Origin of the sequence: Amycolatopsis sp. cmx-11-12 (genome assembly GCF_046269425.1) — a bacterium.
GTDB lineage: Bacteria > Actinomycetota > Actinomycetes > Mycobacteriales > Pseudonocardiaceae > Amycolatopsis.
In genome coordinates this window covers 57672-113129 of sequence record NZ_JADNQM010000024.1, presented here as the reverse complement: position 1 = coordinate 113129, position 55458 = coordinate 57672, and the positions used below count along the sequence as shown (strand labels likewise).

61 protein-coding genes, 1 tRNA gene and 1 pseudogene (2 of these 63 running past the window's edge) are annotated in these 55458 nt (G+C 67.3%); 32 read left to right on the top strand and 31 right to left on the bottom strand.

The genetic code is table 11. From position 1 onward, the window contains the following. From ACLARN_RS28800 to ACLARN_RS28780, 5 genes are all read right to left on the bottom strand, one after another. Positions 1-231: the start of a terpene synthase family protein gene (locus tag ACLARN_RS28800; protein ID WP_409494604.1), read on the bottom strand. It extends 1971 nt beyond the left edge of the window; the window shows 231 of its 2202 coding nt (coding positions 1-231); its start codon is at positions 229-231; the stop codon falls past the left edge of the window. 105 nt (positions 232-336) lie between these two features. Next, positions 337-1107: a DUF3800 domain-containing protein gene (locus ACLARN_RS28795; protein ID WP_409494603.1), complete on the bottom strand. Its 771-nt coding sequence runs from the start codon at positions 1105-1107 to the stop codon at positions 337-339. Between the two features lie 41 nt (positions 1108-1148). Then, positions 1149-1940, bottom strand: coding sequence for an ArsR/SmtB family transcription factor (locus ACLARN_RS28790; RefSeq protein ID WP_409494602.1), 792 nt, complete (start codon positions 1938-1940; stop codon positions 1149-1151). Between the two features lie 65 nt (positions 1941-2005). Continuing rightward, positions 2006-2515: a hypothetical protein gene (locus tag ACLARN_RS28785; protein WP_409494601.1), complete on the bottom strand. Its 510-nt coding sequence runs from the start codon at positions 2513-2515 to the stop codon at positions 2006-2008. Between the two features lie 18 nt (positions 2516-2533). Continuing rightward, positions 2534-2758, bottom strand: coding sequence for a hypothetical protein (locus ACLARN_RS28780; RefSeq protein ID WP_409494600.1), 225 nt, complete (start codon positions 2756-2758; stop codon positions 2534-2536). 106 nt (positions 2759-2864) lie between these two features. Between ACLARN_RS28780 and ACLARN_RS28775 the strand changes: the two genes are divergently transcribed. Next, positions 2865-3458: a TetR/AcrR family transcriptional regulator gene (locus tag ACLARN_RS28775; RefSeq protein ID WP_409494599.1), complete on the top strand. Its 594-nt coding sequence runs from the start codon at positions 2865-2867 to the stop codon at positions 3456-3458. 68 nt (positions 3459-3526) lie between these two features. Here ACLARN_RS28775 and ACLARN_RS28770 read toward each other — a convergent pair whose 3' ends face one another. Next, positions 3527-4300, bottom strand: a complete 774-nt coding sequence (locus ACLARN_RS28770) for a S1 family peptidase (protein ID WP_409494598.1) — start codon at positions 4298-4300, stop codon at positions 3527-3529. Between the two features lie 57 nt (positions 4301-4357). Beyond that, positions 4358-4972 (bottom strand): hypothetical protein, encoded by a 615-nt coding sequence (locus ACLARN_RS28765; RefSeq protein ID WP_409494597.1) that lies wholly within the window; start codon positions 4970-4972, stop codon positions 4358-4360. Positions 4973-5315: 343 nt separating this feature from the next. Here ACLARN_RS28765 and ACLARN_RS28760 point away from each other — a divergent pair, with 343 nt between their 5' ends. Genes ACLARN_RS28760 through ACLARN_RS28750 form a run of 3 tightly spaced genes read left to right on the top strand, consistent with a single transcriptional unit; the run spans position 5316 to position 8339 of the window. Further along, a complete protein-coding gene (locus tag ACLARN_RS28760; protein ID WP_409494596.1) occupies positions 5316-6485 on the top strand; it encodes a DUF418 domain-containing protein in 1170 nt (389 codons plus the stop codon). Between the two features lie 22 nt (positions 6486-6507). After that, positions 6508-7692, top strand: a complete 1185-nt coding sequence (locus ACLARN_RS28755; protein WP_409494635.1) for a sensor histidine kinase — start codon at positions 6508-6510, stop codon at positions 7690-7692. Further along, a complete protein-coding gene (locus ACLARN_RS28750; protein ID WP_409494595.1) occupies positions 7689-8339 on the top strand; it encodes a response regulator in 651 nt (216 codons plus the stop codon). Before ACLARN_RS28755 ends, ACLARN_RS28750 begins: the two co-directional genes overlap by 4 nt. A 255-nt stretch (positions 8340-8594) precedes the next feature. On the opposite strand, the gene ACLARN_RS28745 is transcribed toward ACLARN_RS28750, so the two are convergent. The 5 genes from ACLARN_RS28745 to ACLARN_RS28725 all read right to left on the bottom strand — a co-directional run bounded on the left by ACLARN_RS28745 (position 8595) and on the right by ACLARN_RS28725 (position 12678). Next, positions 8595-9485 carry a manganese catalase family protein gene (locus ACLARN_RS28745; protein WP_409494594.1) on the bottom strand — a complete coding sequence of 297 codons (891 nt, stop codon included), beginning with the start codon at positions 9483-9485 and terminating at the stop codon, positions 8595-8597. Between the two features lie 26 nt (positions 9486-9511). After that, a complete protein-coding gene (locus tag ACLARN_RS28740) occupies positions 9512-9967 on the bottom strand; it encodes a DUF4383 domain-containing protein (protein ID WP_409494593.1) in 456 nt (151 codons plus the stop codon). A gap of 280 nt (positions 9968-10247) precedes the next feature. Then, positions 10248-10469, bottom strand: a complete 222-nt coding sequence (locus tag ACLARN_RS28735; protein WP_409494592.1) for a DUF6480 family protein — start codon at positions 10467-10469, stop codon at positions 10248-10250. Positions 10470-10534: 65 nt separating this feature from the next. Next, positions 10535-11623 carry an esterase/lipase family protein gene (locus tag ACLARN_RS28730; RefSeq protein WP_409494591.1) on the bottom strand — a complete coding sequence of 363 codons (1089 nt, stop codon included), beginning with the start codon at positions 11621-11623 and terminating at the stop codon, positions 10535-10537. A 5-nt stretch (positions 11624-11628) separates the two neighbouring features. After that, on the bottom strand, positions 11629-12678 hold the full coding sequence (locus ACLARN_RS28725) for a fatty acid desaturase family protein (protein ID WP_409494590.1): 1050 nt from the start codon (positions 12676-12678) through the stop codon (positions 11629-11631). 272 nt (positions 12679-12950) lie between these two features. On the opposite strand from ACLARN_RS28725, the gene ACLARN_RS28720 reads away from it, so the two are divergent. The 3 genes from ACLARN_RS28720 (at position 12951) to ACLARN_RS28710 (ending at position 14567) form a co-directional block, all read left to right on the top strand. Next, complete coding sequence (locus tag ACLARN_RS28720; protein WP_409494589.1) at positions 12951-13166, top strand: FAD-dependent oxidoreductase; 216 nt, start codon at positions 12951-12953, stop codon at positions 13164-13166. A 12-nt stretch (positions 13167-13178) separates the two neighbouring features. Next, positions 13179-14006, top strand: a complete 828-nt coding sequence (locus ACLARN_RS28715; protein ID WP_409494588.1) for a GAF and ANTAR domain-containing protein — start codon at positions 13179-13181, stop codon at positions 14004-14006. A gap of 183 nt (positions 14007-14189) precedes the next feature. Further along, the gene (locus ACLARN_RS28710) at positions 14190-14567 is read left to right on the top strand and encodes a hypothetical protein (RefSeq protein ID WP_409494587.1); all 378 of its coding nucleotides are present in this window, start codon (positions 14190-14192) and stop codon (positions 14565-14567) included. 378 nt (positions 14568-14945) lie between these two features. Here the strand turns inward: ACLARN_RS28710 and ACLARN_RS28705 are convergent, their stop codons facing one another. Next, positions 14946-15419, bottom strand: a complete 474-nt coding sequence (locus ACLARN_RS28705) for an SRPBCC family protein (protein WP_409494586.1) — start codon at positions 15417-15419, stop codon at positions 14946-14948. Positions 15420-15691: 272 nt separating this feature from the next. Beyond that, entirely contained in the window at positions 15692-15898 is a 207-nt protein-coding gene (locus ACLARN_RS28700; protein WP_409494585.1) for a DUF2945 domain-containing protein, read from the bottom strand. A gap of 397 nt (positions 15899-16295) precedes the next feature. On the opposite strand from ACLARN_RS28700, the gene ACLARN_RS28695 reads away from it, so the two are divergent. The 6 genes from ACLARN_RS28695 (at position 16296) to ACLARN_RS28670 (ending at position 21101) form a co-directional block, all read left to right on the top strand. After that, positions 16296-16631, top strand: a complete 336-nt coding sequence (locus ACLARN_RS28695; protein WP_409494584.1) for an STAS domain-containing protein — start codon at positions 16296-16298, stop codon at positions 16629-16631. Between the two features lie 72 nt (positions 16632-16703). After that, positions 16704-17111, top strand: coding sequence for an SRPBCC family protein (locus ACLARN_RS28690; protein ID WP_409494583.1), 408 nt, complete (start codon positions 16704-16706; stop codon positions 17109-17111). A gap of 51 nt (positions 17112-17162) precedes the next feature. After that, on the top strand, positions 17163-17606 hold the full coding sequence (locus ACLARN_RS28685) for an SRPBCC family protein (RefSeq protein ID WP_409494582.1): 444 nt from the start codon (positions 17163-17165) through the stop codon (positions 17604-17606). 25 nt (positions 17607-17631) lie between these two features. After that, on the top strand, positions 17632-18057 hold the full coding sequence (locus ACLARN_RS28680) for a DUF4383 domain-containing protein (RefSeq protein ID WP_409494581.1): 426 nt from the start codon (positions 17632-17634) through the stop codon (positions 18055-18057). 369 nt (positions 18058-18426) lie between these two features. Beyond that, complete coding sequence (locus tag ACLARN_RS28675) at positions 18427-20034, top strand: phytoene desaturase family protein (RefSeq protein ID WP_409494580.1); 1608 nt, start codon at positions 18427-18429, stop codon at positions 20032-20034. 11 nt (positions 20035-20045) lie between these two features. After that, positions 20046-21101, top strand: a complete 1056-nt coding sequence (locus tag ACLARN_RS28670) for an NAD-dependent epimerase/dehydratase family protein (protein WP_409494579.1) — start codon at positions 20046-20048, stop codon at positions 21099-21101. Here the strand turns inward: ACLARN_RS28670 and ACLARN_RS28665 are convergent. From ACLARN_RS28665 to ACLARN_RS28625, 9 genes are all read right to left on the bottom strand, one after another. Beyond that, complete coding sequence (locus tag ACLARN_RS28665; protein WP_409494578.1) at positions 21089-21538, bottom strand: SRPBCC family protein; 450 nt, start codon at positions 21536-21538, stop codon at positions 21089-21091. The two genes, ACLARN_RS28670 and ACLARN_RS28665, sit on opposite strands and share 13 nt — an antisense overlap. A gap of 404 nt (positions 21539-21942) precedes the next feature. Continuing rightward, positions 21943-22641, bottom strand: coding sequence for a GAF and ANTAR domain-containing protein (locus ACLARN_RS28660; protein ID WP_409494577.1), 699 nt, complete (start codon positions 22639-22641; stop codon positions 21943-21945). A gap of 109 nt (positions 22642-22750) precedes the next feature. Next, positions 22751-24292 carry an FAD-dependent oxidoreductase gene (locus ACLARN_RS28655; protein ID WP_409494576.1) on the bottom strand — a complete coding sequence of 514 codons (1542 nt, stop codon included), beginning with the start codon at positions 24290-24292 and terminating at the stop codon, positions 22751-22753. Beyond that, positions 24289-25026, bottom strand: coding sequence for a class I SAM-dependent methyltransferase (locus ACLARN_RS28650; RefSeq protein ID WP_409494575.1), 738 nt, complete (start codon positions 25024-25026; stop codon positions 24289-24291). Before ACLARN_RS28650 ends, ACLARN_RS28655 begins: the two co-directional genes overlap by 4 nt. Beyond that, positions 25023-25343 carry a lycopene cyclase domain-containing protein gene (locus tag ACLARN_RS28645; protein ID WP_409494574.1) on the bottom strand — a complete coding sequence of 107 codons (321 nt, stop codon included), beginning with the start codon at positions 25341-25343 and terminating at the stop codon, positions 25023-25025. Before ACLARN_RS28645 ends, ACLARN_RS28650 begins: the two co-directional genes overlap by 4 nt. Next, positions 25340-25681, bottom strand: coding sequence for a lycopene cyclase domain-containing protein (locus ACLARN_RS28640; protein ID WP_409494573.1), 342 nt, complete (start codon positions 25679-25681; stop codon positions 25340-25342). The genes ACLARN_RS28645 and ACLARN_RS28640 overlap by 4 nt, the downstream gene beginning before the upstream one ends. A 1-nt stretch (position 25682) precedes the next feature. Further along, the gene (locus ACLARN_RS28635; protein WP_409494572.1) at positions 25683-26648 is read right to left on the bottom strand and encodes a phytoene/squalene synthase family protein; all 966 of its coding nucleotides are present in this window, start codon (positions 26646-26648) and stop codon (positions 25683-25685) included. Next, positions 26645-28165: a phytoene desaturase family protein gene (crtI, locus tag ACLARN_RS28630; RefSeq protein WP_409494571.1), complete on the bottom strand. Its 1521-nt coding sequence runs from the start codon at positions 28163-28165 to the stop codon at positions 26645-26647. Before crtI ends, ACLARN_RS28635 begins: the two co-directional genes overlap by 4 nt. Continuing rightward, the gene (locus ACLARN_RS28625) at positions 28162-29256 is read right to left on the bottom strand and encodes a polyprenyl synthetase family protein (RefSeq protein ID WP_409494570.1); all 1095 of its coding nucleotides are present in this window, start codon (positions 29254-29256) and stop codon (positions 28162-28164) included. Before ACLARN_RS28625 ends, crtI begins: the two co-directional genes overlap by 4 nt. Before the next feature lie 150 nt (positions 29257-29406). Between ACLARN_RS28625 and ACLARN_RS28620 the strand changes: the two genes are divergently transcribed. The 3 genes from ACLARN_RS28620 to ACLARN_RS28610 all read left to right on the top strand — a co-directional run bounded on the left by ACLARN_RS28620 (position 29407) and on the right by ACLARN_RS28610 (position 32493). Continuing rightward, the gene (locus ACLARN_RS28620) at positions 29407-30252 is read left to right on the top strand and encodes a MerR family transcriptional regulator (protein ID WP_409494569.1); all 846 of its coding nucleotides are present in this window, start codon (positions 29407-29409) and stop codon (positions 30250-30252) included. A gap of 58 nt (positions 30253-30310) precedes the next feature. Next, a complete protein-coding gene (locus ACLARN_RS28615) occupies positions 30311-31330 on the top strand; it encodes a DUF5914 domain-containing protein (RefSeq protein WP_409494568.1) in 1020 nt (339 codons plus the stop codon). A gap of 428 nt (positions 31331-31758) precedes the next feature. After that, on the top strand, positions 31759-32493 hold the full coding sequence (locus ACLARN_RS28610; protein ID WP_409494567.1) for a GAF and ANTAR domain-containing protein: 735 nt from the start codon (positions 31759-31761) through the stop codon (positions 32491-32493). Positions 32494-32933: 440 nt separating this feature from the next. On the opposite strand, the gene ACLARN_RS28605 is transcribed toward ACLARN_RS28610, so the two are convergent. Then, complete coding sequence (locus ACLARN_RS28605) at positions 32934-33176, bottom strand: hypothetical protein (RefSeq protein ID WP_409494566.1); 243 nt, start codon at positions 33174-33176, stop codon at positions 32934-32936. Between the two features lie 734 nt (positions 33177-33910). On the opposite strand from ACLARN_RS28605, the gene ACLARN_RS28600 reads away from it, so the two are divergent. The 5 genes from ACLARN_RS28600 (at position 33911) to ACLARN_RS28580 (ending at position 37864) form a co-directional block, all read left to right on the top strand. Next, complete coding sequence (locus ACLARN_RS28600; RefSeq protein WP_409494565.1) at positions 33911-34243, top strand: MerR family transcriptional regulator; 333 nt, start codon at positions 33911-33913, stop codon at positions 34241-34243. Positions 34244-34653: 410 nt separating this feature from the next. After that, positions 34654-35397: a GAF and ANTAR domain-containing protein gene (locus tag ACLARN_RS28595; protein WP_409494564.1), complete on the top strand. Its 744-nt coding sequence runs from the start codon at positions 34654-34656 to the stop codon at positions 35395-35397. A 16-nt stretch (positions 35398-35413) separates the two neighbouring features. After that, the gene (locus ACLARN_RS28590; protein WP_409494563.1) at positions 35414-36163 is read left to right on the top strand and encodes a GAF and ANTAR domain-containing protein; all 750 of its coding nucleotides are present in this window, start codon (positions 35414-35416) and stop codon (positions 36161-36163) included. 457 nt (positions 36164-36620) lie between these two features. After that, the gene (locus ACLARN_RS28585; RefSeq protein ID WP_409494562.1) at positions 36621-36890 is read left to right on the top strand and encodes a hypothetical protein; all 270 of its coding nucleotides are present in this window, start codon (positions 36621-36623) and stop codon (positions 36888-36890) included. Continuing rightward, a complete protein-coding gene (locus tag ACLARN_RS28580) occupies positions 36887-37864 on the top strand; it encodes an anti-sigma factor RsbA family regulatory protein (RefSeq protein WP_409494561.1) in 978 nt (325 codons plus the stop codon). Before ACLARN_RS28585 ends, ACLARN_RS28580 begins: the two co-directional genes overlap by 4 nt. Before the next feature lie 24 nt (positions 37865-37888). Here ACLARN_RS28580 and ACLARN_RS28575 read toward each other — a convergent pair. The 3 genes and pseudogenes from ACLARN_RS28575 to ACLARN_RS28565 all read right to left on the bottom strand — a co-directional run. After that, a pseudogene (locus ACLARN_RS28575) lies at positions 37889-38310 on the bottom strand (IS3 family transposase); the annotation flags it as partial. 259 nt (positions 38311-38569) lie between these two features. Next, positions 38570-38642 (bottom strand) — tRNA-Thr (locus ACLARN_RS28570). A 46-nt stretch (positions 38643-38688) separates the two neighbouring features. Beyond that, positions 38689-40260 carry an alkaline phosphatase D family protein gene (locus ACLARN_RS28565; RefSeq protein ID WP_409494560.1) on the bottom strand — a complete coding sequence of 524 codons (1572 nt, stop codon included), beginning with the start codon at positions 40258-40260 and terminating at the stop codon, positions 38689-38691. Positions 40261-40409: 149 nt separating this feature from the next. Here ACLARN_RS28565 and ACLARN_RS28560 point away from each other — a divergent pair, with 149 nt between their 5' ends. From ACLARN_RS28560 to otsB, 3 genes are all read left to right on the top strand, one after another. Beyond that, on the top strand, positions 40410-41975 hold the full coding sequence (locus ACLARN_RS28560) for a threonine/serine exporter ThrE family protein (protein ID WP_409494559.1): 1566 nt from the start codon (positions 40410-40412) through the stop codon (positions 41973-41975). Positions 41976-42069: 94 nt separating this feature from the next. Next, a complete protein-coding gene (locus ACLARN_RS28555) occupies positions 42070-43509 on the top strand; it encodes a trehalose-6-phosphate synthase (RefSeq protein WP_409494634.1) in 1440 nt (479 codons plus the stop codon). 44 nt (positions 43510-43553) lie between these two features. Next, complete coding sequence (gene otsB / locus ACLARN_RS28550) at positions 43554-46082, top strand: trehalose-phosphatase (RefSeq protein WP_409494558.1); 2529 nt, start codon at positions 43554-43556, stop codon at positions 46080-46082. Between the two features lie 177 nt (positions 46083-46259). On the opposite strand, the gene ACLARN_RS28545 is transcribed toward otsB, so the two are convergent. Both ACLARN_RS28545 and ACLARN_RS28540 read right to left on the bottom strand, forming a co-directional pair. Then, entirely contained in the window at positions 46260-47216 is a 957-nt protein-coding gene (locus tag ACLARN_RS28545) for a glycoside hydrolase family 6 protein (RefSeq protein WP_409494557.1), read from the bottom strand. A gap of 119 nt (positions 47217-47335) precedes the next feature. After that, positions 47336-48001: a C39 family peptidase gene (locus tag ACLARN_RS28540; RefSeq protein ID WP_409494556.1), complete on the bottom strand. Its 666-nt coding sequence runs from the start codon at positions 47999-48001 to the stop codon at positions 47336-47338. A 158-nt stretch (positions 48002-48159) separates the two neighbouring features. Between ACLARN_RS28540 and ACLARN_RS28535 the strand changes: the two genes are divergently transcribed. Next, positions 48160-48801 (top strand): RNA polymerase sigma factor, encoded by a 642-nt coding sequence (locus ACLARN_RS28535; RefSeq protein ID WP_409494555.1) that lies wholly within the window; start codon positions 48160-48162, stop codon positions 48799-48801. Between the two features lie 10 nt (positions 48802-48811). Then, positions 48812-49909: a CU044_5270 family protein gene (locus ACLARN_RS28530; RefSeq protein ID WP_409494554.1), complete on the top strand. Its 1098-nt coding sequence runs from the start codon at positions 48812-48814 to the stop codon at positions 49907-49909. Here the strand turns inward: ACLARN_RS28530 and radA are convergent. Both radA and ACLARN_RS28520 read right to left on the bottom strand, forming a co-directional pair. Beyond that, positions 49906-51264: a DNA repair protein RadA gene (gene radA, locus ACLARN_RS28525; RefSeq protein WP_409494553.1), complete on the bottom strand. Its 1359-nt coding sequence runs from the start codon at positions 51262-51264 to the stop codon at positions 49906-49908. The two genes, ACLARN_RS28530 and radA, sit on opposite strands and share 4 nt — an antisense overlap. Before the next feature lie 111 nt (positions 51265-51375). Further along, positions 51376-52089: a hypothetical protein gene (locus ACLARN_RS28520; protein WP_409494552.1), complete on the bottom strand. Its 714-nt coding sequence runs from the start codon at positions 52087-52089 to the stop codon at positions 51376-51378. A 297-nt stretch (positions 52090-52386) separates the two neighbouring features. Between ACLARN_RS28520 and ACLARN_RS28515 the strand changes: the two genes are divergently transcribed. From ACLARN_RS28515 to ACLARN_RS28490, 6 genes are all read left to right on the top strand, one after another. Further along, entirely contained in the window at positions 52387-52878 is a 492-nt protein-coding gene (locus ACLARN_RS28515) for a CarD family transcriptional regulator (protein WP_005165253.1), read from the top strand. Between the two features lie 59 nt (positions 52879-52937). Continuing rightward, positions 52938-53585, top strand: a complete 648-nt coding sequence (locus ACLARN_RS28510; RefSeq protein ID WP_409494551.1) for a 2-C-methyl-D-erythritol 4-phosphate cytidylyltransferase — start codon at positions 52938-52940, stop codon at positions 53583-53585. After that, positions 53582-54052 (top strand): 2-C-methyl-D-erythritol 2,4-cyclodiphosphate synthase, encoded by a 471-nt coding sequence (gene ispF, locus ACLARN_RS28505; protein WP_409494550.1) that lies wholly within the window; start codon positions 53582-53584, stop codon positions 54050-54052. The genes ACLARN_RS28510 and ispF overlap by 4 nt, the downstream gene beginning before the upstream one ends. A gap of 29 nt (positions 54053-54081) precedes the next feature. Beyond that, entirely contained in the window at positions 54082-54477 is a 396-nt protein-coding gene (locus tag ACLARN_RS28500) for a PPOX class F420-dependent oxidoreductase (RefSeq protein ID WP_409494549.1), read from the top strand. A 13-nt stretch (positions 54478-54490) separates the two neighbouring features. After that, positions 54491-54886 (top strand): PPOX class F420-dependent oxidoreductase, encoded by a 396-nt coding sequence (locus tag ACLARN_RS28495; RefSeq protein ID WP_409494548.1) that lies wholly within the window; start codon positions 54491-54493, stop codon positions 54884-54886. Positions 54887-54991: 105 nt separating this feature from the next. Next, positions 54992-55458, top strand: the 5' portion of a protein-coding gene (locus ACLARN_RS28490) for an HAD family hydrolase (RefSeq protein ID WP_409494547.1). 220 nt of this gene lie beyond the right edge of the window; only the first 467 of its 687 coding nucleotides appear in the window; the start codon lies at positions 54992-54994; its stop codon lies beyond the right edge, outside the window.

Below are 55458 nucleotides of genomic sequence, written 5' to 3'. Positions count from 1 at the left end.
CAGATCGAGGGACGGGCCGTCACAGTCCGGATGAGTGTGTGCGCAGAGCAGCGCGTAATCCATTTTCGCCAGCGCCTGCTCGGTCCAGACGACGTCGCCGGATGGGGCGGGCGAATCGAGCATGCCCATTTTCCTGGCCCACGCCATACTGTGCGCCCGCGCCGCTTCCAAGTGCGGGTTTATCCGCGCCGGATGCGGCACGTAGAACTCGGGCAAGGTGAAAGCCTGCATCTGCGAGTGCCTCCCGGACGGGGTGTCGAATACGACTCGACATTTCCAGCCGCCCGGCACGCGGGGCAACGGCCACCTGAGCGATTCGGCGTACCAAGGAGTGAATCAGTTCCAGAGGGACGCCGAGTCGATATACGGCGCGAGGAGTTCCGTCAATACCGCGTCACCGTTCCCGTTCAGTTCGTCCTCGGCGATCCGCCGGGCGACACCGACCAGGAAATCGGCGACCTGCACCCGCGGATCGGTCCGCGAGTCCACGAACTTCAGCCCGGCCAGACCCGGACTCGCCTCGATTTCGGCGAGCCGTTCCCCCTTGAGCGACGGCTGTTCGTCGTGGACGAGGAAGACCGGCTCGCCGTCCTCGCTCCAGCGTCCGACGGCACGGAGGATCGCGGGGACCAGCGGATCGAGGACCTTGGCCTCACGCAACCCGGCCACCTTCGCCCGCAGTCGCGGCGTGTCGCCGGCCAAGGCGAAGAACGATCCTGCCGCCGGATCCCGCCGGTTCCTGGTCCGCAGCACGTCGTTGAACGCGGCCAGGAGTTCGTCGTCCGGTGCGAGGTCCGGGCCGACGAGCGCGCGGAGTTCGTTCGCCAGCAACAGTTTCTTGTCCACGAGATACACATGCGCACGTCCGCGGACCGGACCCGACGGGCCGAGGAACCCTTCGAGGACCCGCCGGTGCTTCGTGCGGAGCAGGTGGTTGGCCTTGTACTCGACCGCCGGCGAACGGATCCTGCGCCGCAACTCGACCAGGCAGGCCGCGGCGTCCTCGATACTCAGCCGGACCCCCGCGTGCGCGAACACGTCGGTCTGCCCGCCGATCAGTTTCTCGCCCTCGGACCCGGACTCGTCGCAAGCGATCTCCAGGGGCACGCCGCGGATACTGCCTGATGAGATCGACGGCGTCGACCCACTTACGCGGGTTCGGGCAGCGGTTCGCCGGTCTCGAGCAGGGTCTTGAGGCTCGACAGGATCGACGGCCAGCCGCCCTTGACCATCTCCAGCGCCGTGCTGCCCTCGTCGAAACCGTCGTGCACCACGGTCAGCTTCACCGTGTCACCGACCGGCTCGAGGTCGAACGTCACCTTCGACCGCGACTCGGCCTGGAGCTTCGCCGACACGTCGTCGTCGAGCCCCACGGACTTGGCGAACTCCGGGGTGAAGGTATGCCACGTGTAGGACAGCCGCCGGTACGGATCGGACTCAAGCACGACCTGCTCGGAGTCCTCCAGCTTCACGCCGAGCTGCTCCCAGGCCATCGTCGACCCGGGCTTCCAGTCCGAAGTGAACTCACAGCCCCAGTACTGCTTCGTGAAGACCGGGTCGGTCAGCGCCCGCCACAGCCGCTCCGGCGTCGTCTTGATGTAGCTGGTGTAGACGAATTCGTTGGTACCCATGGGTTCCTGCTCCAATGCCTGCTTCAGATCGGCGAGCGCGGCGACCCGGCCCTGGTGGTACCGGTCGATCCAGCGCTCGGCGATCGCGTTGATCGGCTCCGCGTTCACGTAGTGCAACTTCTCGCGGCCACGCCACACAGTGGTCACCAGATTGGCCGCCTCCAGTACGGCCAGGTGCTTGCTGACCGACTGCCGCGCCATCTCCAGCCCCGCGCACAGCTCGCGCAGGGTCTGCCCGTTGCGGGCGTTCAGGTCGTCGAGCAACCGGCGGCGACTAGAGTCGGCCAGCGCCTTGAAGACCTCGTCCATGTCGCCTTCCTTGACATGCAGCCGTCCGGCTGCCTTTGTAGATTAGGCAGCCAGTTGGGTGCATGTCAAGTCTCCCCGCCGCAAGTAGCAGGTCGAAGATCAAGGTCGCGCGAGTCGCCAAGACGGCTTCGAGATGGCCGCGCCGGCGCAGAGGAGGCCGACCAGGAACGGGTGGACGGCGCCGCGTTCGATGAGGCCGGTGATGCGATGGGGCTGTCGCCCGCGGTGAAGATCATCGCGAGGTAGAGCACCGTCGAGATCAGGCCGACCACACCGACCGTGATCAGTGCTCGCCCCATGCCCGCGGAGATGCCGATGCGCTGCCACCGGCGTCCGAGCACGATGGCGAGCGCGTTCCCGCCGATGAAGCCGGCGAAGGCTCCCATGCCGTGGTACTCGCCGGTGCCGTCGCTGAGCGCCTCGCCGGATCCCGGATAGAGCGCGAGCAGGACGCCGCCGACGGCCAGCAGCGTCGCGGGGACGAGAGTCGCCCAGCGGCACCTTCCCGGCAGATCGCGCAACGCGGCCACTCCGGCCAGGATCGTGATCCCGAAAACGAGGAATCCGGTGTTCATAAGCCAGGCCAAGGGCGACTACATGTACTGCCCGAACAGGGTCGAGGGCCCGTGGACGCCGAGGTTGCTGATGAAGTGGTGCGTGTAGCTGTAGGCGGGGTCGGTCCACACCGCGGCGGAGATGAACTCCGCGAGCAGGAAGATCGCGGGCCCGGCGACGAGCAACGCCCCCGCCGCTCGCCGCCGCACACTGGAGGCGGGAATCTCCCGCTTCTTGGGTCGCGAGCCGGTGATTTCGGACATGGTCGCGACCCTTTCCGATAGCCCAGGTCGCTTCACTTGGTTACTTACTACACCGACACTACTTATGTAGTCAATGTGATTGGCGCTCGAAGGTAGAGTGCGGAGCGTGGTGGACGCAGCGACGGCAGGGCGACGTGAACGCAAGAAGGCGGCAACGCGGACGACGATCCTGGAGGCGGCGACGGAACTCTTCCTCGCGCGTGGCTTCGACGCGGTGACCGTGCGCGAGATCGCGGACGCGGCCGATGTGTCGCCCAAGACGGTCTTCACGCACTTCGCGCACAAGGAGGCGCTTGTCTTCAGCGATGAAGGTGAGCGGCATGAACGCCTGATCGCCGCGGTGAGTGATCGCTCGGCGGGAACCTCGATCTCCGACGCGCTGAAGGCCCACTATCTGGCCGAGATCGCCGCGCTCACCTCCGAGCCACAGAGCCGGATCCTCGCCCTCATGGAGGACACCCCGGCTCTGGTCGACTACGCGGAGAAGATGTGGTTGCGCCACGAAGACGCCTTGGTCTCGGCGATCACCGAAGACTTCGGGTTGGACGAACCGAGCGAAGAGATCCGCTTCTACGTCCGGTTCGCCTTGCAGATTCAGCTGGTGGCGGTCCGTGAGGCCGATCCGGCGGCAGCCATCGACGCGGGATTCCGCCTCCTTGACCAGGGATGGTCGCGAGCGTTCGCCACCCGCCACGGTTGACCTCACCCGGCCGGCGATCCTCGACGAGTGACCGCCGGCCGGGCGCTCAGGTCAGCACCCTCGGGGAGCTAGAGCGTCGCCTCCCACGCGGTCACCGCACCACCGGTGGCCTGGTTGATCCAGGCCCGGTACCCGGGAACGCTGTTGTAGATTCCGGGGCCATTGAGGCAGTTGCTGCTGTTGTTACCGGATCGGCTGGTAGCGCCGGTCAGCTCACCGCCCAAAATGGACGGTCCGCCGGAGTCGCCGTAGCAGGCACTGGTTCCGGGTGCGCCCTGGAAGCAGATCTCCTTGCCTGGCTTGAAATTGGCGGTACACCTGGAGTCCGCGACGGTGGTGGTGTCCACCTCGCGAAGCTGTGGCGACGCACCACCGCAACCGGGCGTACCGCAGGTCTGCCCGTGACCGATCAGCTTGTTGACGGTGCCGACGGCCGGGGTGGAGGCCGCGATCTTGATCGGCGTGGCGGTGGCTGCTCTCGACAGCCTCACCACGGCGATGTCGTTCGCGCCGAGGGTCGCGCTTGCCGCGGTGATGAGCTCGCCGCCGGAGCCGGTGTTGACCGCACCGATCCGGGCGGAGAAACCGCCACCGGTGGAGCCCTGGACACAGTGCCTCGCCGTGACGAGCCATTGCGGTGCGATCAGCGACGCTCCGCAGAAATGACGGCCATTGCGTTGCAGCGACGCGAAGAACGAGTAAGGAGTGGTGACGACCTTGCCGCCGATGATGAAAGTTTCGATCGGCGGCCCGGACGGCGGCTCGGCCACTGCCGCGGGCCCGGCGAAGAGCGACCCGGCAACGACGGCGGCGGCGATCATGGACATACGTCGGATCCACATGATTTTTCGGCCTCCTGCGGTGAAAGGGGAGTCCTGCATGGGACGGGTTCAGCAGTGTCAGATCGATCGATCAACACTCGACCGTAGTGCGCCGTAAAGTATCCGGTACCCCCAATGGTTCTGAATCGGACATACCATCGATAAAGCGCTTCCCCGATGATCACGTGACGTTCCGGGTGGCTTCGTTTCGGGTTTCTCGAACGGGATCGTGAAGCTGCCGGACGAGGAACCCGCCGACTGCGATTTCCGCAGCCGGCAGAGGGCAAGTGCGCGATGTTCGTAAAGCGCCGAGGTGAAGCGCGGGACGAACACGTCACGCATGGATGCGAACGTCGTGGCGGGTGCTGGACTCGCGGGGTGGGTCGAGGTCACCTCGGACACTTTTCGTGAGGTACTCGGCCATTTCCCCACGGGGATCGTGGTCGTCACCGCGCTGCGTGCCGGTCGGCCGTCCGGTATGTCGGTCAACTCGTTCACCTCTCCTCGACCTGGTCCGACATCGAGGCCGCCGGGCGGTTCTGCGTCAACCTGCTGCGCCACGACCAGGCCCGGCTCGACTGCCGGATCGAACGGGCGGTGGAGGCAGGCGACCACCTCATCGTGCTCGGCCCCGTCGAAGCACTTGACGTCTCGGTAGGCGCACCACCGCTGGTGTTCTTCCGCGGTGGCCACGAACTTCCCCAACCCCTCGAGAACTCAGGAGAACATCCATGACAGTCACCGGATCCGCGCCCCGTGCCCAGCAGGGACGAACTCGTCGCGCGTGCGGCCCAGCTGGTGCCCGCGCTCGCGAAGCGGCAGGCCGACGTCGACGCCCAGCGGCGCATTCCGGACGAGTCCCTCCCGCCTCGACGAACTCGCAGGGATCCGGGCGCACATCACCGAACTTCGGCGAAGTCCGCGAGATCGTGCGGCGCATCAACCGATCGGTTGATACGCCGCATTCGCGGTGGACCTCAGGGGTCGGCCGTTCTGTCGATGTCCGGCAGAGTGCTGGCCCAGCACGCTGGTTCGCATGTCGTTGAACGAAACAAGTGCCGGTCCGGTCACCCTGCGAGAGCGGGCGTTCGCGCCGGATCTCGCTCGTGGGCTGATGCTCGCGTTGGTCGCGCTGGCGAACTCGGTGCTCTATCTCTATGACCGCCCGTACGGCGCGCGGCAGCACATCGTGGAGCACGACCTGCTCGACCGGGTGGTGAGCATGCTCAACGTGGTTTTCGTGGAGGTGCGCGGCTATCCGATGTTCGCCGCGTTGTTCGCGTATGGCGTGGTGCAGATGGTGCGGCGGCAGCAGGCCGCGGGCACCCCGGAGCCGGAAACGAAACGGTTGCTGCGGCGACGGTTCCGCTGGCTGATCGTGTTCGGGTTCGTCCATGCGGTACTGCTGTTTCCCGGGGACATTCTCGGGCTGTATGGCGTGCTTGGTTTCGCGTTGCCGGCGATGCTGCGGGTCAAGGACCGGACTTTGCTCACGACCGCCGCGGGGTGGCTGGTGGTGGTCGCCTTGGTCCAGGGGATCGCCTACGTGACCCCGCCGGATAGCGGGCAACGCTCGTTCTTCTGGTCTTTCGCGGTGCACGATCCGGCGACCGCCCTCGCCCTGCATCCGGTGGAATGGGTGATGACACCGCTGGGTCTGCTCGGTGTGGGCAGTGCTGTCCTGGTGGGCGTCTGGGCAGCGCGGCGCGGGGTGCTCACCGAACCGGAACGGCACCGAACTCTGCTGGTCCGCACCGCGATCGGCGGGCTCGCCGTAGCGGTGGCCGGTGGCGTGCCGATGGGGCTCGCGGTCGGCGGATTCTGGACGCCGGAGTCCGGTTTGGTCATGTGGGCCGTTTCGGCCGTGCATTCGGTTACCGGGGTGGCGGGCGGTCTTGGCTATGCGGGGCTGATCAGTCTGCTCGCCCTGCGGTTCCGGGACCGGCGTGGCCCGGTGGTCATGGCGATCACCGCGTGCGGGCAGCGCTCGCTCAGCTGCTATCTGTTCCAGTCGGTGGTCTTCGTCGCCCTGCTGATGCCCTACACCTTGGGCCTCGGCGGCACCTTGGGCTCGGCCGGAGTCGCGTTGCTGGCCTTGGGCACCTGGCTGGTCTCGGTGCTGCTCGCGGACCGGATGCGACGGGCGGGCAAGCCGGGGCCGGCCGAGGCTCTGCTCCGGCGGCTGACCTATCGGAACTCCCACTGACAAGATGGGCCGGGTGACGTCGATGGAGGAACGGCTGGAACGGCGATGGAACCGGGCGTGGGCGCTCGCTCCGTACGGACTGCTCGGGCTCGCGACCGTCCTTTCTCTGGTCTTCGATACGACCACCTGGCCGGACCAACTGGTCACCATGGCCATCGCCGCCGGGCTGGCCTGCTGGCACTGGTGGTTCATCGTCGCGCATCCACAGTGGTGGGAGCGCCACACCTTGGCGATGACCGTGTTCTTCGCCGGGTTTCTGGCAGGCACCGTGGTTCTCGTGCTCCGCAGCGATAGTTTCCAACTTTTCGTCCCGATGTGTTACGTGCTCGCGTTCGTCGCCCTGCCCGGCAGGCTCGCTTATGCCGGGGTGGCGCTCGCGAACGTGCCATGGCTGGTGCTTCCGGGCACCGACCTCCGGCAAACGTTGTTCAACCTCGCGATGGTGACACCGCTGGCCGCGTTGATCGGCTGGGCGATCCGCGGGATGGAACGCGAGGCGATCCGGCGTCGAGAGGCCAACAGCAGGCTCGTCGCCATGGCCGCCGAGAACGCCGACTTGCACGCGGAACTGCTGGCGCGGGCCAAAGAGACCGGGACCGCGGAGGAACGCGCCCGGATCGCCAGGGAGATCCACGACACCGTCGCCCAGGGCCTGACCGGGATCGTCACCCAGCTGGAGGTCGCCGAGGAACTGGCCCCGGCCGAGGGTGCGCTGCGCGGACGGATCGGCACCGCCCGGCAGCTGGCCCGCTCCAGCCTGGTGGAGGTCCGCCGTTCGATCGAGGCGCTGCGGCCGGGCCCGCTGCACGACGCCAGGCTCGGTGCCGCGGTCGCCACCGCGGTGGCGACGTGGCGGGAGCAGTACGGCATTCCCGCGACGTTCGTGACGACCGGAACACCGCAACCCATGCATTCGGAGATCGAGGTGACGGTCCTGCGCGCGGCACAGGAAACCCTGTCGAACGTCGGCAGGCACGCGAAGGCCGGACGAGTCGACATCACCCTTTCCTACATGGACGAGGTGATCGTTCTGGACGTCCGCGACGACGGCACCGGTTTCGACACCCGGTCGCCGTCCACCGGATTCGGGCTCACCGCCCTGCGCGAGCGGGCCCGGCTGCTCTCCGGCTCGGTGGAGATCGAGTCGGCCGAAGGAGCAGGCACGGCGGTCAGCGTCAGCGTGCCGGTGATCGAGGCGGCGCGATGACGTCCGTGCGGCTGGTGATCGTCGACGACCACCCGGTGGTGCGCGACGGCTTGCGGGGCATGCTCGGCACGCAGCCGGACCTCGAGATCGTCGGGGAGGCCGCGAGCGGCGCCGAGGCGCTGACGGTGGTGGCCGCCACCAGCCCGGACGTGGTGCTGACCGATCTGCGGATGCCGTCCCCGAGCGGCGCCGCGCTGATCCGGCTGCTCCGGGAACGCGTTCCGGCCACCCGGGTGCTGGTGCTGACCACCCACGACACCGACTCCGACGTGCTGCCGGCCGTGGAGGCGGGGGCGATCGGCTATCTGCTCAAGGACGTGCCGCGTGAGGAGCTGTTCCGCGCGGTCCGCGCCGCGGCTCGCAACGAGAGCGTGCTCTCCCCCTCGGTGGTCGCGCTGCTGCTCGACCGGGTTCGCCCGCGGCAGCCGGTCACCAAAGCCAGGCTGAGCGCGAGGGAACGCGAAGTCCTCGCGCTGATCGCACGCGGAAAGACCAACCGGGAGGCCGCTGCCGAGCTGCACATCAGCGAGGCCACCGTCAAGACGCACCTGCTGCACGTCTACGCCAAACTGGAGGTGCCCGACCGGGCCTCCGCGGTCGCCGCCGCATATCAGCGGGGAATCCTTCGGCCAGAACGCGACGCCTGAAAGCTGCGTGTTCCGTCGCCACGCCATATTGATCTTGAGCCGCCAAGGTCACCAACCGGCCCGGCACCGCCCGAGAATCGTCGACACGACGACGAGCAGGACCTTCCGGCGCCGGCCGGGGTCGTCAGTCATCGAGTTCTCCTCCGGACGATCTTCCGCGTACCGAAGAGTCGTGACGGCGTACGGGCCGGCAATTCACACGGTGAAGGGTTCTTTCTCACACTATCGCGAGAAAGAACCCTTCTTCCCGGGTTTCTAGTTCTTGGCCCTCTTCGTCTTCTCGATGGCCTTGTTCTTGGCAGACTTGGCTTTACCCTTGACAGTCCCGACTGCGTCTTGAACCGGCGAGTACGTCCCGTAGAGCGCGGGATCGGGCTTGGGTGCGGTGCCGGGACCGCCGAGCGGCTTGGGGTCGTTCAGGTATTCGATCTCTTCACCTTCGAAGCTCCAGGCGCCCTTGCTGCCGTCCGTTCCATCGGACAGTCGCCACACGGTGTTGTTGTGCTCTTGGTTCTCCTCATCGAACAACGCGTTCGGCACAAGGGAACTCTCCAGGCCGTCGGCTTCGAGTTCTTCGATGGCCGCCAGCCACTGCTTTTGATGCACGGTGTCGCGGGCGAGATTGAACTGCAGCATCGCCTTCACGCCGGGATCGTCGGTCATGTTGTACAGCCGGGCCGTCTGCAATCTGCCCTGTGCCTCGGCGGCGGCGTTCGCCCGAAAGTCGGCCAGCAGATTGCCACTCGCCACGATGTAGCCACCATTCCACGGCACCCCCTGACTGTTGCCCAGCATGGCGCCACCGCCCGCGACGATCGCCTGTTGCGGATCCATCCCGCCGAGGATCGCCGCCGTCACGGGATCCTTGGCCGCCTCGGCGGTCGCTGTCGCAGGCGCACCTTCCAGCAACCGGGCGACCATGGTGGCGAGCATTTCGACGTGCCCGATCTCCTCTGTCGCGGTATCCATGATCAAGTCTTTGTATTTGCCCTCGATCCGGCAATTCCAACCCTGGAACAGGTACTGCATGGTCACGGTCATCTCACCGTAGGCACCACCGATGAGTTCCTGCAGCTTTCTTGCGTAAACCGCGTCCGGCTTCTCAGGTTTGGCCTCGAACTGGAGCAATTTGGTATGACGGAACACAAGTAACCTCCGAAGAAGAAGGGGTATCAGCGGGAGTCGGCGATGGGCGCCTTGCGGCCGGACAGCGGTACGACTCCCAGGAGGATCATCAGGACACCGAGCCCGAGGTGCAGCCAGTTGTCAGCACCGTTGACCGGCACGAAGTTGGCCGCCGACCCATGATCGATGAGCAGGCCGTACACCCACAGCACGAGATAGATCACCCCGCCGCCGACCAGAAACGACCTCGCTCCGTTGACCGTCCGCGCCAGCAGAATGCCCGCGAGTCCGAACGCGAGGTGGACGAAATTATGCAGGATCGATACTTGGAAAACCCCCAGCAAAAGGGCGCCGGACTCGTGGCCGGCACCGCTCAACTGGTCATAATCGGTCGTGATCCCGGGGATGAATCCTAGAACGCCGACAAGCAGAAAGACCGCGCCCACAGCCATCGCGAAAACCTGACGTGGGCTTCGCTGGACTTTGGTAGCCGATGCAGTCATAGTGCTCCCTTCGATACAGTTGGAACGAACAAGCCGCACACCCGAATTTCGTTCCGAGACAGCTTTCTCCAGCCCGGAACCGAGTGAACATGGTTTCGGATACCCCGGGCGTGGCCCCTCACACGGAGATGAACGGGAATTTCACCGTATTCGAACCTGACCGCTCAGATGAGCACCTTGGAGAGGGCGCAGGAAGCGCTGTGCGCGGCGATAAGACCGCGGCCCGGTGATATCGTTCAGGGCCGAGCAGTCTGTCCATAATGGATTCACCCAGTGGTGATCAGAACAGGTCGAACGCCCGCAGGATGAAGAAGCCGGCCGCTCCCACGACGAGGACTCCGATCACGATGATCGTGATCATCCCCGGCAGCCGTGAAGGAATCGGTTGCGGGTGCGACAGACCCGACGTCTGCCCCGCGTCCGGCGGGGTGTCTCCGGGTGTCACGGACCCACCCGGCTCCAAGCCGGGGACATCTTGGGGTTCTGGTCCTGGCTTTGTCATGGTTCCTCCATATGCGGAAAGGATAGAACGAGTCGCCAGGTCCGGGGCGGCCGTTGGGGCTGCAGTCATCCGGGTAACCGAGGCTTGGCAGGGTCAACCCGACCGGTTCCGGTGGACGAGGCAGTCACCTCGGCCTCGCGGAGCCAGGCGAGAAGCGTCTGGTAGACGACTGCATCGCGGAGTAAGGCGAAATGATTCAGCCCGCCGAGCCAGACGACCTCGGCGTCCTCGATCAGTTCATCGGCCGCGACGGGGGTCACGAGAAGATCGCCGATCAACCGGCCCCACACGCTTCCCTCTCTCCGTGACACGGTGGCCGATAGGAACAACCTTCGGATTCCGTTGGAGGGAAACGGTTCAGCCTCACCCGGCAGTTCGGGATCACCGGCCCACTGCCGACGATGGACGTAGCCGTGCGCGAGGTCTTGAATGCCATCGCTGCGGAGAGCGAACAGTTTGGTCAGAGGAGTCGTCAAAGGCGTCTTGCCGAGCAGCGTGGTGAGCTGGGCGACGCGCCGTTCCAGTGGCGCGCCGGCGTGCGGTGTGCCCAGGCACACCAGCCGCGTCACGAGGGAAAGCCATGGCACGTCCTGTTCTTGCGCGCGGTACAGGGCGCTTCGTGCTACGAGGCCACCCATGGAATGTCCGATAAGGACGACCTCGGTGACGGGTACCGGCCACGCGGCCACCAGACGGGAGAGCAACGCCACCAGCTCATCACCGTTCTCCGAGACGTGGCGGCCCGAGTTGTACCGCACGTACACCGGAGTACTGCCGAGATCGTCGGCCAGGCGGGCCCCGAAGTCACCTCCTGGCTTAGAACCGCGAAACCAGCCTTGTTCGGTCTCTACCAATCCGTGCAGAAGGACCACCAAACTGCCGGCGGCCTCTGGGAAGGCCGCGGCGAGCGATCGAGGGTCGAGTCCGACCGGCCGCCGCTCGGCGCGGACGGTCATACCACCGTCGACCCTTCGGTCGTTTGTGGACTTTCGTGGTCCGAACATCCCCTGCGCGATGCCGACGAAATGGTGCCCGCCGACCGACTCGAGGACCGAGTTCGACCAGTAGTCTCGGGTAAGCAAGGTAGGCAGTTGCGAAGTCGCCTGAGCCAAGGCGGCCCAACCGCTTACGAGTTCTCTCAGCGCCGAGGTCACCGTCTTCATTGTTCTGCCGTGCGGAGGGGTGCGCTGACATCGCGTAGATGCCGCAGGACGTAGCGGTAGGTCTGCAGCAGTCCGCATTGGGCGTAGTCGATCCCGTGCGCGACACAGAATTCGTGTACCAGGGGTTGTGCGCGGCGTAGGTTGTTGCGCGGCATGCTGGGGAAAAGGTGGTGTTCGATTTGATAGTTCAGTCCACCGAGCGCGAAGTCGACCCAGGGGCCGCCGCGGACGTTGCGGCTGGTGAGGACCTGTTTGCGCAGGAAGTCGAGTTTGGTCTCGTCGGTGTAGGTGGGCATGCCCTTATGCCCGGGCGCGAACGAGCAGCCCATGTAGACGCCCCACAGTCCCTGGTGCACGGCGATGAACGCGATCGCCACCGGCGGGGACATCACCAGGAATATCGCGCCGAGATAGATGCCGATGTGCGCGACCAACAACACCGCTTCCAGGCGACGGGCTTTGACGTCGCCATGCCACACGGCTTGGATGCCGGCCCAGTGCAGGCTGATGCCTTCCAGCAGCAGGAGAGGGAAGAAGAGGCCAGCCTGGTGTTTCGTGGTCCAGCGTACGAAGCCGCTCTTCTCGCCCAATTGCGCGCGGGTGAAGGCGAGCAGCGGGATGTCGATATCGGGATCGTCGCCTTCGTGGTTGGGGCTCGCGTGATGCCGGGTGTGTTTGCCCATCCACCAGCCATAGCTCATGCCGACGACCCCTGCGAAGGCATAACCGAGTCTGTCGTTGGCCCGTCCGGTACGGAAGATCTGATTGTGCCCCGCGTCATGACCAAGGAACGCGACCTGAGCGAACATCACCGCGAAAAACGCCGCTATCGCAAGCTGCCACCAAGAGTCACCCAGCGCTACGACCGTCACACAACCGCCGACCAGCGCGAGCAGGGTGAAACTGATTTTCACCGCGTAGAAGCCGTAGCGGCGGTCGAGCAGACCTCGGTGCCGCACCAGGCCCGCGAGGTCACGAAAATCATTGCGAACCCCGGCAAGAGCAGCTGCTTCGACGCTCGGCGGCGTCACTGATGAGACAGGCATAGACGTCCTTCCCCGAATCTTGCGGCGCCGGGGCTGGGGCGACCTGTCGTACAGCCTCTGAATTCCCCACCGGACGAGCCCTAAACAAGTCGCGGAGTGCGCTTGGCCACGTTCGGGTCAGCAGTGACGGCACCTTGTCCCCGGGCATATCGCTGCACGGTCGTTTTCAACCCGGCCGAGCCGGGTATGCGGGGATCTGACCGGAGAGGATGGTGCCGCGATGCCGCTCAGCTCACCCCTTCGACCGGTAGGCCATTCGAGCCTGGTCGACGATGACCACCACGACCGACCGATCGCTGTGGCCGCAGGACACTTCACCCGCGGCCACCTTCTCCGAGACCTTGTCCGGTCAGCACACCAGCGAAATCGTCGTCATCGGAGACGGCATCGCCGGGCTCACCACCGCTCTTCTGCTCTTGCGTCGTGGCTTCGAAGTCACGGTCATCGAGGCTGAAACCCGGTTGTCAGCCCGTGTGTCCGTACCTTGAGGAGTGCCGCTCATGACCGACCAGGCCGACACCACCGGAACAATGCGCCCCAGCCGGGAGAGACACGTGTCCCGCACCTTTGTCAAGCTCGCCGACACCTTGGTCGCCGACTTCGATATCTCCGAATTCCTCAACATCCTGACGGAGGAATGCACAGATCTGCTCGACGTATCGGCGACCGGAGTGATCCTGCTCAACGCCCAGGGACGCCTGGACGTCGCGGCGACCTCCACCCACCGGGCCGAGCTGCTTGAGCTATTCGCGGTCGAGACCGACAACGGACCCTGTGTTGAGTGCGTACGAAGCGGCGCAGCGGTCTCCTGCGAAGACCTCCGCAGGGAATCACACCGTTGGCCGAGATTCAGCGCCGCGGCCAACGAATGCGGGTTCAAGGCGGTACAGGCCTTGCCGATGCGGCTACGCGATCAGGTCGTCGGAGTCCTCACACTGCTCAGCAGCGGACCCGGCGGCGCGGATCCCCACGATGTCGAACTCGCCCAGGCCATGGCCGACGTCGCCACTATCGGGATCCTGCAACAACGCACCATCGAAACAGGAGAGCGCCTCACCGGACAGCTGCAATCCGCGCTGAACAGCCGCGTGGTGATCGAACAGGCCAAAGGCGTCCTCGCCGAACGCGGCGCCCTCACCATGGACGAGGCCTTCACCCGACTCCGCGGCTATGCCCGCTCCAATCACCTACGCCTGACCGAACTCGCTCAGTCCGTTACCGAAAGCGCGACCGATCTGACCGCCATCCTCAGCCACGGTCTCGGCGCGGCGGCTCAGGACACGGACGAGGCCAGACGTGCGACGGAGTCGGGACCGGAGTGGCAGTGACGGCTGATTGTCCAGGCTTCGCGAGTACGGTGGCTCCCGCGCCCGACACGTCGAACATGGATAAGCCCAACGCTTGCTAATGCGAGCAAGCGTGCGGCAGCAGCAGTTGGAGCTCTTCGCACGCAGTACACTGTGATTCGTCAATGGCCCAACTTTCGCCACACGTGTCTGCGAGAGGCACCCATGGAGATTTTCTCAGCGGCCGCCCACTCCTTTGGGAAGACTTTCCTGCGACTGGACGTACACGGCCCGGTGCTCGGCCCCGCGACGGTGTTTCTGCAGAACCTGATCGTCAGCTCGATCGTGTTGACTCTTCCCGAGACGCTCGTGATCGACCTTCGCCACACGACATCGCTCGACCTGGCCGGCGTGAATACGCTGTTGACCGGCTACAACACTGCCATCGACCACGGCACGTCCTACCGCGTCTTACACGCCTGCGGCCCGGTCCGCGACCTTCTCCAGTTAACCCGCACCTGGGAAGTTCTCGCCGACAGCGACGACCTTGGCGCGCTGCTGGGTGCTGTTCTCTTGATACCCGACGCGGGTCCATCGAGCTGAACCGCGGAAAGTCGACGATCATTCACCGAATCCGGATACCCCGTGTCGACGAGTTCACCCTGGAGCCAAACGGTAAGCGGGAGGATGACGCGCCAAGGCGGATCCTCGTGCCGAGCAGGAGAGTTCTGTTCGTCGTCGGGTTCGGCGCCTTCTGCCGGATCTGTCGAGTGGCACCGCGTGTCAGTTCGTTGTCATTCATGTCTTCCGGTTACTCGGTGGTCTGTGGACCAATCATGGTGGTCGGACATGTTCTGGTGTGCAAAACGCGACCGATCCCCCTTCGAGAATGGCCCTCAAGAAGGGGAACCGGCCGCCATGAAGCGGCGAGCCTCCGGAGTGGAGCCCGCCGCAGGTCTTCGGCCTCGAGTGAAGCGAGTGTCAGCTCCCTTGCTGAGGCGCGCGATCGACGTCACCGCGCCAGGCGCCGGTTTCGTGACCGTCCCGGTTCTCGATGAACGTCTTGAAGCGGTCCAGGTCACTCTGAACGCGCCGGTCGATGATGCCGAACTTGTCCGCGACGTTCTCCACGAAACCATCGGGATCGATGTCCATCTGCACGGTGACGCGCGTGTGCGTGTCGTCGATGCGATGGACGGTCACGACGCCGGCGTGAGTGGGACCTGAATCGGACGTCCAAGCGACCCGCTCGTCGGGATGTTGCTCCGTGATCGTCGCGTCGAACTCACGGGTCACGCCCCCGATGCTGGTTTTCCAGTGCGTATGGGTTTCGTCGATCTGGTCGATCGAGTCGACGCCTTCCATGAACCGGGGGAAGTCGGAGAATTGGGTCCACTGGTTGTAGACCGCCGGAACGTTGGCTTCGACATCCACGGACTTCGTAACTGTGCTCATTGCGGCAGCTCCTCGAAGTGATGGTTCGGTTACCGCACCTGCGATGCGCGGGCACTCCCTGGATTACCCGCTGGGAGCGAGCGCAAACCGATCCATACTCGATTCACTCACGACCCGATCCCCTCGAAGGGAGACACCGATGGCCGCAACGCCCGCAGGCGACGACGTCGGCCGTGTGCGCACGGACGAGGTCGACGGCTTCCGGCGCCATTGACGCTCGACACGGCCGATGTCGTCACTCGGCCCGAGGCGAGACACAGCGTGCCGGTTGCTCAAATCTTCTCAAGAGCGTCGGGCTTATGGACCGCTTCGCCACCACTCTTGTCGCTCCGTACCAGATACTGCGGCTCCTCACGAGACGCACGCACTCTGCGCCCCGCCGCCTCGGTGTCGGAGGTGATCTCCTTCAAGATCTCGCCTTCAGCCTCTCCTCCGTGACTGTTCCAGCGAACCCTGTCGCCCCCGTGAAAAAGCTTCATCAGTGTCTCCTTCCACTCTCCGCCAGATCGCCGGATACCCGGGCAGCATCAGAACAAACCGATGCGAAAACGATTCATAATTCGAAAATCCCTGCTCAAAGAGGTGCGAAACGGCGTCAGCAGGCGTACGGTCGATGAGCGTGCGGTTCAGCCCACAGCTTCGCGCGACAGACGACCTGTCCGCAGCCGCAACAGCCTCGAATCCGTTCGAGCGCGGCCCGGCGACGCGCTTCCGCGAGTATCCCGCGTACCTCTCACTTGTAGGCCCGCGTCGTCCCGCTTCCCGGGAGACCACCTCATGCCTTCTTCGTTCCAGCCACCCATCGAACTCGATCACCGCCACACCGGCGACCGCCTAGGGTTCTATGCGCAGCATGTCGGGCCACAACCGACACGGGTGACCGAGCACGCCCACACCATCGACCTCCTCATCCTCACCGTGTCCGGCGAACTGGATGTCGCCACCGCCCCGCTGCTGCAAGGGAATCTGCGTCAGCCCTTGCCCGCCTGCACTTTGATCGACCTGACCCGGGTGACCTTCCTCGGCGTGGCAGGGCTGCGGGTACTGGAGACCGCCGCTTTCTCGGCTCGCTCCGAAGGTCGCCGGATCGGGCTGATCACCGCCTCTTCGAGCCTCCTGCGAATCTTGCGCTTGTTCGCACTCGACGTCCAGGCGCCGGTTTATCCGCGGTTGTCCGACGCTATGCGAGAAGAGTGCCCGCGCGACGTGTGAAGCCGACCCCACGGGGTAACCAGAAAACAGATCTTTCCAAAGGCGATAAAGCCCGAGTCGGAGTGGATATCCATGGGTAACTACCAGCAATCGATCACCATCGACGTGCCGCCGGCGCTGCTGTTCGCCTACCTCGCCGATGTACGAAATCTTCCGAAATACATGCCCCGGTTGACCTCTGCCGAGCCCGCCGGCGGCAACAAGGTCGACGTCACCGCACATATCGACCCCCATGATGCTCCTGAGCAGGAGGTGGCGGGACGAGCTTGGGTCAACGTGGTCGAAGACGGCAAGCGTCTGGAGTGGGGTGCCACTGGTCCGCACGACTACCGCGGCGAACTCCAGATCGGACCCGGCGACACACAGCAGAACGCCACCCTCGTCGTCGAGCTGCACACCGAACGCACCGAGGGGGATCAGGTCGACCAAGGGCTGAAGGAAACCCTTTCCGGCATCAAACAGGCCGCCGAAAACCACTGAACAAGGCCACCAGAGCAAGGCACCCAGCTTTCCAGATCGTGGAGGACAGAGATGGTCGAGGTAACCCGGAGTTTCACCGTCGACGCCGCCCCTGAGGTCGTCGTCGATTACCTGCGCGACTTCTCTCGCGCCGCCGAGTGGGATCCGGGAACGGTGACCTGCGAACAAATCAGCGCCGGCCCGGTCTCAGTCGGTACCCAGTGGCACAACGTGTCCAAGATCGGGGGAATGAAGACCGAGCTGACCTATGAATTGACCCGCCTCGAGCCTGGCCGAGTCGTCTTCGTCGGCAAGAACGACACCGCGACCTCGATCGACGACATCACAGTCGCAGTCGGCGACGAGAAAGACACGGCCGCGCTCACGTACCACGCCACGATCGAATTCCACGGGGCGGCGAAGCTGGCGGCACCCATCGCCAAGGTCGTTTTCGAGAAGATCGGCAAGGACACCGAGGACAGTCTGACCCAAATTTTCAGTGCCGCGAAAGAATGAGCACCGAAAAGACGGAGGTATTCCGATGAGTAAAACCGCGTCACTGTCTCTTCTACGCCTGACGGTGCTGATTCTTGCTCTCGTACACCTCGTCGTCGGCGTCCTGGGCTTCTTCTTCATGCCTGAGAACAACCAGGCCGGAGAGAACACGGTCTGGATTTTCAGCGCGACCGGGATGCTGGACCTCATCCGGGCCGCCACCGGGGTACTCGGACTCATCGCGGTACTGCGGCCACCTGTGATCGCCGTCTACAGCTGGTTCGTCTTCGTGGCCTTCGCTGGACTTACGGGCTTCGGCGTACTTTCCGCGGCCACCACGTCGGCCGGAGATGCGGTCAACCTCAACTGGGCGGACAACGTCCTTCACGCACTGACCTCGCTCGCGGCGCTCGTCGTCGCGGTCGCCGGTGTCCAACAGGCGAGCCGGGCTTCGGACGCGGTGCGCGAGTAGTCGGCACAGCTGGGATTTCCTCGCGCCGCAGCGTCGTCGGAACAGCGGTCCGACGAGTTTGTCGTACACCAGTGGCAAAAGCCGGAATCCGGTGACGACGAGCGGATTTCCGGGCCCGATCGGCACGGACATGTGCCTGCGGGGCCGGTCGGCCGGCCTCAGGATCGCGACGGCGACGAGTTCGGACAGGACATCGTCGAAGCGATCCGACCCGGTATCGATCTTGTTCAGCTTCGTGAGCAGTTGTTCGGCTTCGGCATGTTCCTTCTATCCGGCACCGGCGGCCGGATGCCCGCCCGGAGCCGTTTCCTTCCTTTTCGGGGCCCGGACGGTGAGGTTGAGTTCGCTCGGGCGGGGTATGCGGTGGGCATGACAGTCGATGCTTCGCGTGCCGAAATCGCGGACGCCGTGGTGATCGGGTCCGGGCCGAACGGCCTGGTGGCGGCCAACGTGCTGGCCGACGCCGGTTGGGACGTGCTGGTGCTGGAGGCGGCGCCGGAGCCCGGTGGCGCGGTCCGCACCGGGGAGATCACCGCACCCGGCTTCCGCAACGACCTGTACAGCGCTTTCTACCCGCTCGGGGCAGCGTCACCGGTGCTCACCGGGCTCGGCCTCGAGGAGTACGGCCTGCGCTGGCGGCATGCCCCGGCCGTGTTGGCGCACGTCCTGCCCGACGACCGGCATGTGATGCAATTCCGCGATCTCGACCGCACCGCGCGGTCCGTGGCCGGCTTCGACGAACGCGACGCCGACAACTTCAGGGCCGAGTACGAGAACTGGCGTCGAATCCGCGAACCACTCCTCGACATGATCACGCGCCCCTTCCCGCCGGTGCGCTCGGGCGGTCGGCTGCTGAAGACGCTGGGCGCGGCGGAATCGCTGCGGCTGGCCAGGATGCTGACGCTGACCGCACGTGGACTCGGCAAGGAACGGTTCGCCGGAACAGGCGCCCGGATCCTGCTGGCGGGCAACGCGATGCACACCGACCTGGGCCCTGATCAGGCGGGGAGCGGCATTTTCGGCTGGCTGCTGACCATGCTCGGCCAGGACGTCGGCTTCCCGGTCCCGGAGGGCGGAGCCGGTCGCCTCACCGACGCGCTGGTCACCCGGTTGAAGGCCAAAGGCGGGCAGATCGCCTGCGGCCGCCCGGTCACCAAGGTGATGCTCTCGGACGGCCGGGCGGCAGGCGTCCAGGACGCCGAGGGGCGGCTGGCCCGCGCACGCCGGGCCGTCCTGGCCGACATACCGGCGCCGGTCCTCTACCGGGACCTCGTCGGCGTCGAGCACCTTCCCCCACGGCTCGTGTCCGATTTGGACCGGTTCGTCTGGGATGACGCCACGATCAAGGTGGACTGGGCGCTGTCCGCGCCCATCCCGTGGACCGCCACCGAAGTCGGCCAGGCGGGCACCGTCCACATCGGTGCCGACCTCGACGGTCTCGCCGATGTCGGCAACGACCTCGCTTGCGGCCGGGTGCCCCGCGATCCCTTCCTGCTGCTCGGGCAGATGACCACGACCGATCCGACAAGGTCACCCGCCGGCACCGAAACGGCCTGGGCCTACACCCATGTGCCCAGGGGCGAGCCGTGGACGGCTTCCGGACTGCGCCGCCACGCGGACCGGATCGAACAGGTCATCGAGCGGCACGCCCCGGGGTTCCGCGAACTGATCGTGGGCCGGTCGGTCGCCGGGCCCACCGAACTGGAGGAGGGCAACCCGAGCTTGGTCGAAGGTTCGATCAACGCCGGTACCGCGGCCATCCAGCAGCAGTTGTTCTTCCGCCCGGTGCCGGGGCTGGGCCGTGCCGACACGCCGATCGAACGGCTCTTCCTCGCCGGGGCCTCGGCGCATCCCGGGGGCGCGGTCCATGGCGCGCCCGGATCCAACGCCGCTCGCGCCGCCCTCGCCGGCGACGGCTGGACCGGCGGCGTCTACCGCGCGACGGTGCGTGCCGCGCACCGGGTGCTCTACCGATGAGGACTCCTGGCATGAAAATCGTCGTGACCGGTGCGAGCGGGAACGTGGGAACGGCTCTGCTCCGGGAACTGTCCGCCGAAGGCTGCGAGATGACCGCAGTGGCCCGTCGGCGGCCCGACACGAGCGTCGAGCCGTATTCGCCGGCTCGCTGGATCGAGTGCGACATCGGCGCGGACGGCGCCGAGCCGGTGCTGGCGGAAGCCTGCGCCGGCGCGGATGCCGTGGTGCACCTCGCCTGGGCGATCCACCCCCGTGCCGGGGACCCGCCGATGCACCGGACCAATGTGACCGGAAGTGCGAACGTGTTGAGTGCGGCCGCCGGCGCGGGCGTGGAACACGTGGTCTGCGCGTCCTCAGTCGCCGCCTACACTCCGGCCGACCGATGGCGCTTCGTCGACGAGACGTGGCCGTGCGACGGTCTGAACGATAGTGCTTACAGTGCGGGAAAAGCCGCGTTCGAAACCCAGCTCGACGAATTCGCCGGTCGCCACCCCGAGATCCGGCTGGCCCGGATCCGCCCCTGCGGGATCGTGCAACGGGACGCGGCGGCGGAGTTCACCGGCTGGCTGCTCAGCCCCTGGGCGCCGCGTCCGCCGCTGGGCAGCCGATGGCTTCCCGTGCCACTGTGGCCGGGCCTTCGACTGCAGGCGGTGCACTCGGCCGATGTGGCACAGGCGATTCGGCTGATCCTGACGCGCCGGGCGACGGGTCCGTTCAACCTCGCCGGCGACCCGGTGCTGAAAAGCCGGGATCTCGCGGCGCTCGCGGGCGGACTCAGGATTCCCGTGCCGCTGACACTGCTGACCGGTCTGGCGTGGCCGAGCTGGCGGCTGGGGCTGCAGCCGTTGCACCCGGCCTGGCTGCGGCTCGCGGATCAAGCGTCCCTTGTGGACACTCGCCGGGCCAGAGAAGAACTCGGCTGGGAGCCGCGGTACGACGCCACTTCCACGGTGACCGGCCTCCTCGATGCCATCCGGTCCGGCCACCACGGCCACAGCGGTCCGCTGGACCCGCCCCGCGACCGCGTCCGGCTCGGGCGGCCCAGCCATCAGGATCAGGCGGGTTGAGCCTTCCTCCCGACCGCGAGATCCGCGAGGCGGCGTAACGACTCCCGGTTTCGCGGTATCAGCAACGCGGCCTGCGCGGCCTTCGGAAGCAGCCGGCCCGGACCTCGAGTCGCTTCTTCGAACATGCGTACTTCGGTGCTGCCTGGCTCGTTTTCGGTCAGTTCGAGCCGGATCCTGGCCGTGCCGAACGGCCATGCCCGCGCGTCCAGTTCCAGCAAGCGCGGGGAATCCACGACATGAACCTTGGTGACATCGTTGATCAACAGCGGCCACGGCCCGACACTGTGATGAATCAGTGCTCCCGGCTCCGGCCAACCCGTATCCACGTCGCGGATGTGCGACGCGCCCACCACCCAGCCCGCGTAGGTCCAGCCGTCGGCGAGCACCGCGAACACGCACTCCGGGGAAGCACGCACTGTCATCGTTACCTCGATCATGGATTCACCCGTCCGTAATCGCAGTCGAGCGCCTCTGTCCACCTTCACAGAATGCGAATACCCGGCGGCCGTACCCGCAAACGGGTCTCATCGTGTGTCGCCGGGCGGACTTGCGCCCAACCGAGACATTCCGATGAACGAACGTGCGACCGAATCGTCACTGCGGCCGGTGGCGCTGGTCATCGCGCTTGTCCATTTCGTGCTGGGTGTACTCGGCTTTTCTTCTTGCCCGAAAGCACGCACAAAGCCATCAGCGCCATCCGACCTGGGCGGAGTCACCGCGGGGCGGCTGCGGCGCACCATCGGCCCGTTCGTCCGCAACCGGCCCCACGCCGCGTTCGGGCTCGCCGTCGTCTACGGACACGCCAGCAGCGTCATCGGCGCGCACTACGGATATCGCGAGGTCACAGTTCGAGGCGGTTCTCGACGACCCAGGTGGCGACCTGGATCAGTTTCATGTTGGTGTTCTGCGAGGACTCCACGAGCAGCCGGAACGCCCGCACGGCGTCGAGGTCGTGGCGTTGCATGAGGATGCCCTTGGCCATGCCGATCATGTCGCGGTTCTCCATCGCCACATGCAAGCGGGCTTCCGTCTGCGCCCCGGTGAGCGCGATCGCCGCATGGGCGGCGAACAGCTTGCCCTCCTCCTCGGTCTGATCGCTGAACGCGTCACGAGCACGGGAATAGAGGTTCAGCGAGCCGAGTGTGGTGTCGGTGACGAACAATCGGTACGACAACATCGAACGCACCCCGGTCTCGGCCGCCGCGGGAGTGAACGCCGGCCAGCGATCCTCTGTGGCGAGGTCGCCGGTGCGGAAGATCTGGTGCTCGGTGATCGCGTCCAGGCACGGGCCCTGGCCCGTGCGGTACTGCACCTCGTCGATCGTGACCACGACCTCGCCGGTCGGCGCGACCGTCCGCACCTGATCCCCCCGCTCGACCAGCGAGATTCCGGCGTACTCCGCACCGTCGACATGATCGACCGCGGCCTTCACGATCGCTATGAGGGTGGACTCGACGTCGGGCTCGGCCTGCAACGTGCGAGCGATACCACCGAGCGTCGCGCCCAAGCTCCCGCCGACAACGTTCTCGATCTCGTTCACCGGCAGCCTCCTTCGTCATAAACCGCGGAGACCAGCGTAACGAGCCGGACGAGACGCTGTGACCACCGCACAGGTGTGGTCTCCAGCCGCAGGTGAAGGCCTCCCGCGGTCATGACGTCCGGCGTTCGCGACGCGCCAGCCGATTGAGCACCCGGAGCCGTCCGTGGTTCGGGACGGAGTGGGTCGGATGGCCCGCGACGCCCCAGTGCGACAGCAACGTGTTGGCGGCGGCCCAGCCGGTGGCGGCCGCGCGTTCCATGAGCGCCACCGGCAGGTCGATCCGGATCCCGTCGCCCGCCAGGACCAACCCGGGCACCGGCGTGGCGACGGACGGCCTGCGGGCGAAACCGCCGACTTCGAACAGCGGACAATCCTGACGCCACAGGTCGATCTCGCCTACGACCCGCGCGTCCGCGGTTTCCGGATAGATCTCGTGCAACCGTTTGTCCATCTGGCGCGCGAGAACCTGGATGTCCTCGGTCGGCGCGGCATACGCGTGCAGTTCCACGACGGAGCCACCGGTTCGAGCCGTCCAGCGCTTGGCTTCGCTCTCATAGCGGTCCAGAAGGCTGATGTTGTCCAACGGGGGAAGGCTTCCGGTACCGAGGAAAGCGGGCCGTTCGGGCAGCACCGGGCGGTTCAGCCACAAGCGCCGGACGAGAAATCCGGGTGCGGCGCGGAGCCTGCCGATCCCTTCCCGCCAAGCGGAGGTGGCGAGATCCGGCGACGACCCCACGATGGCTTTCAGCCCGCTCACTTCGCAGGCCAGGACGACCGCCTCGAACCCGGCCGTGCTGTCCGCCGTCTGCACCTGAAAGCCGGTTCCCGCGCTTTCGATGGCCTCGACCTGGACTCCGGTGTGGATGGTGACCCGGCGGTCGGCGAGGTAGTGCGCGAGCGGTGTCCAGAGTGCTTCGGGGAAGGGATCAGCCGGGACGTCGAAGAGGAGGCCTTCGTTCGAACCGAGGAAGTACAGGTGGAACATCGTCGCCAGTTCAGCGGCGGAAAGCTCGGCCGGGTCGGCGAAGAAGCTGCGTGAAAATACTTCGAACGCCAGATGCCTTGCGGCCACGGGGAAGTTGATGGCTTCCAGAAAGGACTCGGCGTCGACATCGTCGAGTTGCCGATAGATGCCGGGAACACTCGCCGTGGCCAGCGGAAGGGCGGCTTTCGGCTTGAGAGCGAGCAAATCGCGCAACCCCATGGTCGGGCTGCGCACCGCGAAGGCGAAGGCATTGAGCAACGGTGTCTTCGGCAGTCCGGCGAACGTGTCGGTGTGGCCTTCCTCGTCGATCAACGGATAGTCCTCGACGGGGGTGAGCCGGTCCAGGCCTGGATCGGTACGTGTCAGCAGGGCGCGCAGGTTGTAGTACTGCCGGAAGAAGGCGTGGAAGCCCCGGCTCATGGTCACCGGTGTCCCGTCGGGCAGCCGCTCGGCCCAGCCGCCGACCCGGCCGCCGAGGTGGTGTTCCCGTTCGTAGAGGGTGACGTCGATGCCGCGTTCGGCGAGGGCGGTCGCCGCGGTGAGCCCGGCGATGCCCGCGCCGACCACGGCTGCGCGGGGCCGCCGAACCAGCAGGCCCGCGGAGGACAGCCCGCTGGGCGCCGGGTGGGTCACCAGCTTCCGGTCATGGCCGAGAGGCGCGGTCATGTGGTCTCTCCAGATGCGGTACCGGCGACGGTGTGGACGATGCCTCGCTGCCAGCCGGGCATCGTGGCGGCTTCGACGTCCACCAGCCCGGCGTGGCGCAAGCGTTGCTCCAGTGCGGAGACACCGTCGAAGGCCAGCACACTGCGGCGAAGGTGCCGGTGCAGGGTGGCGTCACCAGTGACGACCTTGCCGAGCGGGATGATGATCGAAGCGCAGACGGTGTTCCACACCAGTCTCGCCCGCCGGGAATCACGCACCGAGTACTCGTGGACGGCCATCCGCCCGCCAGGCCGGAGCAGGGAGACGAGCTTACGTAGCTGAACATCCGGCTCGGCCAGGTTGCGCACCAGATAGGCGGCGAGGATCCCGTCGAACGGGCCGGCGACCTCCGTCCCGCTCAACTGCTCCACTGTGGAGTGTTCGAAGTGGACGGTGGCCGGCCAGGTCTTGCGACGCGCTTCGGCGAGCATGGCCGCCGAGCCGTCGAAGGCGGTGATGCGGGCCTTCGGCAAGACTTCGAGCAAGGCAGCGGTGGAGGCCCCGGTGCCGCACCCCGCGTCGAGCAGGTGCAGACCGGCACCGTCCGCGGGCAATCCGAGCCGTCGCACCGAGATCCGCAAATGCTCGTGATAGCCGGGACTTGCGCCGACCAGCCGATCGTAAGAGGGTGCTTCGACGTCGAACGCGGTGGGCACGGCGGCCCTGGGCAGGCCGTCGTCCGCGAGGCGGTTCACGTGCGCTCCTCCTTGGTCTTCTCGCGTTCCCAGACCAGCAGGACCGAGGTGATGAGCGCGAACCCGAAGAGGAAGTCCTCGACCGGGATGTCCCACGGGAACCGGATGCCGGTGATGTGTTCCGGGGCGTAGCGCACGATCGGGCCGGACAACTTCGTCAGCCAGCCGTCGACAGGGATCTGGAAGGCGGTGACGATGGCCATGCTGATCCAGTAGGCCGGTTTGCGGAACAATCCGGTCCGCAGGACGCGCAGTTCGAGCAGCACGACGGCGAACACGGCCACGATCGCGGGAAGGGTGTACCCGAGTGGGATCATCGCCGGGCCTTCCTCCGGCCCAGCTGCCGCACGAACGCCGGGGCCAGCCCGACGGCTTCGTAGGTCAGCACACCGCAGATCGGGATCACCACGAAGAACAGCACCTCTTCGAGCGGAATGCCGAAGGGGAACCGGATGCCGGTGACCCGGTCCGGGGCGTAGTCCCAGACTTCGGCGGCGATCGCGAGCGCGTCCCAGACGAGGAAGACCAGTGCGGCGGGCAGCACCGCCCGCGCCAGCAGGCGCGGGCTCCGGTACACACGCGCTCCGGCGAATTCGAGCGGCAAGGTGATCAGCACACAGGCCCCGAGCACGATCAGGTATTCGGCTTTGCCCATGTCACGGCACCGCCACCGCGACCGGGTCCGGTGCCTGATGGCGCACGCGCGACCAGTAGGCCCTGGCCAGGGCGCCGCCCGCCACCCGCAGCCGTCGCGAGCGGGAAACCTTGGCCCTGCGGGAAAAGACGTTGTACCCGGCCTGTTCGATACAACCGAGGATCTCCGAGTACAGGATGAACGCCGTGGCGACGCAGGGCCGCGACACCGGATGCAGCATGGTGATCCCCAGCCTGGCCTCGGCATAGATCGCCCGTGTGATGGCGACCTGCTCGACGAGCGCGTCACGCACCCGATCGTCGACCCGCTCTCCATCCGCGCACCAGCGCAAGCGCTCACGGTCGACGTCGAACGCGGCGAGCTCGTCCGCCGGCAGGTAGACCCGGTCCCGGGCGAGGTCCTCGGCCACGTCCCGCAGGAAATTCGTGAGCTGGAAGGCTTTGCCGAGGCTCGCCGCGTACGGCGCGGCCTCCTGCCGCGAGGTGACCGTGCCCAGCACCGGAAGCATCTGCAACCCGATTACCTCGGCCGAGCCGTGCATGTAGTAGTCGAGCGCGGACCTTCGCGGGTAGTCGGTGACGGTGAGATCCATCCGCATCGACCGGAAGAAGGCCCGGAAATGTTCGTCGGGGATCCCGTAGCGTGTGACGGTGTCGACAACGGCCTGGAGCACCGGATCGTCGTCCCGGTCCGCGGCGAGCGCGGAGAAGAATCGCTCTTCTGCGGCATCCAGTTCGGCCGCGATGGTCGCGGAAGTCGCTCCGGGTGCGGGCTCGTCGACGATGTCGTCCAGCATCCGCGCGAACCCGTAGAGCGCGTGGACGGCGGGGCGCTGAGCGGGAGCGAGCATCCTGGTGGCGAGGAAGTACGTCCGTCCGTGCCGGGCGTTGAGTTCGCGGCAGTCCCGATAGGCCGATCGCAGCGCGGGTTCTTCGATCCCGGCGGCGTCGAGTTCCATTCGTGTCATGGAAGGTTCCCCTCTGCGAGATCGATGGTGGAGTGGCCGGGTACGCGGTGCGCTCCGGTGATCCGGTCGGCGGCGAGCCTGCCGGACAGCAGTACGGTCGGGACGCCGACGCCGGGTACCGTCCCCCCACCGGCGAGAACGGCGTTCTCGGTTCCCCGCGGCAGGTTCCGCGGCCTGAACGGTCCTGTTTGGACGAACGAATGCGCGTAGCTGAACGGGGTACCGGCCACCATGCCCTGTGCGGCCCACTCCGCCGGGCCGATCACGTGCCGGGTATGAGGGTCGAGGTCGGGCAGCAGTCGCTTGCGGACCTCGTCGAGGACGGCTTCCGCATACGGCTCTGTCCGACGGCTCCAGTCGATCGGGCCGCGTTCGAGGTTCGGCACCGGCGCCAGAATCGACAGCAGGTTCGTGCCCGGAGGCGCCAAGGTGGGATCGGTGACGGTCGGCCGGGTGATCAGCAGCGAGGGGTCGGTCATGAGCCGCCCGTCGTCGATCAGTTCGCGAAACGTGCCGGCCCAGGCCTCGCCGAACGAGATCGTGTGATGACCGACGTCCGGCCAGTCGCCGCCCGCACCGACGTGCACCACGAGCGCCGACGGCGCGGCGGAAAGAGAGATCGGCCGGCGCGGAGTCCGGCCGAGGAGCCGACGGCTCTCCGGCAGTTCGCCGGTCAGGAGCACGGCGTCACAACCGATCCGCGCACCTGACTCGGTGATGACACCGGAGACACGGTCACCGTTCCGCTCCAGTGTGGCGGCGCCGTCGCCGTAGCGGAACTTCACACCGGCCGTTTCGGCGGCCGACGCGAGGGCACGAGGAAGCTCGGCGATGCCGCCGCGCGGAAAGAACACCCCGCCGACGGTGTCCATAGAGGAGATCACCGCGTAGAGCGCCAGCGCCTTCATCGGAGAGGTGCCCGCATAGAGGGCTTGAAAGGTGAACACCCGCCTCAGCCGTTCGTCCTGCAGGAAGGACGAGATCCTGGGTTCGAGCCGCCGGAAGCCGCCGAGCGCGACCAGCCGGGCGAGATCCCGGGAAGCCAGGCTCAGTGGCGAGTCGATGTTCGAGGCGATGAAGCGGTCGAATTCCGCCCGGTAAAGGCGGACGAGCCAGCCGCGCAGGCGTAAGTAGCCCGCCGCCTCGGCCGGGCCCGCGAACTCTCGGACAGCTTCGGCCATGACGTCGGGGTCGGTGTGCACCGCCAGGCGAGTCCCGTCGGCGAAACGTGCCGTGTACGCCGGGTCCAAGCGACTCAACGTCAAGTAGTCGTCCATCTCGGCACCGGCTGCCGCGAACGTGTCCCGCACGACCCCCGGCATGGTCAGCACGGACGGCCCGGTGTCGAACCGGTGGCCATCGAGCTCGACCAAGGCCACACGTCCGCCGGGGCTGGGATTCCGTTCGATCACGGTGACCTCGCGGCCGCGTCCGACGAGGTGCAGCGCCGCGGAGAGCCCGGACAATCCCGCACCCACGACCGTCACCTTGTCCGTCCTGCCCGGGATCGTCTTCATCGCCGGCGATCCGTGCATCGGGCCGCCAGCAAGGTCAGCGCGTCGAACGCGGGCCGGGGCAGGTCGACGAGATCGACGGCTTCCAGAGATCGGGTCACCCGGGCGTCGATCAGCTTCTCGAGCTGTTCGGGCGCACCGGTCGCGGTGATCACGTCTCGCAACCGGTCCACCGTGACGTCGTCGATCTCCCCGGCCAGAAGTGCGTCGATCTCCTGCCGTTCCTGGTCAACGGCCAGATCGAGCGCGAGGACGACCACGCTGGAAGCCTTTCGGTCGCGCAGGTCCTGGCCGGCGGGTTTGCCGGTGACCGCGGGGTCGCCGAAGGTCCCCAGCAGGTCGTCCCGGAATTGGAAGGCCTCCCCCACCGAGCCGCCGTACTCGCCGAGCGCCGCCATCACCGTGCTGTCGCAACCCGCCAGCGCGGCGCCGAACTCCAGCGGCCTCCGCACGGTGTAGTTGCCGGACTTCCGGCGGAGGACGTCGAGGACCGCGTCCCAGCTCGGCCGTCTGCGGGAATCGTTGACCAGATCCGCCAGCTGACCGGCGGCCAGTTCGGCACGCATGTCGTCATACAGCGGCCAGCCGCGCGCCAATGCGTCCTGGCCGAGCCCGCTCTCGCGCAACATCCGCTCGGCCCAGACCAGGAACAGATCACCGGTCAGGATGGCGGCCGATGCGCCGAAACGGTCCGGCGAGCCGCTCCATTGCTGCTCGTCGTGCCATCGGGAGAAGCGCGTATGCAGGGCCGGGCGTCCACGGCGAAGGGCCGAAGCGTCCATGACGTCGTCTTGTGCCAAAGCGAAACAGTGAAGCAGTTCCAAACTGGACGCCGCACGGGCGGCGTGGTCGTCCTCGGGTGCTCCGCAGCGCCAGCCGACGTATGCCATCATCGGCCGCAGGAACTTCCCGCCGCGTACGAATTCCGGGATGGCCCGCACGGCGACCGCGCCTTCGCCACGGCCCGCGAAGAGCCGCTCGCACTGGTCGGCGACGAAAACGTCCGCGTAGGCCTGACAGCGGAGACGCACGGAATCCAGCCATCGCCGCGTATCGACCGTGGCCGGAGGGAACTCTTCGGTGGTCAGGCCCATGCGGGCTCCTCCCAGCGGCGCGCCGATCGATGCGTCGTCGTTTCAAGTGGTGGTGCGGGCGCTCAGTGGGTACCCAGAGGAAGCGGATGTACTCATATCCGTCGATTCAGTGATCCCTGCAGCGAAAGCGCAGCGGTCCAGGAGGTTTCAGTGGGATCGTGGACACCGGGCAAAGTCGCCCTCGAGCTGGGGATCTCGCCGGTGACCCTCCGGACCTGGAGCGCGCGTTACGGGGTGGGTCCGATCGCCTCCGAAGACGGCGGCCACCGCCGGTTCTCCGATGCCGACATCCGGCGATTCCGGCACATGCGACGGCTCATCGACCGCGGGATGCGACCGCGCGAGGCCGCGACCACGGCATTCGGCGCCGCCCCACCACCGGTGTCGGTCACAGACAGCGTCCGTGAGCTCGGAGAGGCGGCCGAACAGATGCGGTTCGCCTCCATCGCCGCGCTTCTCGACGAAGCCTTTCGGTCGCTCGGGCCGGCCGGGGCCTGGACCGACGTGATCGTCCCCGTCCTGCGGCACCTCGAAGACCGGTGGCTCCGGGGCGATGTCTGCTTCGAGTCCGAATGGGCCCTGACGTCCGAAGTCTCACTCGCGTTGCAGCGCTACAGCGCCTCCCCCGAACAGGTTCCGCCCGAGCGCCCCGTGCTGCTGGCCTGTTGTCCTCACGAACGGCACTCGCTCCCGATGGAGGTGCTGCGTGCCGCGTTGGTGGAGATCGGGCTGCCCGCGCTGTTCCTCGGGCAGATGGCCCCCGCCGAGATGACGATGAGCGCGGCCGCGAGGCTCGCACCGAGCGTCGTGCTCTTGTGGGCCATGTCGGCGAGCACCGCCGACGACGTCCTGGCCCAGCGACTCAAGGACGGCGGATCGGCGGTCGTCACCGCCGGGCCGGGCTGGGAGCGGCTCGTCGACCACCGCGGCGACCGGGACGGTTGGGTCGGCGACCTGTCTGCCGCGCTGGATGCCGTGCAGGACCGCTGCACATGATCTCGCGGCGAATGGGCACCCGGTACGCAGCACCCGCGCCCCCGAATCAGGAGCTGTCATGAACTTGACGCGGAAACTCGCCCGCCGGTGGCCGCGCGACTGGCCTGTCCAGCCGTTCGGCGAGGCAAGCTGGGCACGGCAAGAACCGACGTTCCGCGACTGCGCGCCGGCCGTGATCGAGGCCGCCGTCAAACGCGCCGACGCGAGGCCGTCAGGCAACTGGTATGTGCTGGCCGCGAGCCGCGAGATCCGTAGCGACCGCCCGTTCGGGACCATCATCGGGGGACACGAACTGGTCGCCTGGCGGACCCGCGACGGCGAACTGGTCGTCGGGCCGGGCGCCTGCCCCCACCTCGGCGCGCCGCTCGCACAGGCACGTCTCGACTGCGGCGAACTCGTCTGCCGCTGGCACGGCATGCGAATCGGGCCAGGGAAAGGCGCGGGATGGTCGCCGGTACCCGCCCACGACGACGGTGTGCTCGCCTGGGCGCGGCTGGACGGCTTGGGCGGCGAGCCGCCCACCGAGCGTCCGGTCGTGCCCGAACGACCTGCTTCGCATCAAAGTTTCGACGCGGTCGCCACGATGACAGGTGTCTGCGAACCCACCGACATCGTCGCCAACCGCCTCGACCCCTGGCACGGCGCCTGGTTCCATCCGTACTCCTTCGCCCGGCTCAAGGTCCTCGACGCGCCGCGAACCGTGGACGTGTCCGAAGAGGACGATCGGTTCGTCGTCGAGGTCACCTTCCGGCTGGCCGGCAAATGGGGTGTACCGGTGATCGCGGAGTTCATCTGCCCAGAACCGCGCACCGTGGTCATGCGCATCGTCGACGGCGAAGGCATGGGCAGCGTCGTGGAAACCCACGCCACGCCAAGGGGCAACGGCCCTGACGGCAGGCCGCGGACCGCGGTCGTCGAGGCGGTGGTCGCCTCCTCGGACCGCCGCGGTTTCGGCGCCGCCCGCATGATGGCGCCGGCACTGCGCCCACTCACGCGCCGTACGGCCGTGCGGCTCTGGCGGGACGACCTCGCCTACGCCGAACGCCGTTATCACCTGCGCACCGACGGCCCGCGATAGCCGGCGGCGCGAGACAGCATCCAAGCGTGGGCGTCGCAGAGACGACGCCCTGCATCTTGAACTGCGGATCATCGGGGCGCTGGCCGGACTGTTCGCGCTCCTTCAAGAACGCAGAATCCCCATCCCCGCCATGCGCGACGGCGCCATGCTCGACGCCCTCCCAACCTGCCGCCGATCGTGGTCAGCGACCTGTTCGGGCTCCACCCGGCCTCCAGTGGAAGTCGCAGGGCGAGGCGGACATCCGGCGTCGGCGCGTCGTCACGGTCCGGCGATCGACCCGGACCTGCACGGACACGCCGACGGCCAGGTGGACGAGTTTAGGAATCAGGTCCCACGAGGTATTGATATGTAGCGCGCAACGCATCTGCAACGGGCTTCGGACCGGCACCCAGTGCAGGATACGGACGTTCACGGCGAAGGAGGTAACGATGTCCAGTCCTGACACGGTCGCGGGCGAAGGCCTCGGTGCGGTGCTCGGCACGATCGCGCGTACCCTGCAGGCCGAACCTGACGTCGACACGACTCTCACCGCGATCGTCACAGCCGCCGTGAACCAGGTGACCGGCACCGACTGTGCCGGGATCTCCCTGATCGAACGCGGCAAAATCCGGACCGTCGCTCCCACCGACGACGTGGTGACCGCGATCGACGAGGTCCAGTACCGCACCGGGCAGGGCCCGTGCGTCGATGCGATCGCCGAGCACCAGATTTTCCGCACTGGCGACCTCACCGCCGAGACACGCTGGCCCGCGTTCACCCCCGCGGCCACCGCGACCGGGATGCGGTCGATGCTGGCCTACCGGCTCTTCGTCAGCGACACCACTCTCGGCTCACTCAACCTCTACTCCCGCAGCGTCGACGCGTTCAGCGACCAGACCGAACGCGACGGCCACGTGTTCGCCTCCCACGCCGCGATCGCCCTGACCGCGGCCCAGACCGAAGCGGAACTGCAAGTCGCGCTTGAACATCGCGACGACATCGGCATGGCCAAGGGCATCCTGATGGAACTCCACGGCATCGACCCCGTCCAGGCGTTCCGGATGCTCGTCGAGTCCTCCCAACACACCAACATGAAGCTGCACAAGATCGCCGCCTGGGTCGTCGAGCACCACCGCGAACTACAGCCTGCGGTAGCACCGACTGAGACTCGTCACCGGCGGTGAGTGTGGCAGCACTCGACCATGGGTACCAGAGCAAGTGGCGGTCGGTCGGTTGAGAAAACAGCTTGCCGGCTGCCGCAGCAACTGGGGGTTGCACTTCTCCACGCCACGGCGAATAGCGCGGGCGTCGAATACTGCCCTGTTCCCGGTCTCGCCGCGATCGACTGACCGCTTTCCGATGCCCTGATCGGCGTGGGAAGCGGACATGACGTCGCGGTTCTGGAGGCTGTTCGGCGTCGGACCTCATGGCTGTCTCCGAGGAACCGTCGGCACCGCTCGCGCTTCCCTTCACACGGAAGCCGCCCGGGCCGTTCCGTCGCCGCCTGCCCCACCACCGGCCCGCCGAACACGCCGCCGATCCCGGGACACCGAAAGAAGTGGGCGGCCGCGCATACGGTGACGTCTGAGGGTCTCGCCGGGTCACAGCCGCCCCTGGGGCGGATTCACGCGCCGAGTCGGCTGTAAAGGCGTCCAGCGAGGGTGGCGGCGAGCTGGTTGAGGTGTCCGGTGGGATCGAGCTGGGCGTACTGGCGCAGCAACTCCGCGACGACGTCGCGCACACCGGACAGGCCGAACGGATCCTGTCGCGCGGTCGAGCCGGTCAGCCCGCGCTTCCCTTTCGAGTGATACCGCCTACCGGCCTCCCGCGTTGACCTGCGGATCTCCGGTCCTTGACGCTCCACCACGCCGAGACCTGAACAAATCTATGGTGGCGAGGGTAGACATTCAATGCCGGACGTGTGTAGTGTTCTGCTCATACCGAGAGAGACAACGTCAAGCAGGCGCGGGAGATGACGGAACTACCCGCGAGGTGAGACAAGACGGTCAGGCAGGACGAAGCCAATCAGGGAACAGGTTTCGACTGGTGACCGGTGAAGTACCGGGATCGAGAAGTGAAGACGCAAGCAGTAACGCCGATCCCGGCGAAGCAGTGAATTTGCCCCAACGCAGTACACAGTTGCAAGTGATTCAGCAATACACGCAGTACGAAGTTGCAAGTCAATGGCAAGTCAGATGGTGCAGGACCGGTCAGGTGGCCGGAGCCGATATCGGACGGGGCTCCGGGCAGTGACCAGCGGCGTGACGCGTGCTGGGACCGATCAGTGAAAGGGTTCCAGCCGGTGACGACCGCAGCAGTAGCAGTACAGCAAGTGGTACACAGTAAGGAAGAAAGGGAAAGGGAACATCATTGGATCGCCCGCCGCGGCTGGAAGGTAGTGCCGCGCGGGTACCGCAGTCCCATCGGATTGGAAGGTGGTTCTCGGTTACGAATAAGCGATCTCCGCATCGTCCACCTCTCGGACGGACACCGCGGATACAGGAATCCGGCCTCGTTGCCGGCTGACAATGGTGATACCTGAAACCCTGGGACCCCGGGCGCCGCACTGGCACCCGGGGTCCCTTGTGATGTGGAGGTGGAATGATCCCTGACCAACGCGACACCCCCGTTTCCAGCGGGGCCGACAAGTTCGACGACGACCACTACCCCGCCTACACCATGGGCCGCGCCGCGGACATGCTGGGCGCCACCCAAAACTTCCTGCGCAGCCTCGACGAGGCCGGCCTGATCACACCCCAGCGCTCGGCAGGCGGACACCGTCGCTACTCCCGGCACCAGCTGCGCATCGCCGCGCGTGTGCGGGAACTGGTCGATCAGGGCACCGGCGTCGACGCCGCCTGCCGCATCGTCTCCCTCGAAGACCAGCTCCACGAATCCCAACGCCAGAACACCGAACTCCGCGCCGCCGAATAGTCGGGCCGGAGATGCCGCAAGGCCCCGCAGCGCACCCCGGGCGGCTGGGAGCGTCCGAGCGCCGGGCCGTCAGCTCGGTCCGGCCGGTGTGCACATCCGCGCGGGCGCTGCGCCGCCAGCTTGGCAGCACGGACGACGGCGACATCGGTGATACAGCGAATGAGACATCCGACTTGTTGCGGGTATGCGGTGGTGTGATCCTCACTCGTAGCAGCCACAACGGGCGGTCGTGCAGACTTCCGTGTCGCACGAGGCGAGCCAGCTGGCAGAAGTCCCGGCGCGACGTGGTGTGAGCATCAGTGCCGATATTCACCGCACACTCGGCGCGGGAGTCCGCCAAGGGGTTGGTTCTGTGTGCGGGCCATTACGCTGCGGGTATCCGCATGATGGTCGAGCGCTAGGGAGGACCGATGGTGGAGAACCGGCGTCAGCGGATGCAGGCGCTGCTGGCCGCCGACCGCGCCGCCCGTCCGGCCTCGGCGGTGAGCCTGGCGTGCGGTCGGTGCGTGGTGGAGTTGTCCGTCACCGGCGCCGGCGCGACGGTCCTTGCCGAGATGCCCACCGGAAATGGCGACGGCGACGGGCGCCCGAGCCGTGGTCTGGTGCATGCGACGAACCCGGTAAGCGCGGGGTTGGAGGATCTGCAGCTCACTGTCGGGGAGGGGCCGTGCCTGGATGCGTTCGCCAGCGGCGGGCCGGTGCTGGTCGCTGATCTGGCGACGGAGGTGGCCCGGTGGCCGGCGTTCACGCCCGCGGCGTGCAAGCTGGGTGCCGCGGCGGTGTTCTCCTTCCCCTTGCTGATCGGGGTGGCGCGGCTGGGATCGCTGGACCTCTATCGCGACACGATCGGGCCGCTGACGCGGGTCGAGCTGGCCGACGCGCTGATTTTGAGCGATCTGGCCACGCAAGGGGTGGTGGATGACCTGAACGGGCACAGCGTCGATGATGTGAGCTGGCTGGCGGATCCGCATGTGCAGATACATCAGGCCGTGGGGATGGTGCAGGTTCAGCTGGTAACGACCACGGAGGTGGCGCTGATGCGACTCCGTGGTTACGCCTTTACTCATGACATTCCACTGGCCGAGGTCGCCCAGCAGGTCGTAGACCGTTCCCTGCGCTTCACCGATACCGAGGACGGCATTCATGCGCAGTGAGGGAAGGGCCTACGAGATGAATATTTCTCGGGAGCAACACGTCGCGAACACGTTCGTGTCACTGGCTGACACGCTGGTCGCGGATTTCGATGTGCTCGATTTCCTCGGTGGTCTCACCGAGCGGGCCGTCGACCTGCTGAAGGTCGACGCCTCGGCGGTGATTCTGTCCGATCAGCGGGGTGGATGGCGGCCCACGGCTGGGTCGTCCGAGAAGGCCGAACTGGTCGAGGTGTTCGCCGCACAAACGAGGCAGGGCCCCTGCCTCGACTGCGTCCACAGCGGCAGGCCGGTGGCCACAGCGGACCTCTCCGCCGAAACCGAACGGTGGCCCCAATTCGCGCCCGTGGCGGTCAGCGCGGGCTTCCGCGCGGCGTGCGCCGTGCCGATGCGACTGCGCGAGGATGTCATCGGCGCCCTGACACTGCTGAGCAGCGAGCCGGGGGCCATCGATGACGCCAGCGTCGCCTTGGGGCAGTCGCTCGCCGACATCGCCACCATCGGGATCCTGCAGCAACGCTCGATCCGTCACGACGAGATCGTGTCCGAGCAGCTGCTAGCCGCCCTGCATCACCGCACGGTCGTCGAACAGGCCAAGGGTGTGCTCGCCGAAGCCGGCGGGCTGGACATGCACCAGGCATACCTCGTGTTGCGCGGCTACGCCCACGCGCACCGCCTGCGGTTGTCCGACGTCGCGCGAAACGTCGCGATGATGGCCCTCGACCCTCATGCCCTGCTCGCCCGCACGAGCGATGCCTCTCGGCCGTGACCCCGCGAAGGCAGAGGAGCGCAGCTCAGGTCGCAGAGCCCGGAATAGTCGCAGGAACAGCGCGTGACCAGGAGCGGCAGGAATCCCGCACATTCGTCGGCCTGAGCTCGGACACTGCGCCACGTGGACGTTCCCTGTGACAGACGCGGACGAGTATTCCGACGTCATGTTCCTTGGTGCAGAGCCGGCCTGTTCACTCCCCAGACGAGGACTTTCGATTCTCGAAGCGGGTGCGCCGACCTCGCCGACAGAATCGCGGATCTCCACGCGGCGGCGTAGCACGGCCATCGGGCCCACTTCCCAGGACGGCCCGATGGCCGCACACGACCGTAAGGGTCGCGCTCACGCCGGGAGGCAAGGACGTGGAACACGCTGCGATCTCCGGCGGCCGGGGTCACGACCTGCAGATCGAGGCCGGCTTACGGATAGTCGATTCGCCCGGATCGAAGGGATCCGGGTGATCGCGACGATCGACCCGGCGAACCGCGTACCGTGGGAGGCGACTTTGCCCATGCTGGTGACAGGTGGTGGTGGAACGGTGGATCTGTCCAGCCTGTCGTTCACCGACGTCTACCGGGTGAGTGCTCTCGTCGACGCGGCCCGCCGTGTCCGGCCGCCCCGGTCGCTGACGATCCGGCATCCACCGGCGACCGTGCGGAAGATCCCGTGCCTGCTCTGGCCGGACGAAGCAGTCCGGCTCATCGGTGACGACAGCCGGTCACCATGAATCCCGCCGACACTTCCGCAGACCCGTTCCACCATCCGGCGTTGTTCTACAAGGGCCCCGAGGAGTACCTGGCGGGCACCCTGCCGTTCATCCGGCAAGGTCTCGAGACCGCTGAACCGGTCGCGGTATCGGTACCCGGCCCCAATCTCGAACTGCTGCGCACCGCATTGGGCTCAGATGCCCGTCAAGTGCGGCTGCTGGACATGACCGAGGAAGGCCGCAACCCCGGCCGGATCATTCCCGGCGTCCTCCGGGCCTTCGCCGACGCCCACCCCGCCCGGCGGGTCCGCATCATCGGCGAACCGATCTGGGCCGGGCGTTCCGAGCTGGAATACCCGGCCTGTGCCCAACACGAGGCGTTGATCAATCTCGCGTTCGCCGGCCGCGAGGTCACCATCCTGTGCCCGTACGACACCACCCGCCTGGACGCCCGCGCCCTGGCCGACGCCGAAGCCACCCATCCGGTGCTGGTCGACACCACCGGCGCGCGCTTCAGCAGCGGATACGACCCCCAGCGCATCATCACCGGATACAACACTCCCCTGCCCGAACCGATCCTGGCCGACCCGGCTGCGTACACCGCCATCGACACCGTCACCGGCGACTCGGCGTCCCTGGCCCACGCCCGCGCCGTGACCCGCGAGCGGGCGCACCGGTCCGGTCTCTCCCCGGAACGCGCCGAAGACGTCGCGCTCGTGGTCGCCGAGTTGCTCGGGAACAGCGTCAACCACGGCGGCGGACAGGGACAGTTGCGGCTGTGGACCGAGCAAGACCAGCTGGTCTGCGAAGTCGGTGACACCGGTCACCTGACCGACCCTTTGGCCGGGCGACGCCCTGCCCCGGCCGGGCAGGTGCGTGGCCGGGGACTACTGCTGGTCAACCACCTCTCCGACCTCGTGCGCGTCCACACCGGCCCGCACGGCACCGCCATCCGGGCCTGCTTCAGGGTCTCGGACTCGGTCGGTGGCCGGTAGCCACAGGCCTCGGGTGGACGCCGGTCCGATAGTGGATTCCGCGAGTGCGTTGTCGTAGGCGTCGCCGACGGTGCCGATTGACGCGTCGATATCCACGTCAATGAGACGTTGAGTGAACCGGAACGACGTGTACTGACTACCCGCGTCGGAATGGTGAATAAGTTTGTCCTCCCCGCCGTTGTGCCGATAATCGCGCGGGAGAAGACGTCGATGGCGAAGGCGACGTAGGTGAAGTCGACTACCCACAGCCGGTTCGGTGCGCCCGCCGCGAATTGGCGGTTCACCAGGTCCGCGGCGCGCACACCGTCCTTGTCGGCGATCGTGGTACGAACGGTTTTGCCGCGCAGGGCGCCGGTCAGACCCAGTCGACGCATGAGTCATTCGACCCGGCCTCGTCCGACCTCGATGCCGTCCCGGCGCAGCTGACGCCAGACCTTCCGGGCGCCGTACACCCGATAATTCTCATCGAATACACGCCGGATCTCTCGCATCAATTCCTCATCGCGAACTTCGCGAACGACAGCTACACAGCGCCCCTTCGCGCCACGTCAAGGCTCCACCTGCGTTCATATCAGGGCTGGCTCGGCCCCGAATCGGCACGCCTGTGAAAACGGAGACGAAACGGAGCCCACTGGCGCCGAGGAAAATATGAATAAGACTCACAAAACGTGACATAACGGCAGGTCGAGGACAATGTCGATCTTGAGCCGCCAAGGGGGCTCGAACCCCTGACCTTCTGTTTACAAGACAGATGCTCTACCAGCTGAGCTATAGCGGCCTCGCCCGGAGTCGCCCCCAGGCAGGCCCAGTATATCGGCGCCCGTTCAGCCGTTCGCAGGGCGCACCCACGGTTCCCCGGCCACGGTCCGGAAGGCGTGCGCGAACGTCACGGCGGTCGCCGGGTCGCGGCGGTCGGCGACGTAGTACCAGTTCATCCGGACGGCGTCCGGGGTCACTTCGAGGACGCCGGGGCCGTGCGAGTCGAGTTCCACGAAGCGCACGTGCGGGTTCAGCGCGCGGATGGCGGCCTCGACCTTGAGCGAGCCGGTCCGCGGCGGGACGCCGAGTTGTTCGTCGATGTTGTCGGAGGTGACCGACGGGCAGACGAACTCGACCGCGACGCTCGTCCCGTCCCGTGGCACGTCGTTCGCCCACGACGAGTGGACGTCGCCGGTCAGGAACACCGTGTTGCCCCGCCCCTGCGCGGCGATGGTGTCCAGCACCCGGCGCCGGTCCGCGGTGTAGCCGTCCCACTGGTCGGTGTTCACGGTGGTCGGCTGACCGTCGAGCAGATCGGCCAGCGCGAGCTTTTCACGCGTCGGCAACGCGGGCACCTTGATCGGTGTGACCATCACCGAGTTGCCGACGACATTCCACGACGCCGTGCCCCGCGCGAGGCCGTCGAGAAACCACTGCCGCTGGTCGGCACCGAGGATCGTGCCCGCCGGATCCTCCACGGGGCCGGGCTGCCGGGTTCGGTACGACCGTAGGTCCAGCATGGTGAGGTCGGCCAGTTTCCCGAACTTCAGCCGCCGGTACAGCCGGTCGCCGCGATGCCGCACCGGCATCCATTCGAAGTACGCCTGGTGCGCCGCCCGCATCCGGTCTGGCCAACTGCCCTCGGTCGCCGGATCGTGTGACGGCGATCCACCGGACCAAGCGTTGTCGGCCGCCTCGTGGTCGTCCCAGGTCGCGATGACCGGATGACGGGCGTGCAGCCGCCGGAGGTGCTCGTCGGTCTTGTACATCGCGTGGCGCCGCCGGTAGTCCGACAGGGTGATCAACTCGTGGGACGGCGCCGAAGGCCGGAGATCACCAGCGGGATTCGGGTTACCTTCGTAGAGGTAGTCACCCAGGTGAATGAAGGCGTCGAGATCGTCGCGACCGGCCAGATAGCCGTAGGGGGCGAAGTGACCGACAGCCCAGTTGGCACACGACACCACGCCGAACCGCAGCCGAGCGACGTCCTCCTCGTGCGCGGGCGCGGTGCGTGTCCGGCCGGTCTGCGAGACCTTGCCGCCCGACGTGAACCGGTAGTAGTACGCGGTCGACGCGCACAGCCCGCCCGCCGTCACCTTCACCGTGTGGTCGCGTTCGGGCCCGGTCCGGAGGTGACCACGAGCGACGACGTCCGTGAATCCGGCGTCGGCGGCCACCTCCCACCGGACGTCCACCGGCGCCCCTTTTCCGGATCCCGGAACGGCCTCGGCGGACGGCGTGACCCGGGTCCAGAGGAGCACCGAATCGGGCATCGGGTCACCCGAGGCGACCCCGTGTGCGAAAACCGGGGCTTCCGCCCCGCTAGATTCCCCCGAAAGGGTGAATGTCGCTGCGGTTCCGGCTGCGGTGACACCGGCCGCACGAAGGACGGAACGCCTGCTCACAGAGGACGCCATGGCATGCAGTGTGCCGCAAACCGGCGAAGCCGCGATGATCTTCCTCAGACGTGGCGGACGCCACTTCGGGATACCTGCAACGGTCAGGGCATCGGTCCCGATGGTCCTCGGGAAAGTCCCTCGAACGAGAGTGAGGAGGTGGATCGATCATGAAGATCAACGAGCACACCAAGGGAGCCCGAAGCGGCGAACGCGGTGTCGAAAAGAACCAGGACGAAACACCCGAACGTGGCGAATGGCTGCTGGAAGCCCCCCGCCAGCGTGACGGTGAGCGATCGATCCACCAGGCTCGCTCGCACCGGCCGAACCTGCTGCGCCGTCGCGCCTGGCAGATCCTCGAAGCCCCGACGGCGGAGCAGCCCGCCGTCGAGAGCGACGAGGCGATGGGCCCGAAGCCGCCCGACGACTCGACGGTCAACTTCGTCCTGGACCTCGTCCTGCGCATCGGCGAGGTCCAGATGTCGAGCGGCGCCGGCGCCTCCGACGTCACGGCGACGATCGTCGCGCTGACCTCCGCGCTCGGCCTCCCGCACTGCGAGGTCGACGTGATCTTCACGTCGATCACGGTCACCTGCCACCGCGGCACCGACATGGCGCCCGTGACGGCGCTGCGGGTGGTCCGCTCGCGCAGCCTCGACTACACGCGGCTCACCCAGACGGAGACCCTGGTCCGCCGGATCGCCCGCGGCAACATCGGCGCCGAAGAGGCCCAGCAGGAACTCCAGCGGATCACGACCGCGCCGCACCCGTACCCCCGTTGGGTGGCCACGGCCGCCTGGGGCGGGCTGGCCGCGTTCATCACCCTGATCCTCGGCGGCAGCATCGACGTCGCGCTGGTCGCGCTCGTGATCAGCGCGGTCATCGACCGGCTGGGCCGCTTCCTGAACCGCTTCGCGCTGCCGTTCTTCTTCCAGCAGGTGATCGGCGGGCTGGTGGCGACCCTGTCCGCGATGGCGATAGTCAGCAGTGATCTGCTCACCACGAACAAACCCACGCTGGTCGTCGCGGCGGCCGTCACCGTGCTGCTGTCCGGTCTCTCCACGGTTTCCGCCGTGCAGGACGCCATCACCGGCTATTACGTCACGGCCGCGGGGCGCACGATGGAAACCGCGTTGATGAGTGCCGGGCTGATCGCCGGTGTGGTGCTCGCGCTGAAGATCGCGCTGCTGCTCGAAATGCCGCTCACGCCACTGCCCGAGGTCGTCTCCTCGACGCCGCAAGATCTTCCGATCATCATCGTCGGCAGCATCGGCGCCTCCGCCTGCTTCGCGCTCGCCTCGTATTCGACCCTGCGCGCGATGCTCGTCGCGGGAGCGGCGGGCGCGATCGGCGGCGCGGTGTACGGCGCGCTGATGCTGACCGACTTCGAAGCCGTCAGCTCGTCCGCGATGGCCGCCACGCTGGTGGGTTTCTGCGGTGGCGTGCTCGCCAGGCGGCTCAAGGTGACGCCGCTCGTGGTGGCTGTGTCCGGCATCACTCCGCTGCTTCCCGGTCTCTCCACCTATCGTGGTCTATACCAATTGGGCGTCGAACAGGGCGCCAACATCTCCACGCTGATGACCGCGGTCGCGATCGGGCTTGCCCTGGCAGCGGGTGTGGTCCTCGGCGAATACCTCGCGCAGCCGGTGCGCACGGGGCTCGGCAGGCTCGAACGCAAGTTCGCCGGGCCGAGGATGGCGGGCCCGATGGAACCCGCCGAACGACGCTTGGAGTGATCGCGCGACGACCGGCTGTCGCGCGGGCCCGCGATAGGGTTTCCCCTCAGGGCAGCGACCCGCGATTTTCAGGGAGCGGCTGGTGGACGAAGTGATGGCTGAGACGGGCAGAACGGCTTCCGCGGACTTCGTCGTGGTGGCGAACCGCCTTCCGGTGGACCTCGAACGGACCGCCGACGGGAGCAGGCGCTGGACGGCGAGCCCCGGCGGGCTGGTGTCGGCGCTCGAACCGTTCCTGCGGTCCCGCAAGGGCGCCTGGGTCGGCTGGCCGGGTGTGCCCGACGTCGAGGTCGAGGAGTTCGACGACGACGGTCTGGTCCTGCACCCGGTCTCCCTGACCTCGGACGACGTCCGCGACTACTACGAGGGCTTCTCGAACGCGACACTCTGGCCGCTGTACCACGATGTGGTGGCCAGGCCGGTGTTCGACCGGAGCTGGTGGGAGTCCTACGTCCGGGTGAACCGGCGCTTCGCCGAGGCGAGCGCGAAGGTCGCCGCCGAGGGCGCGACCGTGTGGATCCAGGACTACCAGCTGCAACTGGTACCGGCGATGCTCCGCGAACTGCGCCCCGACCTCCGGATCGGGTTCTTCCTGCACATCCCGTTTCCCCCGGTCGAGTTGTTCATGCAGATGCCGTGGCGGACCGAGATCGTCCGCGGCCTGGTGGGGGCCGACCTCGTCGGTTTCCACCGGCCGGGTGGCGCGCAGAACTTCCTGTGGCTGGCGCGGCAGCTGGCCGGTCTCGAATCCAGCCGCGGCGCGGTCGGCATCCGCACCCGCCCCGGCCTGATGCAGGTCGGCGACCGTACGGTGCGGGTCGGCGCGTTCCCGATCTCCATCGACGCCATCGGCCTCGACAAGCTCTCCAAGACCAAGGGCGTCGCCGAACGCGCCGCCCAGCTGCGGCGTGATCTCGGCAACCCGAAGAAGGTTCTACTCGGCGTCGACAGGCTCGACTACACCAAGGGCATCGACCTGCGGCTGCAGGCGCTGCACGAGCTGCTGCACGAAGGCCGCGTCCGCCCGGAGGACGTCACGTTCGTCCAGCTGGCCACGCCGAGCCGGGAGCGCGTCGAGCACTACCAGCGGATGCGCGGCGACATCGAGCAGATGGTCGGGCGAATCAACGGTGAATTCGCCCGCGTGGGCCGCCCGGTCGTACATTATCTGCATCAGTCCGTGAACCGGACCGAACTGGCCGCGTTCTTCTCGGCGGCCGACGTCATGGTCGTCACCCCCCTGCGTGACGGGATGAACCTCGTCTGCAAGGAGTACGTCGCCTGCCGCCACGACCTCGGCGGCGCGCTCGTACTGTCCGAATTCGCCGGCGCCGCGGCGGAGCTGACCAGCGCGCTCCTGGTCAACCCCCATGACCTGGACGGGGTGAAGAACGCGTTGGAGACTGCCATTACGCTCGACCCCGCAGAGGGACGCCGACGTATGCGCGCCATGCGACGACAGGTCCTCACGCATGACGTCGACCGCTGGGCGCGCTCGTTCCTCCAAGCGCTCGGCTCCGAACCGGCCGACTGACTGACTGTGTCCCCATACCCCGCTTAGTTCCCGAGGAGAAATCGTTGACCGCCGAGGCACTGCCCGCCGAGTTGCGGCGCGCGATTGTCCAGGTCGCGCGGACCCCGCGACTGCTGGTCGCCTGCGACTACGACGGCACGCTGGCCCCGATCACGGCCAACCCGGACGAAGCCCGGCCGCTGCCCGAATCGGTGGGTGCGCTCAGGTCGCTCGCCGGCCTGCACGAGACGACCACCGCCGTCATCTCCGGCCGCGCGTTGCGCGATCTCGCCACCCTGTCCCGTCTCCCGGCCGAGGTGAACCTGGTCGGCAGTCACGGGTCCGAGTTCGACATCGGCTTCATCCACGCGCTCGACGACAAGGCCCGCGAACTGCACAGACGGCTCGAATCCGAGTTGGAGAACCTGGTGCTCGACGTGCCGGGAGTCTCGCTCGAGGTCAAGCCCGCGAGCATCGCGGTGCACGTCCGCCGCGCCGAACACAAGGCGGGCCGCCTCGTCCTCCGCGATGTCCACAATGGACCTTCGCAGTGGGAGGGCGTGTCCACCACCGACGGCAAGGAGGTCGTCGAGCTCGCGGTCGTCCAGACGGACAAGGGCCGCGCGCTGGACACCCTGCGCCACCAGGTCGGCGCGACGGCGGCGATCTTCCTCGGCGACGACGTCACCGACGAAAAGGCGTTCGCGCGGATCTCCGGCCCGGACATCGGCGTGAAGGTCGGCGAGGGCGAAAGCCTCGCGCAGTACCGGGTTCCGGACACCGTCGACGTCGCGATGGTGCTCGCCTTCCTGCTCGAAGAGCGCCGCAACTGGCTCTACGGCGAGCAGGCGCCGCCGATCGAGCGGCTTTCCATGCTGGCCAACGAACGTTCGGTCGCGCTCGTCACGCCGGACGCCCGGCTGACCTGGCTGTGCCACCCCGGCCCCGACGCGCCCGCGGTGTTCGCGGATCTGCTCGGCGGCCCCGGCGCCGGGCACTTCTCGATCAAACCGCACCGCAACGGCCTGCCGCTCGGGCAGCGCTACCTGCCGAACACGATGACGGTCGAGACCCGCTGGTCCCGGCTGCTCGTCACCGACTACATCGAACCGGAGAGCCCCGCGCACCGCACGGACCTCGTCCGGGTGATCTCGGGTGAGACGGCGGCGGAGATCGTGTTCGCGCCGCGGCCCGAATTCGGTGGTGTGCCGGTGAAACTGGCCGCGCAGGACGACGGGATCCTGGTGCAGGGCACCTCGGAGCCGTTCGCGCTGCGCTCGCCGGGCGTGGAGTGGGTGATCACCAGCGACGGGATGAACGACACCGCGACAGCCTTGGTGACGCCCACCCCCGAGAGCCCGGTGGTGCTCGAACTCCGTTGTGGCACCTCGGATCTCGCCGCCCACGAACTGTCCGAAGTGGAGCGACGGTCCCGCGCTGGCGACTACTGGAGCACCTGGGCGCAGACGCTCAAGCTGCCCAGCGTCCAGACCGACCTCGTCGGCCGCTCGGCGCTGACACTGCGCGGACTGGTCAACACCGACACCGGTGGCGTGCTCGCGGCGGCGACGTCGTCGCTGCCGGAGGAGATCGGTGGCGTCCGCAACTGGGACTACCGGTACTGCTGGATCCGCGACGCGGCCATGACCGTGCGCGAACTGGTCCACCTCGGCTCGACCGAGGAAGCCGAAGGCTACCTTCGCTGGCTGCACGGCGTACTGTCCACTTTGGCCGGTCCGGAACGGCTGCATCCGTTGTACACCTTGGCGGGCAGCGTGATCGGTGCCGAGGCGGTCATCGAGTCGCTGCCCGGATACGCCGGTTCGCGGCCGGTCCGCGTCGGCAACCTGGCGAACCACCAGGTGCAGCTGGACGTCTTCGGCCCGGTCGTCGAACTCGTGCAGACGCTGGCGGAAGCGCGCGGCGAACTGCGCGACGAGGACTGGCAGATGGTGCGCGCGATGGCCGAGGCCGTCACGCGGCGCTGGAACGAGCCGGACCACGGCATCTGGGAGGAGCGGCACGTGCCGCGCCACCGGGTGTACTCGCGGGTGATGTGCTGGGTGACCATCGACAGGGCGATCAAACTGGGCGAGGTCTACGGCCGTGAGGTGCCGGGCGCGTGGCCTTCGCTGCGCGACGAGATCGCCGCGGACGTACTGGACAAGGGCTGGAACGAAGAGGTCCAGGCCTTCACCACCGCCTACGACGGCACCGATCTCGACGCCGCGTCGCTGTTCGTCGGGCTGACCGGGCTGATCGATCCGGCCGACCCGCGGTTCCAGTCGACGGTGACCGCGATTGAGGCGGAGCTGCGCAGTGGGTCCACTGTGTACCGTTACCGCCGCGACGACGGTCTTCCCGGCGGCGAAGGTGGTTTCCACATCTGCGCGGCTTGGCTCATCGAGGCGTACCTGCTCACCGGGCGCCGCACCGAGGCCGAGGAACTGTTCACACAGATCGTCGACGCCGCGGGCCCGACCGGGTTGCTGCCCGAGCAGTTCGACCCGATCGCGGAGCGCTCGCTGGGCAACCACCCGCAGGCGTACTCGCACATCGGGCTGATCCGCTGCGCGAACCTGCTCTCCCGCTAGAACACGCGTGAAGGCCCCCTTCCCTCGGCTGAGCCGAGGGAAGGGGGCCTTCACGCGTGTTGGGAAAGGGCTACTTGGAGGCGTCGCGCCGGCTGCTGTCCAAGGGGGCGTGGCCTTCGCCTTCTCGGGAGAACGAAAGTCACAGACGAACAGCCGGCGCGACGGGCTTCGGGTGGGTCAGGTACCGCTGATCAGGCGCAGGGCCAGATCGGGGCTGAACTGACCGGCTTCGACGTTCGGCGCGATCCCGCACTTGCCGTCGGAGTCACCGGGCACCTTGACCCAGAGCAGCATCTCGGCGCCGCCGCCGGTCTGCGAGGGCGTCCCGAGCTTGCGCCCGGCCGGGTTGCACCACTCGGCTCCCTTGGGGCCGTTGCCGTTGCGGCTCGTGTCGATCACGAAAGGCTTGGTGTAGCCGTACTTGCTCGACAGCGCGGCGCTGACGGCCTTGCCGTAGTTCGCCGAGTCGGTGGTGGTCTTGTAGTTCGACACGTTGATCGCGAGACCGCGGATCGACTTCACGCCGACGGCGTTGAGCCGGTCGGCCATGGTCGCGGCGGGGATCCAGGTCGAGTTGCCGCCGTCCATGTAGGCCCAGGTGTTCGGGGCCTTGGTGGCGAACTGCTGACCGGCGAACTTGAGCAGGTCGAGGCGGGTCTGGCGTTCGCCGGCGGGAAGGCAGTCGAGCTGCGCGAGCGCGTCCGGCTCGATGATGACGACCGCGGGCTTGCCGCCGATGCCGTCGGCGAAGTTCGAGATCCAGGTGCGGTACGCCTCCGGGCTGCCCGCGCCGCCACCGGAGTGGCCGCCGCAGTCGCGGCCAGGGATGTTGTAGGCGACCAGGATCGGCAGCTTGTCGGCGACGTCGGCGGCGTAGGTGTAGCCGTCGACGGCCTTCTTGACGTCACCGCTCCAGTTGCCGAACCAGCGCGCGCCCGCCTTGGTGGAGATGGCGGCCTTGATCTTGTCGGCGGTGCTGCCTGGGTGGTCCTTCACCCAGACGGCGGGGTTGGAGTTCGGGTCCGTGTAGAAACCGTTGGTCTTCTCAAGGGGGTTGCCGTCGGCGGCCTGAGCCGGCGCGGCGATAAGGGCCAGCATTGAGGCGGCCAGCAGACCGAGCGTCTTGATGCGCATGTCGATCACCTTCGAGCACCCGCGTACAAGATTCGTACAACTCACCGCAAGTCGTCCTCTGGTTGCGGTAGTTGGTAGCGCGAACTACCGCAACCAGAGGACGAAACGCGGGAGGAGGGTCAGGCCGAGTAGCCCTTCGGCGGGATCAGGGTGGCGAGCTGGTTGAAGGTGAGCCAGTAGATCTGGTTGCCGCCGAAGTTGGCCGGGTCGGCGATCTTCACCGTCATGTTGCCGCTGTTGTAGCCGATGATCGTGAAGTAGTGGTAGATCGTGTAGTTCGGGTAGCCCGGCGGGTGGTTGTTCGCCGGGGCCACGATGTTCGCGACGATCGCGTAGCCCTTGTCGACGTCGAGGACGATGTCGCGCCACAGGAGGTCGCGCTGCGCCTGGGTCGGCGGGTCGTTCGGCATCTCCTTGGTCTCGTACCAGCCGCCCCCGACGTGGGCGTTGAGGACGCGGGTGACCTGGCCGATCCAGTCGGTGCCGTTGGTGCTGGTCGGGAGCTCGTTCGCGAGCTGCTGCTGACTCGGCGGGTTGCCGTTCTTGGCCGAGATGGCGATCCGGGTGGCGGCCGGGCCACACCAGTAGCCGGTCTCCTGGATCTGGTACTGGATGTTGAGCTCCGCGGCCGCCTTGACGCCCTCGACCTTGGCGGGCGGCGCCATCGACTTCACGAAGTCGGGAGCGGGTACGACGTACTCGTCTTGAGCGACGGCCACCGCCGGCGCGGTGATCAGTGCGGACACCGCGAGCGCGGCCACGACCGCGGTCCTGAGTCGACGCATGGTAATCCTTCCCCAGCTTCACGTTTCAATGGTGAATAGTGAACAGAATTGCCCGTTCGACCACGTTTGTCTCGATCTCCACCTGCGTCTTCCCTGATCGGCCCACGACGAAAGTAGGGTCGGATGAACGCCCGGGAGGCCATCGGGCAAGAGTGAGCGTGCAGGTGACGAAAAACGATCACGAGCAGGCGGGCTCGCGGGGGCAGGACCGGCCGGATCTCGGTGGCCCCGACCCCGCGCCCGTCTTCGGCGCGCTCTTCGACGCCCACGCGGCCCCGTTGCAGCGCTACCTCGCGCGCCGCGTCGGCACCGAGACCGCGCACGACCTCGTCGCCGAGACGTTCCTCGTGGCGCTCCGGCGGCGGGAGACGTACCGCCCGGAGGCCGGGACCGCGCGGGCGTGGCTCTACGGCATCGCGACCAACCTGCTCCGGCACCACGTCCGCACCGAAACCCGCGCACTCAACGCGACCGCCCGGCTCGCGGCCGCCAACCCGATGGTCTCGGCCGGGCACGACGGCCGCGTCGCCGAGCGGGTCGACGCGCAGTCCCGCGCGGCCCAGCTGGCCGGAGCACTGGCCGAACTGAGCGTGGCGGACCGCGACACCCTGCTGCTGGTCTCCTGGGCCGGTCTGGATCCCGGCGAGGTCGCCGAGGCGCTGGGCATTCCCGCCGGCACCGTCAGATCCCGGCTGCATCGGATCCGAAGATGGTTGCGCGCCAACGCGTCGGAGACCAACTCGAAGTCCACAAAGGACGAATCAAGTCGCGAAGGAGAGGGTGAAAGTGCCGGGCGGTAGCATCAGGAAGGTGTGGTCCGACGCCGAACTCGACCAGGCGCTGGCCGACCTCCATTCCGGGCCGGAAGTCCGGCAGGACGAACTGTCCCGCGCCAAGGCGGCGCTGCTGCGCGCCGCCGGCGAGGTCGAGGACGAAGCCCTCCCCAAGGCCGCGCCCCCGGCACGGAAACGGCCGGGCTCGTGGCGGTGGATCGCGGCCGCGGCCGCCGCGGCGCTGGTGTCCGGCGGGGCCATCGTGGCGACGAACGTCTTCGTCGGCGAAGACGGCCAGGACCCCGCGGCCCACTCGACCGTCGTCCCGGACATGGGCCCCCTGAAAGACCTGCGCGGCTCCGATCTCCCCCTGACCGGTCAGCAGTACTGGCTCTCCACCGAGTCGACCTGGAAGACGCGGATCGGCAAGAAGAGCGGGGTGATCTACCAGACGCACGAGACCACCGAGCGGTGGCTGCCGTCGGACTGGGCCTTCAAGCATATGACGCGGGTCACCAGGACCGGTGAGATCCGCTGGCTCAAGGGCGACTACGAGACGGCGAGGGTGAATGGCGAGGCGATCCCCGGCGCGACGGTCACCTCCGGCTGGGAAGGCTCGGGGCAGATGCCGACGGGTGGACCGGCTGCCGGTCCGACCACGACGAGTTCACCGCCGAACGCGCCCGTCTCGACCGAGCGGGACGAACCACCGCGAAGCAACTGGTTACTTCCGAGCAAGGAATTCCTCGAAGGGCTGCCCACCGACCCGGCGAAGCTGCTCGAACGGCTGCGCAAGGACGGCAAGGTGAACACGGCACCCGAGATGTACGACATGGCCCTCAGCGTCATGCGTTCGTCGCACGGCTACAGCGACCTGCGGGTGGCACTGTGCAAGGCGCTCGCGAAGGCGCCGGGTATCACGCTCGAGACGAACGCGACCACTCCCGACAAGCGTCCGGCCATCTCGTTCACCGCCCGGGAGACCGACCAGGTCAGGACGTTCGTCGTGGACCTGGCGACGGCGCACCTCGCGGGCTACAGCGCCGAACGGACCCGGTCCGACCCCGGCTTTCCCGGGTTGTCGATCCACGACACGACGGTGACGACGCAGATCACCGACCGGGCGGGTCCCTAGCGGGCGTGTTTGGCTGCGTTGAGCGCGCTCGCGACGTCCGCGACCTCCAGCACCCGGATACCCGGCGGGATCTTGCCGGAGTCCGGCGGCACCAGCGCGTAGGTGAAGCCGAGCCGTGCGGCCTCCGCGAGCCGCCGCCCGATGCCCGGCACCCGCCGGACCTCGCCCGAAAGGCCGACCTCGCCCATCGCGACGAGCTTGGGCGAGAGCGGGGTGTCCCTCGCCGACGACATCAGCGCCAGCACCACCGCGAGGTCGATACCGGGCTCGGTGATCTTCATGCCGCCGACCGTCGCCACGTAGACGTCCTTGTCGCCGACCTTGATGTTCGCCCGCTTCTCGACCACGGCCAGCACCATCGCGACGCGCGCCGAATCGAGCCCGCTCACCGCACGCCGGGGCTGCGGCGACTGGGTCGCCGAGACCAGCGCCTGCACCTCGCCCAGCAGCGGGCGTTTGCCCTCCATGGTCACCGTGACCGCGGTGCCCGCGACCGGCTCGGCGGTGTGGCTCAGGAACAGGCCCGAGGGGTCGGGGACGCCGACGATGCCCTCCTCGACCAGTTCGAAGCAGCCGATCTCGTCCGCGGCGCCGAAGCGGTTCTTGATGCCGCGCAGCATCCGCAGCGTCGAATGCTTGTCACCCTCGAATTGCAGGACGACGTCGACCAGGTGCTCCAGCACGCGTGGCCCGGCGACCGAGCCGTCCTTCGTGACGTGGCCGACCAGCACGATCGGCAGCCCGCGTTCCTTGGCCAGCGCGACCAGCCCGGAAGTGACCGCGCGGACCTGGGTGACCCCTCCCGGCGAGCCCTCCACCTGAGGTGAGGCCATGGTCTGGATCGAGTCGACGATCAGCACCCCCGGCTTGACCGCGTCGACGTGGCCGAGGATCGCGGCCAGATCGCTTTCGGCCGCGAGGAACATCTCGTCGTGGACGTTGCCGGTGCGCTCGGCGCGCAGGCGCACCTGCCCGGCCGATTCCTCGCCGGTGACGTACAGCGCGCGGCCGGCGGTGGCCGCCCACTGGTAGGTGACCTCCAGCAGGAGGGTCGACTTGCCTACGCCGGGCTCACCGGCGAGCAGGATGACCGCGCCCGGCACGAACCCGCCGCCGAGGACACGGTCCAGTTCGGAGACGCCGGTGGGCTTCGCACGCGCCGTCTCGACGTCGACCTCGCCGATCGGCCGCGCCGGGGCACTGGGCGCGCCGGCGGCGACCCTGGCTATCGCGGGGCGGGCGTCGCCGCGTTCCTCGAGCGTTCCCCATGCCTGACATTCGGGGCAGCGCCCGACCCACTTCGGCGCCTCGTACCCGCATTCACCGCAGCGGTAGGTGCTGCCTTTCTTGACCACCCCGCGAGGCTAGCGGCCACCACCGACAATCCCCGGCAACGACGCAGATACATGAAGGCCCCCTTCCTGTACCTAGGCGCAAGGAAGGGGGCCTTCATGTACTTCTGAGGTTTAGTGGCCGCCGCCCTTGGCTTCCTTCTCCGGAGCGGGCGCCCGGCTGCCCGGGTGCGACGGCGCCGCGACCGGCAGGTCCAGCGTGATCGAACCGGAGTTCTTGAAGACGAAGGTGACCTTGATCGTCTGGCCCGCCCACACCGGCTGCTTCAAGCCCTGCAACACGACGGTGGCCTTGCCCACCTCGGCGGGCTGCTCCGGACCGGCGGACGGCGTGACCGTCCCGGCGACGCTTGACGACGGGGCGCCGGACTGGCTGCTCGACGGGGCACCCGAAGACGACGGGGCTCCGGACGAGGACGGCGCGGAGGAGGCGCTCGTCGGAGCGACCTCCTTGGTCGACTCGACCGCGTCGGAGGGACCGATCACGAGCGCGTGGGTCGCGACGATGGCCTTGGCCCCGGTGATCTTGGCGTCGCCCGTGGCGGCTTCGGAGGAGACCGAGACGAGCTCGTCGTCCTGCTTGCCCTGGTTCACGATGGTCAGCGTCAGCGGCACGGCGGCACCGGCCGGGTACGCCTGGCCCTCTTCCGGGAACTGGAGCGCGGCGTTCCGCAGCACCAGGTCCTTCGCCTGCGCGTACGTCCCGTTGACCGCGGGCTGCTGCGAGTCGGTCTGGGTGATCTGACCAGCACTGCAGCCGGCCAGCACGAGCGCGGCGCCGAGCGCCAGCACACCTGCGCCCAACACGCGACGATTCTGCAGCCTCACGTCGGAGTCCTTCCATCTCACGGCCTCTTCACCGCGAAGACTAGCCGGGCGGCTTCGCGGCCGAAGAACCCGGTGCGTGTTGACACGCCACCAATGCGGTGACGTGCCCAAGATCAACCGTCCACAAAGGAATTGGAAAACGTTCGCTTCTCACCTGCATGAGCATGGGCGAATTGAGTTTGTCAACCCCCGGGCGGACCACCGTCAGGCCGCTGACCTGCGACGACGATCGCGGGCCGCTAGGTGGGCCTCGTCGGCACGTGCTAAGATGAATTCAGCGAAAGGGGCAGAGGACACATGGTTTTCAAGGTCGGAGAGACCGTCGTCTACCCGCACCACGGTGCCGCACTCATCGAAGCCATCGAGACCCGCGTGATCAAGGGCGAGGAGAAGAAGTACCTCGTCCTCAAAGTCGCGCAAGGGGATCTTACGGTTCGCGTGCCCGCTGACAACGCCGAGATCGTCGGTGTTCGTGATGTCGTCGGGCAAGAAGGACTGGACAAGGTTTTCGACGTTCTGCGTGCTCCGCACACCGAAGAGCCCACTAACTGGTCTCGTCGGTACAAGGCCAACCTCGAGAAGCTCGCCTCCGGCGATGTGAACAAGGTGGCCGAAGTGGTGCGCGACCTCTGGCGACGAGAGAAGGACCGCGGACTTTCAGCCGGCGAGAAGCGCATGCTGGCGAAGGCGCGGCAAATTCTGGTCAGCGAGCTGGCGCTCGCGGAGGGAACCGACGAGGACAAGGCTGAAGTCCTCCTCGACGAAGTTCTGGAAACCGCGGCAGTCTGAACCGGCGAGTGTCCCACGCCAGGTGAGGCTGCGCGGGATACCTCTACGATCGTGCGCATATGAGCACCGTCCCCATGAGCACGATCGTGTTCGTCACTGCCGTTCCACACCATGCCTCCGACGCGGAGCTCGCTCTCGCGCCGGTCAATGGTGAAGCTCTACTCACGCACACTGTGCGGGGGCTGCTCGCTCTGCCGGATCTCGATCTGGTGGTCGTGGCGGCCCCCGAGCGGTGTGCGCTGTCGTTTTCGGCCGCTCTGCGCGACTTCCCGGAGCGTTGCCGGATAGTACCCGGCTCTTCGCTCAAAGATGTTTTCGACACCGTCGAAGAAGAGATCACCGGAAATCCCGTCTTCCTCGTGCACGACGCTTTGCGTGCCTTCACTCCCGCGGACACGATCCGTACCGTCGCGGACGCGGTCCGTGCGGGATCGCCTTTCGTGGTTCCCGTACTCCCGATGGCGGACACGGTGAAAGTGACCGACGCGGCGAAGGTCATCACGGGCACCGAAGACCGCGCAGACCTGCGTACGGCGCAAACCCCGCTCGGCTTCACTCGTGAGACTTTTCTCTCGTATGTCGATAAACGGTCCCTCGACGGCGCGCACACCGTTGCCGGGCACCCCGATGCGATGCGGGTCACGAATTCGTTCGAACTGAAACTGGCCGAGGCGATCGCGGTGGCCGGGAAAGAGGAAACCCTGTGAGGATCGGGAACGGCGTCGACGTCCACCCCATCGAGGAGGGCCGCGAATGCTGGATCGCCGGTCTCCTCTGGCCCGGCGTCGACGGCTGCGCGGGGCATTCCGACGGCGATGTCGCGGCGCACGCGTTGTGCGACGCCCTGCTGTCCGCGGCCGGGCTCGGTGATCTCGGGGCGGTGTTCGGCACCGGGGATCCTCGGTGGGCGGGCAAGCACGGCGTCGAGTTCCTCGCCGAGGCGCGGCGGCTGGTCGAGGCGGGCGGCTGGACCGTCGGGAACGCGACCGTGCAGATCGTGGGCAACGCGCCGCGAGTCGGGAAGCGCCGCGAAGAGGCGCAGAAGGTGCTGAGCGAGGCTGTCGGCGGGCCGGTGAGCGTCTCCGGGACGACGACCGACGGGCTCGGCCTGACCGGACGCGGCGAAGGCATCGCGGCGTTCGCGACGGCGTTGCTCCTGCCCTCGCAGGAATAGGACGCGCCGGGGACCGGTTCTCCCCTGTCATGGCAGTCACACTTCCCGAACCGGTCCGAGAACTGGTGGACGGCAAGAACTTCGCGACCGTGGCCACGCTGGACGCCGACGGCGGCCCGCAGACCTCGGTCATCTGGGTGGGCCTCGACGACGGCGATCTGATCTTCAGTGCCACCGAAGACAGGCTGAAGGTGCGAAACCTCCGCCGCGACCCGCGCGCGAGCGTGTCGATCACCGACGCGGAGAACCCGTACCGGCACACGCAACTGCGCGGCACGGTCACGATCACTCCGGACCCCGAGAAGACCTTGCCGAAGCGGCTGAGCCACAAGTACCTCGGCCAGGACCCGCCGCCGGAAGGCCCGGAAGCCGAGCGGGTGATCGTCCGGCTGCGGGTGGACAGGATCGCCGGGAACGTTCGCTGATTAGGCTCTCGTCATGGGTGTGACCTTCAACGATGAGACCAAGAAACTCCTCGACGGCAACAACTTCCCCGTCCTCGCCACCATCAACGCCGACGGCTCCGCGCAGACGTCCGTGCTGTGGGCGAAGCGGGACGGCGACACGGTGATCTTCGCGACCGTCCGCGGCCGTCTCAAGGAGCGGAACATGGCCAGGGACCCGCGGGTGTCCGTGTCGGTGTTCGATCAGGAGAATCCGTACAACTACGTCGAGATCCGCGGGACCGTGGAGATGACCGACGAGGGCGGGCGCGAGCTGATCAACGAGCTCTCGCACAAGTACCTCGACAAGGACTATCCGGCCGAGCCGGCGGAGGTCGTCCGCGTACTGGTCCGGATCACGCCCACCAAGATCACCGGCAACGCCGCCTGACGTGTTATGAACGGACCGTTCATAACAAAATCTGTTATGAACGGTCCGTTCATCTCACACGCGGGGAGAGGCCAAAGCCCCACGATCGTGGCTAATGTGGGGTTCGTGACCTATCGCGCTGTGTTGTTCGACTTCTCCGGCACGGTCTTCCGGCTCGAGCAGGACGAGACCTGGCTCGCCGACCTCACCGATCACGAGGGGGAGAACCTCGACCTCGAGGCCCAGACCGAACTGATGCGCCGGATGACCGCGCCCGTCGGCCAGGTCGTCGACCTCGACGAGGAGCACCTGTACGCCTGGCACAACCGCGACCGCGACCCGGTGCTGCACCGCAAGGTGTACCTCGAGGTCCTCAAGCAGTCCGGGGTCCCGCACGCCGATCAGGCCGTCGCGCTCTACACCCGGCTGATCGATCCCACCCAGTGGACGCCGTACCCGGACACCGAGGCCGTCCTCAAGGGCGTCGCCGGCAAGGGCGTCAAGGTCGGGGTGCTGAGCAACATCGCCTTCGACATCCGGCCAGCCTTCAGCCGTCGCGGCTGGGACGCCTTCGTCGACGAGTTCATCCTGTC

What these genes read in the sequence shown, in the direction of transcription:
- ACLARN_RS28675 (WP_409494580.1), top strand. Translation starts at nt 18,427, where the DNA reads ATGACAGTCGATGCTTCGCGTGCCGAAATCGCGGACGCCGTGGTGATC.
- ACLARN_RS28740 (WP_409494593.1), bottom strand. Translation starts at nt 9,967, where the DNA reads ATGACTGCATCGGCTACCAAAGTCCAGCGAAGCCCACGTCAGGTTTTC.
- ACLARN_RS28720 (WP_409494589.1), top strand. Translation starts at nt 12,951, where the DNA reads ATGACCACCACGACCGACCGATCGCTGTGGCCGCAGGACACTTCACCC.
- ACLARN_RS28705 (WP_409494586.1), bottom strand. Translation starts at nt 15,419, where the DNA reads ATGAGCACAGTTACGAAGTCCGTGGATGTCGAAGCCAACGTTCCGGCG.
- ACLARN_RS28735 (WP_409494592.1), bottom strand. Translation starts at nt 10,469, where the DNA reads ATGACAAAGCCAGGACCAGAACCCCAAGATGTCCCCGGCTTGGAGCCG.
- ACLARN_RS28565 (WP_409494560.1), bottom strand. Translation starts at nt 40,260, where the DNA reads ATGGCGTCCTCTGTGAGCAGGCGTTCCGTCCTTCGTGCGGCCGGTGTC.
- ACLARN_RS28665 (WP_409494578.1), bottom strand. Translation starts at nt 21,538, where the DNA reads ATGATCGAGGTAACGATGACAGTGCGTGCTTCCCCGGAGTGCGTGTTC.
- ACLARN_RS28780 (WP_409494600.1), bottom strand. Translation starts at nt 2,758, where the DNA reads ATGTCCGAAATCACCGGCTCGCGACCCAAGAAGCGGGAGATTCCCGCC.
- ACLARN_RS28670 (WP_409494579.1), top strand. Translation starts at nt 20,046, where the DNA reads ATGAAAATCGTCGTGACCGGTGCGAGCGGGAACGTGGGAACGGCTCTG.
- ACLARN_RS28590 (WP_409494563.1), top strand. Translation starts at nt 35,414, where the DNA reads ATGAATATTTCTCGGGAGCAACACGTCGCGAACACGTTCGTGTCACTG.
- ACLARN_RS28690 (WP_409494583.1), top strand. Translation starts at nt 16,704, where the DNA reads ATGGGTAACTACCAGCAATCGATCACCATCGACGTGCCGCCGGCGCTG.
- ACLARN_RS28515 (WP_005165253.1), top strand. Translation starts at nt 52,387, where the DNA reads ATGGTTTTCAAGGTCGGAGAGACCGTCGTCTACCCGCACCACGGTGCC.
- ACLARN_RS28760 (WP_409494596.1), top strand. Translation starts at nt 5,316, where the DNA reads ATGTCGTTGAACGAAACAAGTGCCGGTCCGGTCACCCTGCGAGAGCGG.
- ACLARN_RS28635 (WP_409494572.1), bottom strand. Translation starts at nt 26,648, where the DNA reads ATGACACGAATGGAACTCGACGCCGCCGGGATCGAAGAACCCGCGCTG.
- ACLARN_RS28770 (WP_409494598.1), bottom strand. Translation starts at nt 4,300, where the DNA reads ATGTGGATCCGACGTATGTCCATGATCGCCGCCGCCGTCGTTGCCGGG.
- ACLARN_RS28640 (WP_409494573.1), bottom strand. Translation starts at nt 25,681, where the DNA reads ATGGGCAAAGCCGAATACCTGATCGTGCTCGGGGCCTGTGTGCTGATC.
- ACLARN_RS28645 (WP_409494574.1), bottom strand. Translation starts at nt 25,343, where the DNA reads ATGATCCCACTCGGGTACACCCTTCCCGCGATCGTGGCCGTGTTCGCC.
- ACLARN_RS28540 (WP_409494556.1), bottom strand. Translation starts at nt 48,001, where the DNA reads ATGCGTCGACTCAGGACCGCGGTCGTGGCCGCGCTCGCGGTGTCCGCA.
- ACLARN_RS28495 (WP_409494548.1), top strand. Translation starts at nt 54,491, where the DNA reads ATGGGTGTGACCTTCAACGATGAGACCAAGAAACTCCTCGACGGCAAC.
- ACLARN_RS28500 (WP_409494549.1), top strand. Translation starts at nt 54,082, where the DNA reads ATGGCAGTCACACTTCCCGAACCGGTCCGAGAACTGGTGGACGGCAAG.
- ACLARN_RS28615 (WP_409494568.1), top strand. Translation starts at nt 30,311, where the DNA reads ATGAACTTGACGCGGAAACTCGCCCGCCGGTGGCCGCGCGACTGGCCT.
- ACLARN_RS28655 (WP_409494576.1), bottom strand. Translation starts at nt 24,292, where the DNA reads ATGACCGCGCCTCTCGGCCATGACCGGAAGCTGGTGACCCACCCGGCG.
- crtI (WP_409494571.1), bottom strand. Translation starts at nt 28,165, where the DNA reads ATGAAGACGATCCCGGGCAGGACGGACAAGGTGACGGTCGTGGGTGCG.
- ACLARN_RS28560 (WP_409494559.1), top strand. Translation starts at nt 40,410, where the DNA reads ATGAAGATCAACGAGCACACCAAGGGAGCCCGAAGCGGCGAACGCGGT.
- ACLARN_RS28555 (WP_409494634.1), top strand. Translation starts at nt 42,070, where the DNA reads ATGGCTGAGACGGGCAGAACGGCTTCCGCGGACTTCGTCGTGGTGGCG.
- ACLARN_RS28715 (WP_409494588.1), top strand. Translation starts at nt 13,179, where the DNA reads ATGACCGACCAGGCCGACACCACCGGAACAATGCGCCCCAGCCGGGAG.
- ACLARN_RS28680 (WP_409494581.1), top strand. Translation starts at nt 17,632, where the DNA reads ATGAGTAAAACCGCGTCACTGTCTCTTCTACGCCTGACGGTGCTGATT.
- ACLARN_RS28700 (WP_409494585.1), bottom strand. Translation starts at nt 15,898, where the DNA reads ATGAAGCTTTTTCACGGGGGCGACAGGGTTCGCTGGAACAGTCACGGA.
- ACLARN_RS28755 (WP_409494635.1), top strand. Translation starts at nt 6,508, where the DNA reads ATGGAGGAACGGCTGGAACGGCGATGGAACCGGGCGTGGGCGCTCGCT.
- ACLARN_RS28685 (WP_409494582.1), top strand. Translation starts at nt 17,163, where the DNA reads ATGGTCGAGGTAACCCGGAGTTTCACCGTCGACGCCGCCCCTGAGGTC.
- ACLARN_RS28790 (WP_409494602.1), bottom strand. Translation starts at nt 1,940, where the DNA reads ATGGACGAGGTCTTCAAGGCGCTGGCCGACTCTAGTCGCCGCCGGTTG.
- ACLARN_RS28785 (WP_409494601.1), bottom strand. Translation starts at nt 2,515, where the DNA reads ATGAACACCGGATTCCTCGTTTTCGGGATCACGATCCTGGCCGGAGTG.
- ACLARN_RS28545 (WP_409494557.1), bottom strand. Translation starts at nt 47,216, where the DNA reads ATGCGCATCAAGACGCTCGGTCTGCTGGCCGCCTCAATGCTGGCCCTT.
- ACLARN_RS28580 (WP_409494561.1), top strand. Translation starts at nt 36,887, where the DNA reads ATGAATCCCGCCGACACTTCCGCAGACCCGTTCCACCATCCGGCGTTG.
- ACLARN_RS28600 (WP_409494565.1), top strand. Translation starts at nt 33,911, where the DNA reads ATGATCCCTGACCAACGCGACACCCCCGTTTCCAGCGGGGCCGACAAG.
- ACLARN_RS28625 (WP_409494570.1), bottom strand. Translation starts at nt 29,256, where the DNA reads ATGGGCCTGACCACCGAAGAGTTCCCTCCGGCCACGGTCGATACGCGG.
- ACLARN_RS28725 (WP_409494590.1), bottom strand. Translation starts at nt 12,678, where the DNA reads ATGCCTGTCTCATCAGTGACGCCGCCGAGCGTCGAAGCAGCTGCTCTT.
- ACLARN_RS28710 (WP_409494587.1), top strand. Translation starts at nt 14,190, where the DNA reads ATGGAGATTTTCTCAGCGGCCGCCCACTCCTTTGGGAAGACTTTCCTG.
- ACLARN_RS28750 (WP_409494595.1), top strand. Translation starts at nt 7,689, where the DNA reads ATGACGTCCGTGCGGCTGGTGATCGTCGACGACCACCCGGTGGTGCGC.
- ACLARN_RS28610 (WP_409494567.1), top strand. Translation starts at nt 31,759, where the DNA reads ATGTCCAGTCCTGACACGGTCGCGGGCGAAGGCCTCGGTGCGGTGCTC.
- ACLARN_RS28510 (WP_409494551.1), top strand. Translation starts at nt 52,938, where the DNA reads ATGAGCACCGTCCCCATGAGCACGATCGTGTTCGTCACTGCCGTTCCA.
- ACLARN_RS28595 (WP_409494564.1), top strand. Translation starts at nt 34,654, where the DNA reads ATGGTGGAGAACCGGCGTCAGCGGATGCAGGCGCTGCTGGCCGCCGAC.